Origin of the sequence: Sphingomonas sp. ERG5, assembly GCF_000803065.1 — a bacterium.
In the GTDB taxonomy this organism is placed as follows: Bacteria; Pseudomonadota; Alphaproteobacteria; order Sphingomonadales; family Sphingomonadaceae; genus Sphingomonas.
This window is the reverse complement of record NZ_JSXI01000066.1, coordinates 1-57,671: the sequence shown is the minus strand read 5'-3', so window position 1 is coordinate 57,671 and position 57,671 is coordinate 1. Positions and strand designations below refer to the sequence as shown.

Below are 57,671 nucleotides of genomic sequence, written 5' to 3'. Positions count from 1 at the left end.
GGACCACCGGCTATTCCCCTGGATGACGCTGGAACAGAATATCGAACTGGCCCTGCTCAACACCGACACGCCCAGGGCGCGGCGCGCGCAGATCGTCGCTGATCATATCGCGCTGGTGAATTTGAAGGGCTTCGAAACTGCCTATCCACACCAGCTTTCGGGCGGCATGGCGCAACGAGCGGCGATCGCCCGCGCGCTGGTGACCGAACCAAAATTGCTGCTGCTCGACGAACCGCTCGGCGCGCTCGATGCGTTGACCCGGGTGCATGTGCAGAATGAATTGCAGCGCATCTGGATGACTCAGCGCTCGACTATGCTGATGGTCACGCATGATGTGGAGGAGGCGCTGTATCTCGGCGACCGCGTGGTGGTGATGGCGCCCAATCCCGGACGCATTCGCCGCATCGTCGATGTCGATCTGCCGCACCCACGCGACCGCGCCGCGCCGCTGCTTCACCGGCTGAAGGACGAGATCCTCGCCGAACTGACCGCATCGCCAAGCGCGCCGGCCAATCTGGTGCGCTTGCCCGGCCGGGAGGAACGCTGATGCCGCGCCAGCCCGATCATCCCGTCGCGCCCCTGTTCGTCGATCGCTGGTCACCGCGCAGCTTCACCGCGGAGCCGGTGCCTGACGACGTACTGCTCAGCGCGTTCGAGGCGGCGCGCTGGGCGCCCTCCGCATCCAATGTCCAGCCCTGGCGCTTCCTGGTCGCGCGGCATGGCGATGCGCATTGGCAGGAATTTGTCGAGTTGCTCGCGCCGCGCAATCGGCTCTGGGCAGGGCAGGCATCGGCGCTGGTCGTCATTCTCTCCGCTTTCTGGGTCGAGCGGCAAGGCGCCGTGGTGGAGAATGGCTCGCGCAGTTTCGATGCCGGGGCGGCCTGGACCAATTTCGCGCATCAGGCGCTGCTGCTCGGCTGGCATACCCATGGGATCGGCGGGTTCGACCGCATCGCCGCGCGCGAGCGGCTCGAGGTTCCGGAGGATTATAGCATCGAGGCGATCGTCGCGATCGGCCGGCAGGCCGGGATCGACACGCTTCATGCCGATTTTCACGCCGCCGAAAGCCCGAACGGGCGGCGGCCGATCGATCAGACGGTGTTCGCCGGACGGCTCGGGCTGTCCGCCTTTACCGGCGAAAGGAACGCCGCATGACCATTTACAGCTATTGGCAGATCGACGTCACAGACGCCGCGACGCGCTCCGAAATCGGCGCGCGGCCGCGAACGCCGACCCTCTTCCGTGATGTGCGGACGCGCGCGATCAACCGCTATGATTATTATGCCCAGATCGCCCAGGCGGCGGCCCAGACCGCGTTCGATGGCGTCTTCTTCCCCTATCGCCCGGACTCCGACGACAGCCGGACCGTGGCGGCGGCGATCGCGCGCGAAGTGCCCCGGCTCGCACTGATCCCGGAATTCCCCACCTCGGTCGGCTCGGCAGTCTATGCCGCGAAACAGGCCGTGAGCTTCCAGCGACTGGCCCATGGCCGGCTCGGCTGGGCGATCGCGCCGCCGGCCGATGCGGCCATACGCGCCAGCGACGGCGATCACGTGCCGGACGACCAACTCGTGGACCAGATCGAAGAATTCCTGACCGTCGCGCGCGGCGTGCACGGTACCCGGCCATTCTCCTTCACCGGTACGCATTTCGAAGTGCAGGGCGGGGGCTTCGAGGCGCCGCTCAATCGCGTGGCCTTTCCGCGCGTGTTCCTTCAGGGCGAGGATGAAGTCGCGTTGGCGCTGTCGGCGCGAGCCGCCGATGTGCATCTGTTCGGCGCTGCGTCGGTCGCGACACTGCGCGGCCGGATCGCGCAGCTGGAAGCGCTGGCGTCGGCGCAAGGCCGCTCGGTCGACACTGGCGTGATCCAGCAGCTCGTTGCGCGCGAGACCGACGATGAGGCTCGGCAGGATGCGGCACGCGCCGGCGTCGCCGCGCCAGCGATCATCGGCGATTATGACTCGGTCGCCGCACGGCTGGCCGAGCTCGCCGGCCTTGGCCTCACCCATATCGTGCTGGGTGCGCCGTCCTCGCTCGAGGAAGCCTATCGCATTGGCCAGCATGTGCTTCCCCGCTTCCGCGCGCTGACCGAAACCGCGCGCGCCGCTGCCTGAGAGGTTCCCATGACGATCGATTTCTACTGGCGACTGCCGACCCATGGCTGCCATGGCAGCATCCGCCACAGTGCCTATGACCGCGGCGACTGGTCGCCGCTCGGCGCGCACAATGTCGCGCCGGGCCTCGACCGCTACGGCGAGGATGATGGCTTTCGCTATATCGACCATCTCGCGGAGATCGCGAAAGCAGCGGAGAGCGCGGGCTTTATCGGCGGGCTCATCCCGTCCTTTCCCAATACCGATGATCCCTGGGTGATCTCGCCGCTGCTGGCGCGCGAGACGAGCAGCTTCCGCTTCATGATCGCGTTCCAGCCCGGTTTCCTCAATCCGGTGCATGCCGCGCGCATGGCGGCGAGCCTGCAGCGCGCGACCGGCGGGCGCACCGTGTTCAACATCATCACCGGCGGCGGCGGGCCGGCGCAGCTCTGGTGGGGCGACAGCTTCAGCCATGACGATCGCTATGGCCGCACCACGGAATTCCTCGATGTGTTCAAGGGCGTGTGGAGGGGCGGGGGCTTCTCCTATGACGGCCGCTTCTACCAGGTCGCGGATGGCGGCCTCTCGCCGCTGCTGGCGGCGGAGGAAATTCCGGAGATCTGGTTCTCCGGCTCATCCGATGCGGCGCTCCAGTCGGCCTCGAAACATGCCGATTATTATCTCTCCTGGCTCGAGCCGTTCGACCAGCTGACCGATAAGTTCGCGCGCGTGAAGGAACGCACCGCCGCGCTGGGCCGCGAACAGAAATGCGCCGTGCGCGTCGATCTCGTCGCACGCGCGACCGAGAAGGAGGCCTGGCGCGACATTCGCGCCGGCTTCGAGAATCTGACCGAAGAACGCCGCGCGCAGGGGCGGGGCGGCCCGACGGATTCGGTCGGCGCGGCGCGCCAGCAGGCGCTGAAACCCAGCGAGGCGCGGCGCTATGACGAACTGATCATCGCGCCCAATCTATGGGGTGGCTTCAACCTGCTGCGCGGCGGTCCGGCGCTGGGTATCGTCGGCAGCTATGAACAATGCGCGGCAAAGCTCGACGAACTGATCGCGCGCGGCACCGATGCCTTCATCCTCGCCGGCACGCCGCATCTGGAAGAAGCCTATCGCATCGGCGAGGAAGTGCTGCCGTTGCTGGGCCGCCAGGCGGAGGCATTGCTGCACGCCGCCGAGTAACGGCGGCTCATGGCTACGGGAGGCCCATCGACAGCCATCGACCCATTTTTTCGAGCACTAAAAGCAGCCGGGTCGGGAGTTCAAAGTCCCTTAATTCTCGTCTGCCAGCGCTGAATGATGGCCTCACCAGCCGTTTCGCCGCCTTGGCCGTTCGAACTCAGATAGACATCGACGGGAAAGCCACGGTTCGCCAGAACCTCGACCGCTTCGGCGATGACGGCATTGATGATGAAGGCGCCGGAGATCGTCGAAGTCGGCGCCATCGCCAGACCATTCGGCCCGACCTGAAGCGAAGCATCTCCATACGCAGCGCCATTATCCAGGACGATATCGGTGAGTTCGAAGAGCCGTTTGCCCGAGGGGTGACGGGAAGACACCTGCTGAGTGTGCTGCATCGAGGTCAAGGCAATCGTCGTCGCGCCGCGGGCTTTGGCGGCCATCGCCATCTCGATCGAGTAAGCGTTGCGCCCTGAATTTGAGGCGATGAAGACGACATCCCCTGGGCCGATGTCGTACTCGGCGATGATTGTGTCCGCTCGCCCGACCTCGCGTTCAGCCAAAGAGGATTGCGATGCGCTGATGTGCAGCATCAGCGCGGGATCGAAAATGGGCTGAATCGCCGCGATCCCGCCGGCCCGGAAAAAAGCTTCGGCCGGGATCAGATGCGAATGCCCGCTTCCCGTGGTGTATATCAAGCGATCCGCCGCGAGAGCCGCCACGATCGCATCGCGCGCAGCATCGAATGCCGCAGTCTGTTCCGAGACAATCCGGTCCAGGATCTGCACGACCCGGTCGCGATACTTGCGCGCCAACTCACCCATCACGATCACCTGCCATGCGTATGTTTCAAGGCCAGTAGGCGACCCCTCATCCCCAAACAATGGCCGAAAGCCGCCCGAGTCGTTTCCGCCGCGGGCGCCTCGCCGACCTCCATGGGACGAAGCCGGCGCTATTTCGCGATCAATTGCTTTGCCAGCCGAACCTTCGCCATCACGTTCGCCGCATGCGCTTCGGCATCGGCGAACGTCTCTAGCAATGGCGGCCGCGCGGTTGCGGCCTGTGCCATTGCGGCCGGGAAACGCGCGGCGAGTTCGGCCTCGATCTTGCGCACGACCGACAGCGATCCGACCACATTGCCCGAACGCGGCAGCGGCCGGTCGGCGCGGTCGACCGCCGGACGGCTCGCCGGCGGCATCGGATGGGGCAAGTCGATGTGCAGGTCGCGCGGCGTGTCGCGCAGCGCCGGCAATGGCGACCTGGCGTGGCGGTCGCGGTCGGTCAGCGGGTCGAGGCCCCATAATTCCTCGACGAACTTGCACACCGATGCATGGTCATAGGTCGTGTGATCGACTCCAGCATCGGCCAGTGGCGACACGATCATCGCCGGCACGCGCACGCCGAGCTTCGAGAAATCGAACTGATGCTGGTTGAGCCCGTAATCGGGATGATCGCCCGGCGGGACCGCATTGGGCGCGAGCACTGAATCATAAAAGCCGCCATGCTCGTCATAGCAGACGATCAGCACGCTCGATTGCCACCAGGGCGATTGCTGGATCGCCTCGACCACTGCGGCGAGCAGCCGTTCGCCGCCATAGACATCGTCCATCGGATGCTGCGACGACCCGCCGGCATAGGTGTTGAAGTCGCCATAATTGGGTTCAATGAACGTATAGGGATAAGGATAGGGCTGCTGCAGATCGGCGGCGAAGCGGTCGAGCCCGTGGAAATCGAGGATCGACACGCCATGCAGCGATCCGGCCTGTGGGATGCAGCCGAGCGGCGAGCCCAGCTGTGGTTCGTCGCTGTATAGGCTGTACCCGAGCAGATCGCTGTCATGATAGAAACGATACGGAATCGCATGCTCGGCAAGCCGGTCGTAGATCGATCCGTTCCTGTACCGGAATCCCTTCCAGAATTCCCACACCGCATTGCCGTGGTGGATCGGGCTGTCGTCGAGCCCCGACGATGACGCGCCATGGACGAAGAAGCGATTGGGCCAGGTCGGGCCGGGCAGCGACGCGTGCCAATGGTCGCACACCGATGATTGGGTGGCGATGGCATAGGTGACCGGCAATTGCCGTGGAGTGTCGAAACACGCCATGATGTCGCCGACCCGTGCCGGGTCGGGCCGCTGATAAGGATATTCGCTGAACCCGGTGGCATAGCATTGCGCAAAGCCGCTGTTGGTCATCGGCGGATAAGTCGGGACCTGGCAGGTCTCGAGTGGGGGCGCCTTGGGATGTTTCGCCGGCGCGGGCGGCTCGCCCGGCTGGTCGGAGGGCTGGCCGGTGACCTGTTCGAGCACGTCGCAGAATTCATGCCCCGGATCGGTGCTCATGCGCAGCGGTGCGCCCCTGGTGACCGAAAATTTCGTGTCGCCGGCCATGTTGAAATTGGCGGTCGTCGCGACGTGGAGCCCGGGAATGCCCGAAAAGGCGAAGATATGGTCGAACGAGCGATTCTCGAGCATCAGCACGAAGACATGACTGACCGGCTTGGGCGCCGCCGGGGTCAGCCGGGTCATCGCGTCACTCGCGCCGCGCTGCAGGTCGAACCGATCGGGGCCGACGCGGAATATGACGTCGGCGTCCTCTGCCTCGAGCCGGGACTTGATCCCCATGCCGCCCGCCGCGCCGCCGGCATTGATGTACAGCCCGGCGTGGCTGCCATGGGTCACCAGCACCATCACCGTCCAGCGATCGTCGGCGAACAGGCCGGGCCGGAACATCGCGGCCAGCGCTCCCGCGGTTTCGCCGGCTGCGACCCGCCATTGTGCGCGCTGGGCGCCGAAATGATCGCTGGTATGGAACAAGGTGACGATCGCATCGCTGTCAAAGTCGTTGGCGATGCTGATGTCGGCCGTGTTCGCGCTCATGATTCTGTCCCCCCGGATAGCCCGGCAAGCGTGACAGCGGGTGTGGGCGAGTCAAGGCGGCGGCGCGGGATCGGATGCCGGCGAGTGTGTCCAGGATCGCGCTGTGGGGTGGTCGCCTCTGCGGATTAACCGCGGGCAATGCGGGCTGTACGGGACGGCTATGCGCCCTGATTTCAGCCGTTTAGGAGATCGGCAGGCGATCCCGAAATCTGCCTTTCGTTCAACTGGTTCGTAAGCGGCTGCTCGGCGGCAAGGTGTCGTGGCTTTCGAGCGCGCCGATGGCGATCGGCCTGGCATCGCTGTTCTTATGCGGCCCTGATCGGTTGTACCCGACCGGTGGAGCCCGTGGCGTTCGCGTTGGGCACTATCTGGATTCCCTTGGCAGCGTAGAGCGCATGGTCGGCTGCTTCGAACAGGCCCGAAATTACGCTTGCGTCCTTGGGCCAATGCGCCACGCCCAAACCGGCGCTGACCGGGATGCGATGCCCGCCTATATCGCAGGGACGCGCCAATGCGCCGAGCAACCGATCGGCAATCACGTCACGCTTGATCGTCGATCGTGCCGGAACCAGCACGGCGAACTCGTCACCACCCATCCGCGCCACTTGGCCTTCCTGCCCGCATGCATCGAGCAGGCGTCGGGCCACTTCGCAGAGCAACTGGTCGCCGGTCGCATGACCATAGCTGTCGTTGATCGGCTTGAAGCCATTCAGGTCGATCAGCGCGATTGAAAAGACCTGTCCACTCTTTTCGGCCGTTGCGTGCTCTGCCTCGACCTGCAGGTCGAATGCGCGCCGATTGAGCAGACCGGTCAAGGGGTCGGTGCTGGCCTGTACGCGCATCTGCCGCTTGAGTTCGAGCAGGCTGACGAGATCCCGGTGACGCAGCACAATCATGCGCAACAGGAAGAAGGTCGCGACGGCCATGCTGACGCCGGCGGCAAGATCGAGCCGGTTGCCCGATGTGAGCAACAGTGCGGAGATCGGCAGCATGTCGATCGCGAGATTGAGCAGCGCGGCGCTGCGGACACTGGAAAGGCAATAGGCGGTCGACAATGCGCCCATCGACAGAATCAGCGGATAATAGATCTTGGTATCGGCAGGCGCACCGAGCCAGCTCACCACGCACCACGCGCTGCACACCAATGCCAGCGCGCTCGACGACCAGGTCGATTGCCGGATCAGCTTGCGCGCGCGGCGCACGCTCGTCGAAATTTTGAGGTCGCGGCTCAACGAGAGGAACCCGGCGAAGCAGGCGCCGCCCATGATCGCCGGCAACCCGAAGCGAACGAACCACGGGGCGCCAGCCGAATAGGCATAAGCGGCAGTAGGCACCGTCAGGAACAATGCCAGGAACAACATCCTGGATTGCACCTGGAGCTGCGCGGCCGTCATCAGCACGAATTCGTCGCGGATCGCTTCCGGCAGTGGCGGAAACAGTCGAATACGGAGCTGCTGGACCAATTTCATCATGGGCCAAGGGCGTATCGGCGTGATCTCACTCTTTGGTTAACGTGAGGAAGAATTGTTGCCAGATCGGTACGAAGCTCCTGTGCTAAAAACCTTGTTAACCATCCCGGACTAGCAAGCCCTGCGACGGCAATGCCCGACAGGAGCCAATCGATGCAGCGTGCCCCCCTTGATCCCAGTCTTCCGCAGAACGACACCCCGGCGCAACAGGCTGCACGCGCCGCACAGCTCCAGGCGACGTGTGGGACCTATCAATGGACTACGGACGTGCCGACGCTGCCCGGTGTCCCGCTGGTCGCGGCGTTGCCGTCGAACGAGACGCCCACGCTCGAATGGTGGATGCTGCTGATCGGCATCGGCCTGGACATCGCGCGCAACGAGATCGCAGTGAAACTGGCGGCAATTGGCCGCGGCGAGATCGTGATCCCTGAGATCGAGATTGCGGCGATGCTGGCGGAATGCGCGAAGATCGAGAGTTCGGTCGCGGCGATCAAGGCCAAGCTGGCCAAAGGCGGCGGCTCGATTGCCGGAGAGATCCATCTGCTGATCGAGGCAGTTGAAGAAGAGGCCCTGTTCGCCACGCTCAGGGATCATGTCGCCAGCCTGCGCGCGATGATCGAATTGAGCGATGCCGAGCGGTTGGCGATCGGGTCGCGCGCGCTGCGATCGCTCGAAAGCTATCGGGATCTGTTTGCCACGATCGCGCTACCCGGCATCGCCTGGCAATTTATCGACGACACCGCTTTCGCGCGGTTGCGCACGGCAGGACCCAATGCCGGGATGATCGCAGGCATTTCCGCCTTGCCGGCGAACTTTCCGTTGGGTGCGGCGCAATATGCATCGGTCGTCAACGGCGACACGCTGGACGCCGCGCTCGCCCAAGGGCGGATCTACATCTGCGACTATCACGAGCTTGAGGCGCTCCAGCCCGGAGTCTGGGAAGGCAAAGCGAAATTCGTCTATCGGCCGCTGGCGCTGTTTGCGGTGCCGCCCGGCGGGAGCTCGCTGGTGCCGGTGGCGATTCAATGCGGTCAGGATCCGCTGGAAAATCCGATATTCCTGCCCACGCCGCGTGCGGACATGCGATGGGGCTGGGAAATGGCCAAGCAGATCGTGCAGGTCGCCGACGGCAATTACCACGAATTGTTCGCGCACCTCGCGCGCACGCACCTCGTGATCGAGGCAGTTGCCGTTGCGACGCAACGCCATCTTGCCGAGATGCATCCGATCTGGGCACTGTTGCTGCCGCATTTCGAAGGCACGTTGTTCATCAACAACGCTGCCGCCACCTCGCTCATTGCCGCCAACGGGCCGATCGACCACATCTTCGGCGGCACGATCGCCTCCAGCCAGCTCGCCGCGGCGGACGATCGCCTGGCTTTCGACTTTTCGCGGTCGATGCTGCCGGTCGATCTGGTCGCGCGCAAGGTCGCGGACAAGACGCTGCTGCCCGACTACGCCTATCGCGACGACGCGCTGCTCGTCTGGCAGGCGATCCGCGAATGGGCGGATGGCTATGTCGCGCTCTATTATGCCGATGACGCGGCGGTGACCGGCGATACCGAGCTCGCCGCGTGGGCGGTATCGATCGCAGGCGAGGGGCAGGTATCCGGCTTCCCGGCAATCACCACGCGCCATGCGCTCGTCGATGTCTGTACGATGGTGATCTTCACCGCGAGCGCGCAACATGCGGCGGTCAACTTCCCGCAGCGCGCGATCATGGACTTCGCGCCCGCGGTGACGGGCGCTGGCTGGGCTGCTTCTCCCAACGCACAGGCGGGGAACGACAAGGCCGGCTGGCTGGCGATGATGCCGCCGGTTTCGCTGGCGCTGGAACAGCTCAATACGCTCTATCTGCTCGGCTCGCTCTACTACCGGCCGCTGGGCGACTATCGTTGCCGGTCGTTTCCCTATCCGCAATGGTTCCAGGATCCGGCAGTGATCGGATCGGAAGGCCCCCTGCAGCGCTTTCAGGCAGCGCTGGCGCAGGTCGAGGAGCAGATCGTGGCGCGCAACGCAGGCCGCATGTTCCCCTATCCCTTCCTCCAGCCTAGCCTGATCCCGACCAGCACCAATATTTGAGGCTGCCTCCGCGCGTTTGTCTATATGCCCCATCAGCTCCGCGGCTGGCGTCGACCATCCGCACCGCCCAGCCTGGTTGCGTTGTTGGTTCGTATCTTTGGTCGCGGGAAGTTTGGGGGAGGCAATGTCATCGTCCTTTTCGAGCCTCGGAAAGGCCCGCTTCTGCCGATTCAACACCGGCGTGACGCGTGACAATGCGGGCCGGACGGGGCGCCCCCGCGCGTCTCGCCGCGCTCTTTCTCAAGTTGAAGATTGTCGAATTTTCGACCGGTGAATCCGGCGGAGAACAGCCAGCGGCCATCGCTGTTCGTTGGCTGATACCTGGCTGTTCGGTGGCTGTTATGCTGGCTGTTATTCCGGAACAGTCATCTTCAAGTAAATTATTGAAAGATAATAGGGAATTACCAAGAAGAATCCAACATAACAGCCAACAAAAAGCAGTTTCGCGAAGAACAGCCAGCACATCGCCCGCGAAATCCGGCTGCTCCCGGCTAGAATCGCACGATCAGCGATGCGCCATAGGTGCGCGGGTCGGCCCAGCTCACCGTGTCGCCATTGATCCCCTGCGGCAGCGAGTGGTTGCGATAGTCGGTGTCGAGGAAATTATTCACATAAGCCGACAGCGTGAAGCGATCGTTGGTCGGGGTATAGCTGATCCGCGCATTGGCGATGGTATAGCCCGGCTGGGTCAGGATCGGGCGGTGGACCGTGTCCTGCGGCGTGATGTAGTAATATTGCAGCGAGGTGTAGCGCGCGTCCGCCGCCAGATCGACCTTGCCGCTCCCGCCCAGTGGAATGGTGTAGGTTGCGCTGCCGTTCAGCGTCAGCTTCGGCGCGCGCACGAACCGCGCACCGGACAGATTGAGGCCGCCGTTCACGACCTGCAGCTCGTCATATTTGGTGTCGAGAATGCCAACCGCGCCGCTCAGCGTCAGCCGCTCGATCGGGCGCGCCTCCAGCTCGATCTCCGCGCCGTTGACATGCGCCTTCTTGGCGTTCTGCAGATAGGAGACCGTGGCGCCGCCGACCGCGCCGGGATTGGGGCCGACCACGTTGATCTGCACATCGTCATAGCCATAGTGGAACAACGTCGCGTTGAAGGTGAGGCGGCGATCGAACCATTGCGATTTATAGCCCAGCTCGAACGCGTCGAGCTTCTCGGGCGCGACCGCGGCCAATGCGGCGGACAATGTCGCCGCGGTATTGAACCCGCCCGATTTCACGCCGTGCGAGAATTTGAAATAGAGCAGCTGATCGCGCGCAATGGTCCATGACGGAGTCACGTCATAGGTGAAGGCGTCCCAGGTCTTGCTGAAATTGCCGGAAAAGGTGCCCGCGCCGCCGAAGCTGCCGGTGTAGGAATCCCACCAGCGCGCATAATTGCTCCATGAAGCAGAGGCGGGATTGGGCGAGGCGCTGCGGTCGAAATCGAGCGTCTTGGTCTCGCGCGTCCAGCGCGCACCCAGCGTCAGCTTCAGCGCATCGGTGAAGTTGAACGTTGCGCTGCCGAATGCGGCCCCGCTCTCCGCTTTGTGATTATAGGCGGTGAGGCTGTAAGCTTGGAGGGCCGTGCCGCCCGACAAGGCCGGCACCGACCCGGCGGGCAGCGTCGCCGAATAAGCGTTCGAGACGATCTTCTCGTTGAAATAATACAGGCCCAGGATCCAGTTCAGCCGGTCGGCCTGGGGCGAGGTGAGGCGCAGTTCCTGGGTCCATTGCCGGCTGCGCGCCTGGGTATAGGAACGCGAGATTTCGAGGGGGGTATAGTCGCTGTCGCCCGCACCACGCGTCTTGAAGCGTTCATAGCCGGTGATTGAGGTCAGCGAGAGATCGCCGATCGACCAGTCGAGATGCAGCGAGCCGCCCAGCTGGGTGTTACGGCTATATTCCGGGGCATTGATGCTGATCTCATCCTTGTCGGTCGACGGGGCATAGCCATTGCGGAGCACGCCATCGGCGGCATAGCTGGCGGTCGTCCAATAGGCGCCGTCGGTCTTGTAGTTGCGGTAATGCAGGCTGAGCAGCGCCTCGAAATTGGCCGAAGGCGCGAACAGGAGCTGCCCGCGCAGGACATTGTCGGTGACGCCGTTCGCCTTCTCGCCCGTGAACAAATTGGTGTAGCGTCCGTCGCGATCGTCGACATGGAAGGAGATGCGGGTCGCCAGCACGTCCGGCACCAGCACCGCGCCGACTCCGCCTTCGGCGATCTTGCTGTCATAGCTGCCATAGTCGAGCTTGACGTAATTATCGTCCTTGCCGCCGGTGAGCGAGGGGCGCTTGGAGATCACGTTGATCGCGCCGCCGGTGGTGTTCTTGCCCCACAACGTGCCCTGCGGTCCGCGCAGCACTTCGACCCGCTCGATATCGAACAGCGGCAGGCCGGTGGCGCTGGCATTGCTGATATAGACATCGTCGAGATAGAAGCCGACCGGATTGGCCAGGTCGAGCTGCTGCTGGCCCGCACCGACGCCGCGGATCCACCAGCGCGGCCGGCCATGCTGCTGCGTCCCGGCCGACGCGTTGGGCACGAGATTGAGCACTTCGTTCGCTGAGCGGCCGATGCCACCGACGGTGAACGTATCGCTGCTGAGCGCGGTGATTGCGGTCGGTACGTTCTGCAGCCGCTCCTCGCGTCGCTGGGCCGTGACGACGATGTCCGCGCTTTCGGTGGGGAGGGCGCCTTCATTGCCTTCGGGCTCGCCTTCCGGCTTGGTCGTGGCTGGTGCTGCAAAAGCCGGCGACGCGAACAAGGGTGCGGCGAGCACCAATGCCAGCGCACTGGCATGCGAGGCCAATCGGACGGGCTTTCGGTTCGAGAAGTACAACAAAGAGGAATCCCCCGCTCAATGGCGGCGCAGCTGCGCCGGTGTTCGTCGCGGTGAGATAAGCAAGCGATGTGCCATCGGGCCTAAGTGCAGGAACTGTCGCCATTTTGGTTCAATTCGGAGATTGTGCATGCGGTCGGCGCAGCGCTCGGCTGGTGGGAACGCAGCACTCCGGGGAACAGGACTGCTGCATCGGCAGCAGTCCTGTTCTGGCGAAAGCGGTAAAGCTGGCGGCTGGACCCTGGCTAACGCGCTATTCTTCGATGGCAGGGATTAGCCGCAAGCCGACCGGCCGCTTTTTCGGGCCACAACTGCCGTTCGCTTGCTCCGACCGCGTCAGCTGCCGCTGGTGTGCGCCAGCCGCCGGGCATACAGGGCAGCACCATATCCCGGTGCGTGAAGTGGCTCGGCCAGCGCGAAGAGCCCGGTGTCGCTGATGATCCTCGCGAACGCGTTGCGGACTAACGGCTCCTGCAACAGCACGCCACCCGACCAGGACAGCGGAACCCGCTCGTCAGGCGAAAAACATAAAATTTTGCGCAAGCCGATGGCCAGCGCCGCGAGTTCATTGGCAGCTGCCAACAGAATTGCGTTAGCCCCGGCGTCACCATCGACTGCGGCGCGTGACACCAGGCCGGCGAGGGCGGCGATCTCGCTGCGGTTCATCGCCGCTGGCCCCATGATGCGCTGACACAGGTCAAGATCGTCGCCGAGCGACAGAGCTTCGACGATCCGACCATGCAACAAGTCTTTGTCCGCACGGCCGTCGCTCATGCGTGCGAACAGCGCGAGCCCCTGGATTGCGATCCAATAGGCTGAGCCTTCGTCACCGAATATCTCGCCCCAACCGCCCGCGCGCGCCACTTTGCCCTCTCGCTCCCCATAGGCGATCGAGCCGGTGCCGGCGACGATGTTGATCCCGTCCCGGCAGCCGAGCGACCCGGCCCAGCCGCACACCATGTCGTTGCCGCAGGCGTAGCGGTCATGGCCGAGCAGACGCCCACAGGCGGCGTGAAGCTGCGGATCGATCACGCTGTCCTCGCCATAGGCAGGCAGGCCGAAAAAGACGAAGCTGAGCGCATCGGGCGAGATGCCGAACTCACTGCAGATTGCGGCGATGCCCTGTTCGAGCCGCGACACCGCCTCGTCCATTCCGACCTCGAGATGATAGGTCGTGCCCGTCACGGCACGCGCGACTGTCGAGCCGCCAGCGTCGATGCAGACGAATTCGGTTTTGGTGCCGCCGCCGTCGACGCCCAGGAAATATGTGCGATCGTTCATATGTGTGCGGCGTAGATCCGCACGCCCTGAACGATGCGGTTGACGGTGCCGCTGGCATTGGGGCGGTCGGGGGTGAGGCCCAGCGCGAGCGAGACATGCAGGCCGAACAGTTGCGCTGGGACGATGAATGGGAACAGCAGATCGGCATCGACCGCGTCGGCCATGCCGGCGATCGCGATGTTCGCACCGTCGCCAGGCTGGGCGGAGATCACCGCCAGCGCGCCGCAACGGCCGTCGCTGCGCAGTTCCTCGATGATGTCGAGATCGTAGCGGCGCGTGAGCGGATCGTTCGACACGAACACCACCACCAGCGTGTCGGCGTTGACGATCGTCTTGGGCCCGTGGCGAAAGCCCAGCGCTGTGTCGAACGCGGTGACGACCGCGCCGTCGCTCAGCTCCATCAGCTTGAGCGCCGCTTCGCGCGCGAGCCCCTTGAACACACTGCTGCCGAGATAGACGACGCGCTTGAACCCGCGCATTGCCAGGCTGGCGACCAACGGTTCGCATCGCGTAAGCACGTCGCCCACCGTCGCGGCAATGGCCGGTCCGCGCGTATCGAGCGCAGCGATGCCGCCAAGGATCGATAGTGCCGCCAGCATCATCGCGCTGAAGCTGGAGGTCATGGCGAAACCGCGATCGTGCGTCGCTTCCGGCAGCACGACGACACGAGTGTTGCCGCTGGTGCGCTGCGCCAGTTCGCCCTCGGCGTTGCACGTCACGATCAGGTGATAGGCCTCGCAAATGATCGCATCGACCAGGTCGACCGCGGCGAGGCTTTCCGGGCTACTCCCCGAACGACCGAACGAGACCAGCAGCGTCGGTGCGTCAGCGCGCAGGTACAGCGACGGCGTGCTGACGATGTCGGTGGTGGCGATCGCTTCGACCGGCCGACCCAGCATGCCCGACAGCCAGGGCGCGAGGCACTCGCCGATGAATGCCGACGTGCCGGCACCGGTCAGGATGATGCGCAGTTCGGGCCGGGCGATCAACGGGGCAATGAATGCCTCGATCTCGGCCTGGCGGTCGCGCAGCAATGCCTGAGTAGCGCGCAGCGTTTCGGGCTGCTGGTGGATTTCGCGGCGAGTCCAGGACGTGTCGACGCCAAGGGTCTCAGGGGCGAGCAGGGGTTCAGGCATGGGGAAAGCAAGCTCCATGATAGGCGTCGAGCGTGGCGGCGATATGCGCCATGACGAACTCGGCAGGGTCGAGTGTCGCCTGGCCGGCGCGGGCCGCAGCATAAGCGAGCGGCAGATACTGGCTGACCAGGGCGAGCGGCGGCGGCGTTCGGCGCAGATTGGCGAACAGTCTTTCCTGCGCGGCGGCAATCTCCGCATCGGGCCAGTAATAGCGGATGCGATCCGACAGGCTGTATTGCAGCTGGAAATCGAGCGCGGCGCCGGTGGCGTGGTAATATTTGCGCCAATGCTTCGGCTCGGCGTGCATGCGCGACAAGGTGACGGCACGCAACGCAGCGCGGTCGGCGGCGGGAATTGTCTCCGCCTCGATCGCATCAAGCGCCCAGAGCGCTTCACGCAGTGCGAAAGTGACGCCGGGGCCGACCTTCAGGATCGCATAATGATCGCGGACCAAGGCAGCGAGCGCCCCGGGCGTCTGGTAATCGGTGGAGTGCGCCTCGAACACGAGATGCTCGACCGGTTCGATCGCATGGCTGAGCGCGGTGGCGCGCTCGGGGCGATAATCGACCACCTTGTCATGATCGAATTCAACCCCGGGTTGCACGACGGTGGCAATCACCCGGTCCCAGGCGCGCTCCAGGCCCGAGGCGCGAAACAGGTCGCGGTGCATGTCGACCGTGGCAATCGCCGCTGCGGGCGTGGTGACCGCCAGCTCCTCCAGATCCTCGGCTGCGCCGCCCGGAACGGGCACTTCGGTGCCGATCACATAGACCGGCGCGTCGGCGGCATCGCCATGAAACGCATCCTCGGCCGCACGGCACAGGCGTGCCGCGCGCTCGGCGATGGTCCGCTCGGGCAGGGGGACGGGATCGTCGGCGCAACTCATAGAACAATCGAGATGGATCTTGCGGAAGCCGGCGCGGACATAATCCGCAATCATCACCTCGGCCTTGTCCAGCGCTTCGGCGGCCGGCGCGGATGTCCACGCATTGGGGCCGAGATGGTCGCCGCCAAGCACCAGGCGGTCCAGTGGGAAGCTGACCCTGGCGGCGATCGCGTGGACGAAATCGCGATAATCGGCGGGCACCATGCCGGTATAACCGCCGTCCTGATTCACCTGGTTGGACGTGGCCTCTATCAAGGCGATCGGCTGGCCGGTAACGAGCGCGTGGCGCAGCGTCGCCTCGATCACCAGCGGGTGCGCCGAGCAGACCGACGTCACGCCGATCCGCTCGCCCGCCTTGTGCCGCAGCACCATTTCTAGAATCGCTTGCACATCGGCTCCTTCGGGGAACGCCTATATCGTGTCATCGACGAAAAAACAACGAAACGAAATATAACGAAACTATTTTGTTTCGGCGATTGTTTTCGGGTCTTTGGCATCGGGCTCGATCGCCAGCAGCAGCGATGCGACAAGCGCGAGCAGGATACCGACGGTCTTGAGCGGCCCCGGCACCACGCCGAGAATGACCAGCGAGAGCAGCGCGGTGGCGAGTGGTGCGCCGGCATTGGCAAGCGGGGCGACGATGATCGCCTTGCCGTAGCGAAACGCGAACACCAGGGTCAGCGCGCCAATCGCGTTGAGCAGCTGGATCAGCGCGGCGAACCACGGGCCGTCCAGTCCCCAGTTGATCGGCCGCGCGAAGTCGGTCATCGCCCAGGCGACCGGGATCAGCACCAACCCGGACAGCATCATGTAGACGAAGATGCTTTCGCCCGACATGACGTGGTTGGCCGCCTTCATGAAATAGGCCTGCACGCCCCAGCACAGCATCACGATCATCGCCGGTATGAGCCATGCCGATGAAGCGCCGCCGCCGCTGCCCGGCGCAAAGTCGAAGGTCGGCAGCGCGAGCAGCGCGAGCAGGATACCGAGCGCGCCGAGCCGCCCGGTGCGTTCGCGCATCAGTACGAACGACAGGGTGATCGTCACGATCGGCGACAGCGAGATGATCGGGAAGATGAGATAGGCCGGCCCGCGCGCGACGGCGTAGAACAGCACCATCTGCCCGCCCGCACCAAGCAACCCGATCGCCAGGCCATAGCCGATCGCGCGCGGCGACGTGTCGAGCTTCCAGCCCGCCAGCCCGAGCACCACCAGCGCGGGCGGAATCATGGTCAGCGCCCAGACGCAATAGACCAGGGTTTCGGGAAAGCCATGCTGCGGGGACAGGCCGGAAAAGGCGCCCCATACGCCCCAGAGAATGACGGTGACCAGCGCATTGATCAGCCAGGCGCGGCTCGTCGGCGCGGCCGCTCCGGTCATGCCTTGCCTCCCGCTGCGGGCGTTGCGCGGACGAGCAGGAAGCGCTGGAATTTGGCCCGAATGCTATTGTTCGCCGCGGTGGCGGTGCCGAGCGGGCTGCCGGTAAAACTGTCGGTCAGCGTGTAGCGTCCAGCGCTGAGGCCGCGCAGGGTCAGCGGTCCATCCCATGTATTGGCATAAAAGGCGTAGTGCAGCGCGCCGTCGCAGTCGATTGCATGCGCCTCCGGCCTGTCGAAGCCGATATCATAGAGACCGCCGAGATAGCGCCCCTTCGGCAGCATGTTGGCGTGGTACAGATCGATCCATTTACGCCACAACGCTTCCTTCTCCGCGGTCAGCACGAAGCCGCCGGGCGGCAGCGGTTCGGCGGGATTGGGCACATCCTTCGGCCAGGTGAATTTGGTCGAGGGGATCGCGCCGATCCCATAGGTGGAGGCGAAATCGTCGCGGCCGTCGCTCAGTTCGACATGGTCGCCGGAAAACGGCGCGGACGGGCCCATCAGTGCCTTGAACGTCTTGCCTTTTGAGCGGACCTGCCATGACGAAGTGGGGTCGGACGCCGGCGTATTGTTCATCGCCGGAATATTATGGAAGGCGAAGCTGTCGCCGCACGGGCAGAGCTCGATCACCGCCTGCGGGTTGATCGCCATCGCCTCGTCATAGATCGCCTTCCAGAAATCCTGCAGCTTCTCGAACGATTCCTCCGGCCGGGCATGGTTGTGTGCGGGATTGTAGCAGGGCGCGACGCCGTTCAGGTGCTGCCCATCGAGTTTCAGTCCCTCGAAACCCCAATCGCCGATGATGCGGCGCACCTGCGCGCGGAAGAAGTCGATCGTCGGCGGATAGGCCGGGCACATGGTGAAGGCGTTCCACCAGCTGACATTCTGTGCCGCGCCGTCGCGATCGAGGATCAGCATGTCGGCATGGTCGCGCAGGATGTCGGTGCCGGGATCGATCGCCAGCGGCGCGAACCACAGGCGCGGGCGCATGCCATCGGCCTTGATGCGGTCGGCGAACGCTTTCATATCGGCATCGCCGCGCGGAAATTTCTTGCGATCGAGCTTCCAGTCGCCCTCGGACGTCTGCCAGCCATCGTCGAGCACGGCCCACTCGAAGCCCAGTTCCTTCGCCTTGGGCAGTGTGCCGTACACCTGTTCGGGGGTGAAATTGCGCTCATAGCCCCAGGCGCACCAGATCGGGCCATAGCTGGAGTCGGGGATGACCGGCGCAGCGAGACCGCGCTCAGCCATGATGCGGCGATAGGCGTCGAGCGGGCGGAAATGATCGCCGCCATGCGCCATCAGAAAGGCAGTCGGCAGGGTCAGTGTGGCGCCGGGAGCAAGCAGGGTCGGCTCGTCGCCCGACAGGCCGATGCGCGTTCCGTCCGGTTGCGCCGCGACCGGCAGCGAAATCAGCCGCGGCACCGTCTCGATATGGCCGACCGCCAGGCCGGCATCGCGGCGCCACACCACGGCGACCGGTGTGCCGCCGCCATAATCGGAGCCGTTCATGCCCATGAAATTGCGCTGCTCGAACCCGGGCGCGATCTTCTGCACCCAGTCGCGGCGATCGGGATAGGATGCGCCGGCGAAGCTCCACGCACCTGCCGGATGGCTCAGCAGGTCATGCGTCGCGGTGCGCCAGCCGGCGATCGCCAGCGGTGCCGCGCCGGTGTTGCGATAGCGTAGTTCGTACAATGCGAGGCCGGGATAATGATCGAGGAACGTGACATCGAGCAACTGCTCCACTGCGCCGCCGGCAGTGGCGCGCAACCGGTGCCGGCGGCCTGGGCCATGCGGCCCGGATGCCGACGTCTCCTTATGGTCGAGCAGCAGGAAGCGATCGAGCGCGCGATGATCCGCGAGGAACAAGGCCTCGCCGGCCGCCATCGGCGTTACCGGCTTGCCGCCAAACGACACGCGGGACTGCATCGCGGCGTCGAATTCGATCGTCAGCGTGCCATCGGAGAGTGTCACGCCCGCCGGCGCTGCGGCCCAGGCGCACGTGGTCAGCGCGGGGCCAGAGGCCAGGGCCGCACCTGCCATCAAACGGCCGAGCATCGCGCGGCGATCAACGAGGTTGGACAGCATGGCGATGGGCTCCCCTGATATCGGTCGATTGCTGAAATGGGCGACCGTCTAAGAAAGATGTTGCACGAACCGCAGGGTCGGCGCAAACCATATTCGCAATTTAATTGATCGTTTTCTTTCGTTTAGTTTGATTCAGGGGTTGGGGAATGCGTTCATTGAGGATCGCCATGGTGTTGACGACATCGGTGTTGCTGATCGGCGCGGCGGCGCCGGCGCCGGGTTATAGCGAGGCGGATTTCGCACAGGTCGCCAAGTTCGACGCGCACGTCCATGCCAATGTCAACGATCCACGCTTCCTGGAGGTGGCACGGCGCGACGGCATCGAGCTGCTGTCGATCAATGTCGACTATCCCGATTTCCCGCTGGTGTCGGAGCAGGCGGCGGTCGCGCATCAGATGCGGGCGAGCGATGCCAGGCGCTTCCACTTTGCCACCACGCTGTCGATGCAGGGCTTCGGGACGCCGGGCTGGACCGAGCGCACCAACCGTGCGCTGGATGATGCGTTTGCGCGCGGCGCGGTGGCCGTGAAGGTGTGGAAGAATATCGGCATGGTCGCCACCGATGCGCAGGGGAGGCGCGTGTTCCTCGACGATCCGCGCTTCGGCGGCGTGATGGCGCATATCGAGAAACGCGGCGTGCCGCTGATCGCGCACCAGGCCGAGCCGAAGAATTGCTGGCTACCGCTTGACCAGATGACGACCGAGAATGACCGCTCCTATTTCAAGGAACATCCCGAATATTACATGTATCTCCACCCCAAGGAGCCGAGCTACGAGGCGCTGATGGCGGCGCGCGATCGGTTCGTTGCCCGCCATCCCAGGCTTGCCTTTGACGGCGCGCATATGGCGAGCCTCGAATGGAGCGTGGACGAACTGGCGCGGTTCTTTGATCGCTATCCCAACACGGTGGTGGATCTCGCGGCACGGATGTCCAACCTGCAAGTCCAATCTAACGCAGATATCGCCAAGGTGCGCGCCTTCTTCGTCAAATATCAGGATCGCATCCTGTACGGCACCGACCTGACCGACAGCCCGCCCGATCCTGCCGCTCGCGCGCAGAACCCGCCCGCCAAAGGCGATTTCGTCAAGGAGGCCGACCAGGTGTGGCGCGCGGACTGGCGCTATCTTGCGACGCCGCTCAGCCAGCGGGTCGATGCGATCAATGCCGATGCCAAAGGGCTGGATTTGCCCCGCGCGGTGATCGACAAGATCTATTGGAAGAATGCCCAGCGCTTTTTCAAACTGAAGGGGTGAGGGTCAGGCGATGTGAAGGCGGAAGCCCAGCCGGTCGGCGGCGGCCTGCATGCCGGCGTCGGCGGCATTGGTGACGAGATCGTCGATCTCGGCGACGTTCATGATGCGGTGCAGGCAGACGCGGCCGAACTTGGAGTGATCACTCACCGCGATCACTTGCCCGGCCGCCTTGACCATCTTTCGGTTGAGCACCGCTTCGGGTTCGAAATGGGTGGTGATGCCGCGCTCGATATCGAACCCGTCCACACCAAGGAACAGCTTGTCGACATGCAGATCGTCAAGCGCGCTCTCGGTCTGCGCGCCATAAAAGGCGCGGTTGCGCCGCCGCAGCGCGCCGCCCAGCATCACGACGTTGATCCGATCCTTGCCCGCCAGCGCGCATAGAATGTCCAGGTCATTGGTCAGCACGGTGACATCGTCGATATCGGTCAGGTGTAACGCGATCTGCAGTGCGGTGGTGCCCGAATCGAGCACGATCGAATCACCCGGCATCACCATTGCGGCTGCCAGCGCGCCGATCCGCGCCTTTTCATTGACATTGATCACGCGCTTGGCCTCGACCGGGGGTTCGGCAGCGACATTGACCGCGTCGGCGGCAATCGCTCCGCCATAGGATCGTTCGGCGATGCCGCGCTTTGCCAGATAATGCAGATCCTTCCGGATCGTCTGCATCGATACACCGAAGCGCTCGGCCAGCGGCACCACCTGCACGCTACCGCGTTCACGTACCAAGGCACTGATTTGCTGTCTCCGGCCGCTGGTGTCCCGAGTGACGGACATATGGGCTCCTCCTGTTCCGCATTTGCTTATCAGCCTAAAATCGCTCGCACAACAAACTAACAAGTTTCGTTTCTTTTCTATTTGACAGTTTCGCTACGATCGCGATACCAAATCGCAATAAATCGCACGAATCCACTCGGGAATGGAGATTGTGCAGCGACCAAGGGGAATGGCTATGACGCGACGACGCATTTGGCGGGATGTGGTGCTTACCGGGGTCAGTGCGGCGGCGTTGCTGACGGCATCCACCGCGGTGGCGCAAGCCGACGACGCCAAATCCTCCACCGCCGAAACCGATCCCGCGACGGTGCTGCCCGATTCCGCACAGGAGACTGGCGGCTCCGGCGCGTCGGACAATAGTGTCGGCCCCGACATCATCGTGCGCGGTGTGCGCGGCAGCCTGTTGCGGTCGATCCAGGCGAAGCGCAATGCCGATACGATCGTCGATGCCATTTCCGCCGAAGAGCTCGGCAAGTTCCCCAACCGCAACGTCGCCGAGGCGCTGGCCAATATTCCGGGTGTGACCGTTGGCCGCGACGGTCGCGGTGAAGGCCGCTCGATCACGGTGCGCGGGCTCGGCGAGAATTTCGCCATTACCACGCTGAACGGGCGCATCCTGCCGACCGACGGCACCGATCGTTCGTTTGCCTTCGACGTGCTGCCGTCGGAAATCATTTCCGGCGCGGAAGTGCAGAAAGCCGTGCGCTCGTCGGAACTGGAGGGCAGCATCGGCGGCAACATCAACCTGCGCACCGCGCGCCCGCTCGACCGCACCGGGCTGCACGCCTCCGCTTCGGTGGAGGGCCAGTATAATGATTTCGTCGACAAGGGCGGCTACAAGATCACCGGCGTGGTCAGCAAAACCTTCGCCGACGACACGATGGGCGTGATGGTTGGCGCGAGCTACAACAAGTACAAGTTCCGCACTGACAATCTCGGCGAATATTCGATCACCGACGGGACGGAAGCAGCCTATGGCGTCGATTTCAACCGGGATGGTCGGATCAATCCCGACGCCAATGGTCCGGCCTATATCTGGCCCGATTATTACAGCGTCGGTACCGTGCAGGGTGAGCGCGAGCGGATCGGCGCGGCGGGCGCGTTCCAGTGGAAGCCGTCCAGCAATTTCGAGCTGACGATCGACGGCATCTACAGCCGGTATAAGGTCAGGCAGCACAATTATCGTTCGTCCAACTATCTCAACCCGTTGGGCGATGACGGTTCGCTGCGCTGGGATCCGGCATCGATCAAGGTCGATTCCAACAACGTCGTCACCGGCTTCAAGATCAACAACCTTGTCAGTGAAGTGCTGACCACTGACGAGCCGCGCAACAGCCAGACCTATCAGCTCGGCGGCCATATCGATTGGCAGCCGACCGCCCGTTTGAAGGTTGCGATCGACGGTTATTACGGCAAGGCGCGCGACAATACGGGTGGGCAAAACCGCTTCGTCGTGGCCGGCATTCCCGGCGCATCTGCAGTCTTCGCCGCGCGTGATGGCGGCATCCCGGACCTCGCCATCACGATCCCCGGCGGGCGTACGCTCGGCCAAGCGACCAATGACGATTTCCGCGCGCACTATATCGGTATCCAGGGCCAGAATATCGAAGATCGCACGCAAGGCGCGAAGCTCGACCTGACCTATGAAGTCGACAATGATACCTTCAAGTCGATCACCTTCGGTGGTGCCTGGACCGATCGCCGCAAGGCGGTGGAGACGATCGACAACCAATACACCACGTCGTGCAATTATTGCGGTTATCCCTTCACTTTCGGCCAGCTGGGCGCGTCGGTGGTACGGCCGAGCAATGGCAATATCCTGTCCAAGCTGCCGGGCAATTTCCCGCGCAATTTCCCCTATTTCGACATCGATACCTATCTGGCCGCGCTGCCCCGTGCGGACAACAATCCGGCGATCCTCGATCCCAATTCCTGCCTCGATGCGACCGGCACGCCGATTCCGGGCTGCGCATTGTCGCCCTATCCCGCCGGCTTTTCGACTCAGGTCATTCAGCCCGACCTTCCCGCCTCCTATCTGATCAAGGAGCGGACCTGGGCGGGCTATGTGCAGTTCAACCTGGCCGGTCCGCGCTGGCGCGGCGACATCGGCTTGCGTCTGGTGTCGACCAAGGTCTCCTCGACCGGCTATGGTGCCAGCATCGCCAGCATCATCCCGCGTGTCGGCACGCAGGACAATGACGTGAACTTCAACCCGGTCGATGCGATCAATGGCGGCGGCGATTATCTGCGCCTCCTGCCGGCGGTCAATTTCGCCTATGATATCACAGATGGCTTCCGCGTCCGGCTAGCCGCGTCGAAGGCGATCTCGCGGCCGAGCTTCGGTGAACTGTCGCCGGCCAAGGACGCGACCTCGGCACAGTCCGGCACATTCATCATCTACGATGCCGGCAATCCCAATTTGAAGCCGACCAGTGCCGACCAGTTCGACGTGTCGTTCGAATATTATCCCTCGAATCGCCTCGCGCTGACGGCCGCCGCCTTTTACAAGCACATCACCAATTTCGTCTCGACCGTGCCCGTCGATGTCGTGATCAAGCCCACGGCACAGCCCGCCAACCAGCAACAGACGTTCAACTTCGTCGAATATCAGGTGATCAATGGCGACAGCGCCAAGGTGTACGGCCTGGAGGTCGGCGGTCAGTATTTCCTCGACAATGGCTTCGGCGTCCAGGCGAACCTGACTTACAATCATTCGCGCGCGACCTCGGGCAATGTCACGACCGGCCTGCCCGGCGCGATCCCTTTCTCGGCCAACACCAAGTTGTTCTACGAGAAGCATGGTATCGGCGCGCAGGTCTCGTACAGTTACCAGTCGCGCTACACTTATGCGCAGTCGGGCAATCTAGGGTATCTGCCGGTCAAGGAAAACGCCTATCACGAAATGTCGGCCAGCCTGTCCTATGATTTGACTGACAATCTGTCGATCTACGCGCAGGGTTCAAATCTGCTCGGTTCGGCGATCAAGCGCTTCAACACCTATGAGAATGTGCCGAATTTCTACGAATATTCGGGCCGTTCCTTCTTTTTCGGTATTCGCAGTCGCTTGTGATCAAGGTCTGTTGAGCGGGCGTACCCATTTATCGGCGGACGTTCCTGGCGACAGGCATCGCCGCCAGGGCGAGCCTTGCTGCCGTGCCTGCGCCCGCCACGCGTGCCGGAACATTTCTGGCTCGCCGGCGCCGGACCGACTCTACCAAGGGCCGTTCCCGCAATCCTCGTCGCGAACGGCGCGCGGGAAAGTGAGTTTGCCAGCATGGTTGCGGTACAGGTGGTTGCCGCGATTCTGGCGCGATGTGAGGGAGTCGCTAGGGCGATTGTAGGAGACGCGCAGCGAAAGTCCCGCACTCTCGTAGCTACCGGCCGGATTGTACGCCCATTTTGATACAGTCACAACTTGATGAGTTTGGATCCTAGAGACGCTTGCATGCAAGATTACGTACCCGCCCGATGTCAAGCGTTGCCCCGATGATATGCTGGGCTGCATCGCGGGTGAAATGAAGCGTCAGATTGCCATATCCGAAAGCGTCTTGGTCCAGGGCATCGAAGGTCCAAGCATTGCCGCGAGGATCGGTGCGGCTCAAAACGCCGTTCTTGGCTCTGATGCGGTAGGTTACGCCAAGCTCGGGGCAATCATAGTCACCTGCATAGCCCGCGATCTGCGAAGTCGTTGGGTGCGCGAGATCGATGGCCTGGAACGTCACGGTTCGTTCCATCGCCGACTGTGTCAGCATGGCGGGTGCCTGCAGGGGCTTCGCGAAGCTGAAATCCGCTTCGAATGGTCCGTCGACAAGCTCGAAAACGCCGCTCGGGCGGGGCGTCAACGCATAGCGTCCGCCAAAGGCCAGGATTTCCAGGTGCCCGCCCTTGAGTTCCACGGTGCGCAGGCTGCCGCTATCAGCATTGCGATAGACGCCCACCCAGCCGGCCAGCGTGGTTCGATCCGCCGGCGCCACCACAGACCGGGGCCTTTCGTGCGCAGCCGGTTTGGTGATTTTCTTCGTGTCGAGCCAGAGGTCGGCGACTCTGATCGCCAATGCGCTGGCATCGGCTGAGGCACTGTTGCATAGCACCGCCACGGACAGGTCGCGTTTGGGGAATCGAATAAGCTCGGCGCGATATCCGCCCCAGGATCCGCCATGATGCACCATCGGTTGGCCGTCATGATCGTCAACCATCAGACCTAGGGAATAGTTGGAGCTGGCGCCGCTGTTGAGAATGCCGACCTGCTCCATCTGCGCCGAGAAGCGCGGGCCGCCGACAATATGGGTCCGGAAGTTGCGGTTCCAGATCAGTAAGTCGCCGACGGTCGTAACGATCCCACCATCTCCGATGACTTCCCAGTTGGGCTCACTCAGCCGCCAGACAGCTCCGTCGGTTTCGTCAGGCGTATAGCCGGAAGCGCGCTGGGGCAGCCACGCATTGTGCCGGTCGTTATAAACTGTCCGGGTCATGCCCAAGGGGCCGAACAATCGCTGCTGCGCAAAATCGCGCAGCGATTGGCCCGACACCCGCTCGACGATCTGGCCAGCAAGGAAGTAGCCGGAATTGCTGTACTGGCGCCGCTCGCCTGGCATGAAGTCGAGGGCTTTCTGCTGGGCTAGCATCTGCATCGCTTGAGCCGGTGTCACGACGTCATCGAAGTCGACATCGGCGAACATCAGCAGCGTGACGAAGTCCCTCAGGCCACTGGTGTGATTGAGCATCTGCCGGATCGTGATCGACCGGCCATAATCGGCAAGCTCCGGCAGATATTTATGGACGTCGTCGTCCAGCGACAGTTTGCCATCCTCCGCAAGGAGGAGGATGGCGGCGGCGGTGAATTGCTTGGTGGTCGAGGCAATGTCGAACGCGGTGTCGGGGCTGATGGGTATGTCAAAGGCTAGATTGGCAGCACCATAGCCCTTCTGGAATACCGTAGCCCCGCCCTGGTCGACCGCCACGGCGCAGCCTGGAGCGCGCGGATTGCTGAACCGCTCAAAGACACTGTCCACCTGAGCGACGGGCGCGGCCACGACCGGCGAGGCGGCAGCAGCCAGCGCGGCGATTACCGATAACTTTAGAGTGGGGAGCGCGAGGAGCCCCTTGCAAGGCGTGAGGCGGAGATGCGCTTCAACCATCGTCATCGCCTGGGGTCAGCAGATCACTCTCATCGCGTTGATAGGAGAGAAGCTCGCCCGCGTCGCAATCGAGCACGAGACACAGCTTGGAAAGTGTCGTGAAGCGTAGCCCGCGCACCTTGCCGGAGCGAAACAGCGATAATTGCGTCTCGCTGATGCCAATGCGCTCGGCAATGGCCTTGGCGGTGACGCCTCGCGCATTCAGCACCGCATCGAGCGTTACCCGGATTGGCATTCAGACAAAATCTCCGAGAACGGCTTCGATCCGCGCGGCCCGGCGGAGCATGCGCGCCAACACAATGAGCGCCAGTCCGACCACGCCCAATGTCAGTACGGGGACATTGAAGGTCGCGAACCAGCCGGTCACATGATGTTCGAGCACCGACAATTGGATCGGGCCCATAACAAGCGATGCGAGCGCGCCGAGGAGCAGCGCCCAGCCGACCTTGGCAAGTGCGCTGGTTATGATTGGTTGGAAGCTGATCCCACCCCGCGCAAGCGCGCCGAATATGCCCCTGAGCGTCCACAGTGCCCACAGATAGAAAAGGGCTGGTGACCAGATCAGGGCCAGGCGTTTAATCGTGTAGGCCTGCAGAATGTGACCCTTGAGGATCATCGCGACAAGCGTCACCCCCATGATCGCGGTGATCCCGAGAATGACCACGGTCGTCCCGATGAAGAACTGGCGATTCCGGCGCTGGAAACGGACAAGCTCGAGTTCAGCGCCAGATGAACCGGGCATAGCTCAGATCTCCCGTCGGCTGAGATGAATCAGCATCATTGCAAAGGTCAACATACCGCCCAGCAATCCCATCTGTATCGCCAGCGCCGCGCGCGCCACATCCTTGGTGAGCAGGCTCACCGGCATCGCCCATGGCACAAACATCGCTTCGTGTCCGCCAAAGGTTGCAACCGCTACGAACGTGCCTCCAAGACCGAGCGTCAATGGGACGACGAAGCTCCGGAAACACAATGCAACCCAGAGCTGGAGCATCCCCATGAACCATGAGGTCATCCAGATGTTGCCCAGCAGCCTTGCGGCGAGTTCCCACGAGAAGCCGCCCGTGGCAGCCCTTGCTGGATCCCAGAAGGCGAGCAATGCGCCTGCAATGCGGACGTCCACCGCCAGCAATATCGACATGACCGCAATCAGGATGATCATCATCGCTGATTTCGCGGCGAACAGATGCCAGCGCGGAATGGGCAAGGCGAGGATATGGTCCCAGGCGCGCGGCGCGTGTTCGATCTGGGCGAGAAGGATACTGAGCGCGGTAACCGTCATGGGCAATACGAAGAAGGACCAGAGACCGGTCGTTTCGGTCAGCACCAGGGTCCAACTCATCGCCGGCTGACGCAAGCAGATCAGGGCCATGAGAATGGCGACGAGAGCGGGTGCGATAAGGCACAGGACCAAGGCCAGCGAACCCTTGAGTTTGCGGAATTCGACGAACAGGGCAGTGAGCATCACGCTGCCTCCTTTCGATCATGCCGTGTCTGCATGTACAGCGTCTCGAGCGTGCGACCGCGGATAGCCAACTCCGCCACCTCCAGTCCGGATTCTATGAGGCCGCGATTAATCACCGCGGCTTCCGCATCGCTACCACAGACGTCCACTCGCACGCCGTCCCCGTCAGGTGTGGCCGAATACCCAGCGTCATGCAGAATCCGTAAGGCTCTCGGTACGTCGCCGGTTCGCAGAAAGAGCTCAGGTGAAGCCTGACCCAGCAGTTCGCCGATCGGGCCCTGCCGAACAAGCCTGCCATCATGCATCAGGCCGATATGGGTGGCGACCTGCTCGACCTCCGACAACAGATGGCTTGAGAGAAACACTGTGACACCGCTTCGTTCCGGCAGATGGGATATGGCGGCGCGCATATCGCGGATGCCATCGGGATCAAGGCCGTTCATTGGTTCATCGAGCACCAGCAATCGGGGTTCTCCCAGCAATGCGCGGGCAAGACCCAGCCGCTGGCGCATGCCCAGCGAATAGTGCGCCATTCGGCGATTGGCGTCGGCGGACATGTCGACGATCTCGAGCACCCGGTCGATTTCCTTCGCCGAAAGCCCAAGCAAGCGCCGCGTACAGTCGAGATTTTCCCGCCCGCTCAGATGATCATAGGTCGCGCGCGCATCGAGCAGCGAGCCTGTATGTCGCGCCGCACCGCGCCGATCGCGCACCACGTCATGGTTGAAGACCCGTACGATACCGCAGGTCGGGCGCAACAGCCCCAGGATAAGGCGGATCGCAGTGGTTTTCCCTGCGCCGTTGCAGCCCAAAAACCCGTAAATCTCACCCGGCTCGACCCGCAGGTCGATCGCATCGACCGCCCATTGTCCTCCAAATCGCTTGCCCAGCCCGTAAGTCTCAATCGCGGGGGCATCGTTCTTGCTCAGATGGCTCATACTGTCCTCCATGAGCATGGATAGGTAATTTAACTAATAGTTAAATTCAACCCCGTGGAATGGTCGCAGGGAGAGGCTCGTAGGCCATTAGAAAAAAGTCATTTTCTAGCATTGGCGCGCTGACTGCTGAGCTGAAAGTGAAACGAATGGCATCGGGTGTGATTGCGACTCACGCCCTCGGCGCTTGGCGGACTTCGCGTTGTTCAAGAAGGGATCATTGCCGAAGCCGTCGCTGCGGTGGATTCAGCTCGTGCCCTGCCGCGCTGGCTGTCCATTCCGCTTCGACGCTAGGTATCGGTGCTGCTTTCATAAAGATTCTCGCAGATGTGACGATATTGATGAATGGTGTCTCCGGCTCAGGGCGGAGGAATGGCACCGCATGCGCCTGTGCGTGTCCGGATCCGTCATGCGATTGACCAGATTTTCGGCCTCCCTCCAAAGGGCATCCTCGATTGCGGCACAATGAGGAGCGATTCTGGCGCGCTTGAGCGCGGACGCGGCTTCTCGGGGCAGGTCGGCAATGCGGGTCGCGAGCCGGAAGGTTTCGTCTCTCAAATCCTCTCCGGAAACAACCGCATGGGCCAGGCCAATGGTGTGCAGTGCTTGCGCTGTCTGCCATTCTCCGAGCAAAAACAGGGCATTGGCTCGGTGCCAGCCAACCAGATGGGGGAGGAGCCAGGTCGATGCGCCGGAGGCACCCAAACCCAGCGCGAGTTCAGGGAGAAATGCTCCTGCGGTGGACGACCATATCGAAAGGTCGCAATTCATCGCCAGCTCAAACCCGCTGCCGACCGCACAGCCGTTGACGGCACCGATCACGATCTTGTCCCCGTACAGGATAAGGCGGGTGATGTCCTGAAGCTCGTCCACGATTGCGCGCGCCGCTATCTCCTGCATCTCGAGCGTATCGACCAGGTCTTGGCCAGCGCAGAACGCACGACTACCCGTTCCGGTGAGGATAATGGCGCGGACGTCATTGTCGTTCATCGCTTGGTTCAGCGCTGCGCGAAGATGCTCGATCATGGCTTGGTTAAGCGCGTTGTGCCTTTCCGGCCGGTTCAATGTGATTGTGGCGACATGGGCTTCGGTATGTTCAAGCACATTGCTCATATTGTCCTCCGTGAGCGCGGGAGTAATTTAACTATTATATAAATTCAAGCTCGCGGAGCGCGGCGAGTTAGAGGATCGGAACTATATGTTATCTTGAGGCTTTTCCGCAATATGGCGAGAATCGCTGAGAAAGCCGTAATGTTCAGGGCAGCGATCGCTATTCTGCTGATCGACGGTGCGTGCCGACAAAGCAGGGGAGTGTCTCGCCGTGTCAGTTGTAGGGCTGCTGATCGCCTCAAAGCGATCGATCTTGACCTGAATCGGCCAAGCCTGGTCGAAATGATGGGTGGCACCAACCGCATGTCTAGAGGGCAACCCAGCGGTTCTGCAGTCTCTGGCCGCGTTGTTTCCAGCTTTCTGCGTGGAAATGGGGCTTTGGAGAACCGTTCAGATCCTACCCCCTGGTGATCAGGCTAGCCTGTCAGTTGGATTGGGCCTCGCCGCTGCTGGATGAGAAGAGCAATGCAAGGGTGCTCCTCACTCAAGGAGCACCCCGGTTTATCGCTGTCGATTAGCCGTTGAGCTTATCCTTGAGCGCCTTGGCGGCGGAAAAGCCGAGCTTCTTCGATGCCGCGATCTGGATGGTTGCGCCGGTCGCCGGATTGCGGCCCTCCCGCGCCGGACTCTCCTTGACCTTGAACTTGCCGAAGCCGTTCAGCGATACTTCCTCGCCGCCGGCGGCCGCATCGGCAATCGCGCCAAATACGCCGTCGATCAGCTTCTTGGCGTCGGCCTTGGTCAGGTCATGGGCGGCGGCAATCTTGTCGGTGAGGTCGGTATTGTTCATCGGGGATACTCCTGTGGAAAGAGGGCACGCCCGCTAGCGGCGAAGATGATTCGGGTCCATCGGAAAAGAGAGCCGAGCGCATGATTACCTCCTGCTGCGCGATAACGGTCGACCCGGGCCGAGGAGCGCTCCGAGCGTTCAGAAGGCGAGCCGCGCTCCCATGGAAAAGTATCGGCCAACGACATCGTAGAAGGGCGAATAGAGCGATCCGTCAGGTGCCTGTTTGTCGAAGAGATTTGTGATGTTGGCATAAATCTCCATCCTCGTTCGCGGTCCAGCGGCGACACGTGTCCGTGCGGAAAGATCGATATAGGTATAGGCCGGGATATGATTGTTGAGCAGCCGCACCGTGGAATTGTAATTGCCCGAAGAGATGTGGCGGGCGCGCAACAGAGCGCCGAAGTCTTCGCTATCATAACCGACGCTGCCATTGATCCGCCATTTGGGAACGCCCAGGCTGAAGGAGTTTCCTTGTGAGCGAACATATTCGATCTTGCTGACACCGTCATCGGTTGTGAGGCTATCGACCCAACTGGCCAGCACGCGAAAGATGAGCGTGCCAGATAGGTCGGAGAACGTGCTCAGCGGAAGCGTCTGAGAGAGATCGGCGTCGATCCCGTTGGTCCGGTATTGGGCAAGGTTCAGATAGGGCGAGATCGTGCGCGTGAGATTGCCGTTGGTGTCGCGCTCGACATAGGCGCACAGCGCCTGATTATGGTTGAAGCAGCGCACGACCAGATCCTGTGCCGGGATCGTCGTGATGACATTGTCGATGCGGACCTTGTAATAGTCGAGCGACAGATGAAAGCCGGGGATCGCGGGCGGTGCATAGTGGAAGCCGGCGGTAAGAGTGGCAGCGGTCTCGGGCCTCAGATTCGGGTTGCCGCCGGTGTTGGCGAGCACATAGACGCTGATATTCTTAACCGGGTCGACGATCGTATTATAGCCCGTGGTGAGTTGCGTGTAGAGTTCCTGAAGATTGGCCGACCGGATGTCGCGCGAGCGCGTGAAGCGGGCGCGAAAACCTGGGAAGAGTTCATTTACCACGCCCAGCTTCCATGACCAGATTGGGCCGGTCGTATTATAGTCTGACAGGCGTGCTGCCGCGTTGAGCTCCAGCTTTCTCAGCAACGGACGGTCCCGAACCAACGGGACGAGGATTTCACCAAAGGCTTCCTTGACCGTGAAACTGCCTGAGATCGGGGCGAAGTTGAACAACCGGAACGCCCTGACCAGATCGAGCGCGCCGACCGCTTGTCGGATCGATTCCCGCCGCGCCTCTATCCCCGCTGCAATCGAGATCGGTCCGGCCCAGAGCGTGACGGGTTCGCCACGAAGGCTCAGCCCGCCGACATCCAATTTGGTCGTGGCGCGCTGACGTGGCGTGCCCGTGATATAGGCCAGGGCTTCCGGTGACGGTGCGCCTTCGCCGAACAGATTAATGGGTATGCAGGCGCTGGACGGATCTGTGAGTTTGACGCGGCAGATCGGTTGACCGGTCGCCGGATCACGCACCGCATCGACCGCCTGGTTGAAATTGGTTCCGATCACGAAGCCGGGTGTATCGATGTCATTCCGATACTCGCCATGGCTGTAATAACCACTCCAGCGCCAGCCGGTGCCGATCGTCCCCCGCAACGCGATCGTTCCTTGTGTCGTCACACGTTCGAAATCGATCCGGGGAAAGGGGAAGTCGGAATTGAACCTTCCCATTCTGAAGCTGGATTGACCGGCCGCAAGCAGTTGTTCGCTGATCGCGGGCGACAGAAAGGCGTTGTCCTGCGAGATATTGATATTGCCCCGGTTGTGATCGCCAAACCAGATATAGTTGTTCCACATGCGCGAGCGGCGCAGTTCTGCCGTGATCTTGATGCTGTCGCTGGGTGCGAAGCTGATACGGCCGAGCGCGCTGTATCGGCGCTGGGGCGTGACGAGCGCGCTGATGCCATCGTTCGATGGGCCTTCCCCGCCGATCATGTCGGTGCCGATGACCGTCCCATATCGAAAATCGCGCAGCGATCCGTCGGGATTGAAGGCTTTGCCCGCGAACACGCCGCTCAGGATCAATCCGCCATGGGCGGCATTTGCAAGCCCCACGTCCGGCGCGATCATGAAATTGCCGTTTCCCGCCGAAACGATGGCCCATCGCCCCACCGTTGAGCGCGAAGTCTTGGGCATGACTCCGCGATTGTCGAGATATTCGGCACCGATCGTGACGCGCCCGCGACCATCGGCAAATGCCGCACCAGCGGCGCCTTCAAAGCGTTGTTCCGCTGCATCGCCCCGTGACGAAATACCCGTCCGCGCGCCGAGTTTGAGTCCGCTGATATCCTCATCGAGCACGATATTGACCACGCCCGCCACCGCCCCGGAGCCCCAGGCTGCCGACGCACCGCCCGTGACGATGTCGACCGATTTGATCAACACGGTGGGTACCGTGTTGAGGTCATTCTCGCTGGAGAAGCGCCGTCCATCCAGCAGCACCAGCGTGCGATTGATCCCCAGGCCGCGAAGGTCAACCGGTGCCATGCCGGCGCTGGTATTGGTGCCCGACGTTTGCGGCGAAATGGTCCCGCGAAATTGCGGCAGATCGTTCAACGCGGCGGCGACGTTCGACCGCGCGCCGATGCTCAGATTCTCTCTGGTCACATGTGATGTCGGGGTCGGGGCCTGGAAGCCCGGCGCATCGATGCGCGACGCGGTGACGATGATCGGTTCGGTCTCTTCCAACCCCGCCGCCGGCGGTTTTGTGTAGACGGGAGGGGTGGGGGGAGGCCGGTCACTCGTACGACGGGAGATGATATAGGAACCGCCCGTGGTAACGCTGAAGCCAAGACCGGAGCCTTTCAGGAGGCGGCGGAGTGCTTCGGGGACGCTATAGCTGCCTGTCAGCGCCGGGGCCGTGCGGTCCTTGATGGCCGCCGGGGCGAAGATGATGTTCGAACGCGTGATGGTCCCCACTGCCTCGAGCGACCGGGATAGATCCTGACGCGGCAGCGAAAAGCGAAAGCTCGGCGCGGTCTCCGCTCTGGCGACGGAGGCCGTCGCACAGGCAAGCACAGACAGCCATATCAATTTGCCCCCATGAATCATGCGCCGCCCTCGTCTCGTCCCATAGCTCCGATCGGTCAGCGCCACGAAACTTGCGACAAACCATTGATGGTGCCGAGACTGGCTTACAGCGTCAAAAGCAATGCTTCGCCTTCTCGTCGCACCCGTAATCCGTGGAGTTGCGCCACGGCGGCGGCAAATTCCGCCGCATTATCCGTTGCGAATACGCCCGAAATGGGAATGGCTCCCAGACGAGCATCATTCACCATCACCCGCGCCTGTCCATAGCGGTTCACCTCGGCAACGGCGTCGGACAAGGGGGTATCACGAAACACGATCTCCCCGCGACGCCAGGCGGTGACGGCGTCAAGCGCCGGGCGATCAAGGACCGGCGGCGCCTGCGGGACTGCGGACACGCGCTCGCCCGGCGCGAGCACGGCCAGCAATTGGCGGCGCTCGCCCTTGCGGGTAACCTCGACCTTGCCGCGGAGCAGGGTAACGCGCACGCGATCACCGTCACGCCGGACGACGAAGCTTGTGCCTAGCGCCTTGATCTGTTCGTCGCCAGCGGTGACGATGAACGGCCTCGCTGCATCATGGGCCACGTCGAACATCGCTTCGCCCCGGTCGAGCGAGACTTGCCGTTTATCACTGGCGAAATTCACCGTGACATGACTGTCGGTATTGAGCGCAATCCTGCTGCCGTCCTTCAAGGTCGCTGTGCGCTGTTCGCCGGTGCCGGTGTCGAAGACCGGGGCCTGGTTGAGATAGACCGTCATTGCGCCCGTGGCAGCGACCGCCAGTATCGACGCGGCGATCGCCAGCGGCATAAACCGCCTTGGCGTCGGGGATTCTATAGTGGAATCGGAGATGGCGGCTGCTCCGGGCAAGAGTTCCCATAAGTCGACGGCGCGTTCGAACGCCTCCTGATGCGCGGGATCTTCCCTGAGCCAGTCCTGCAACGGTACATCAGCTTCCGCGCCATGAGGACCATGTACTCGGGCGAGCCAGGCGGACGCTTCCGCGTTCAATCGCGCTCGCTCCTCCTTTCCTCGCATCACCATTGCTCCATCCAAGTCATCATCTCCATGGTCGCTCGGGCGACCTGTTTTTCTACGGCGGGGACCGACATCCCTTCTTCTCTAGCGATCGTCGCATAATTTGCGCCGTCGAGTCTCCGACGAAGCAGGATGCGGCGTGTCCGTTCGGGCAATTGATCCAGGCCGGCGGCGGCGTGTTTCAGCCGCGCCTGGGACTGCAACACCTGTTCCGGGCCGGGAGCGGCATCCGCGATCGAGAAAACATTCCCGGTTGAAAACGGCGCGCGGCGCTCCCGACGCCCCTCATCAATCGAGAGGTTGACGGCAACCTTGACGAGCATAGCTTCCTGCGACCGCACCGCATGCTTTTGTTCGTAGTGCCCCACCTTCAAAAAGGCTTGCTGCACCAGATCGTCGGCGTCCTGATCGGCGACGCCGCGGCGTCGCAAGGTGGCCCGAACATGCCGTAACATCTCGCTCAATTGGCTCATCGCGTTCCCCACACATATCGTAGACGATCCCGCTGCCCAAATCCGACATTATTTGTGTTGGAAGGGGGATGCCTGGTGCCGGGCCCTGTCTTCAGGGGGCGATGTTGCTGGCGATCTGCCGCCATTCGGCGCTCGTCAGCGGAAGCGTCTCGAACGCGGCATAATAGGCACCCAGGTCGCGCGCGAACGGCCAGTCGGAAGCGGGCACGAAATGGCTCAGGCCAATTTTGCGCATCAGGGCGACGAGCGCCGCCCTGTCTTCGTTCGATACCGTGCCGGGTTTGATCGCGACGAGGTCGAAACGGAGATTGGCGCACATCGCTCGATCCCGTTCGCAGGCGTCGGCGAAGACGCCCAGTGCCGCGAGAGTGGGGCGGTCGATACCGCCCCAGCCAGCGGCATGCGCGATCTGTACGTTCGTGCCGCGCGCGGCCGGCAACACGTCCCTTAGAAAAATCCGGGCTTCCTCTGCGCCATAGCCGGCGGCCTGATTGCGCATATGGACCATGATCCGGAGATGCGCGGATGCCGTAGCCCGAAATACTGCCGCCAGCATCATCACCTGATCGGGCCGGTGATAGTCGAAGCGCGCATTGGCGAGATGCAGTTTGAGACCGGCGACATGGTGGTTGTCGCGCCAGCGTTCGATTTCCGGCAGCGCGGTCGATGTGATCGGATTGACGCCGATATAGGCGTCAAGCCGGTCGGGATGGGCACGGGCCAGCGCGACGGTGAAATCGTTCGCCGCGCGCATGATCGCCACATGATCCGGGGCAGGGGGCGTCATGAACGGGCTTTCCGCCAAATAGGCGGTCGACATCACCCGCGCGCGCTTGATGCCCGCGGCATCCATCGCCCGCAGCAGATCATCTGCCGTCAATGGGCTGGAGAAATCGGGGTCGCATTTGCTGGTCCTGCCCGGGCTCGCGCAATATGCGGACAGGATGGGCAGGATCGCCGGAGAGTGAACATGTACATGGTGATCGACGATCACGGCGGGCGATCGTCCGCCCGCCGCGTACAGCGGCGCCATCAGTATCAGGCTCACTGCGAAGCACGCGCGCCGAAGCGCGCGGTCGACGATCATCGCGCCCCGTCGCCGAGCAGCGTCTGCTTCCAGAACTGGATCTGGCTCCAGAAATAATAGTCCTCATTCTCTTTCTTGTGAAAGCCATGCCCCTCATTCTGCGCGAGCACATGCCAGGCGGTGCCGCCCTTGGCGCGGATCGCCTTGATGATCTGCTCGGCCTCGGACGCGGGGACGCGCGGATCATTGCCGCCGGTGGCGATCAGGATCGGCACGCTGATCTTGTCGACGCTGGTGAGCGGCGAGATCGCGATCAGCTTGGCGCGCTGTTTCGGGTCGCGCTCGTCGCCATATTCGACACGGCGAAGATCGCGCCGATAGGATTGGGTGCTTTCGAGGAAAGTCACGAAGTTGGAGATGCCGACATAGCAACTCGCGCTCTTGATCCGCGGGCTGTAATGGACCGCCGAAGCGTAGCACATATAGCCGCCATAGGACATGCCGGAGACCGCGAAGCGGCTAGGGTCGAGCGTGTTGTCCTTGCCCAGCGCGTCCAGCATCGCGCCGATATCCTTGACCGAATTCTCGCGCAGGTCGGGGCCATTATCGAGATTGACGAAGCGCTTGCCGAACCCGGTCGAGCCGCGGACATTGGGGTAGAACAGGGCGATGCCCAGATCGTTGAGCAGATAATTGTCCGCTCCCCGATAGTCGGGCCGCGACTGACCTTCAGGGCCGCCATGAATATCGACGACCAACGGACGGCGACCGGGGAAGCGTGTCGGATCGGGCCGATAGAGAAAGCCCGAAACCGTTTCGCCATCGAAGCTCTTCACCTCGACCAGTTCGGGGTCGACATTGGCCGCAGCATCGAGCCCGCCCGTCTCGCTTTCGGTCCATCGGGTCACGGCCAGCGTCGCAGGATCAACCGAGAAGACATCCCCGGCGACGCGCGCCGATGATATGCTGAGCCCGATCGCGCCCCAGGGGGCGATCGCGATCGCGGAACCGATGCTATAGGGGATCACGCCGGCAGGCAGGCCGGCTACCGGGCGCGTGACCCCGGTTGAGACGTCCATCACGCGCAAGCGGCTGATGCCGGCTTCATTGATCGCATAGGCGATGAAGCTGCCGTCGGGCGCGATCGCGTAATCGCTGACATCCCATTTCGGCTCTGTGGACTTGGGCGCAAACTGGCCGGCGCGATCAAGCGTGCCGAGCTGCAGGAAGTCGGATGCGACATCCGAGGTCACCCATATCTTGCCGTCAGCCGCATAGCGCGGCGCCACATAGGATGCCGGCTTCTTTGCGCCCGCAATTGCCTGGAGCTTGCCGCTTGCGAGGTCGAGTTCATAGACGATCGCGTTGTTGATCGACTTGCGATTGAGAATGAGCGCGGTCTTCCTGTCCGCTGAAAAGTCAGCAACGCTCCAGCCGCCGCCATCGACCTGGGCGACCAGCCGGTCGCTCCCCGGCTTGCGCGGGTCCATGACATAGATATCGGAATCGGTGCCGTTGCGTCGTGTCGATGTATAGCCGATCAAGCGGCCATCCGGGCTCCATGCGCCAAACCAGTTCCGGCTCTTGCCGTCGGTGAGCAGCACGAGGCGGCCGTGCTCAAGGCGGTACAGTTGAAAGAATTCGGCGCCACCGACATCCTTCTGGACTACCAGCGTGCCATCGCTGCCGGGCGCGCGAAAACCGGCCAGTATCGGCTCCTGTTCGAAACTGACCTGCCGTCGCATCGCCTGTGGCGTCGCGACGACGTGCAACTGATCGGTGCTGCCGAAGCGTGTTTTGACCAGAATCGATCGATCCGCGGCGTTCCAGCCCTGGAACACAGCCTTACGCGCCTCGAGATAGGGGCGCGTTTCAGCCGTCAACGCTTCGCTTACCGGCGGAGGTCCGTCGATGACGATTGCGGCGGGCTTGGGAACGATGGATTTCGGGGTGTCGGCCAGCACAGGCGTGGCGACCATCACCAGGGAAGTAGCGAAAATGTGACGTGCAATCATGTACCGTCTCCCGAAAGCTGGAAACCGCCGGCGCGGTACAGGCCGGCCGGCGGCGAATCTTCAACAGGCTGATGGTCAGAGGCGCACTCGCGCGCCCACGGTGATGTAGCGCCCGACCACGTCGTAATAGGGCGAGTAGAGCGCGCTGACCGGGGGATCCTTGTCGAACAGGTTCGACGCGTTGAGGTAGAACTCCATTTGCGGCCCGTGAGACACGGGAACACGGGTGCTCAGTTGAAGATCGAAATAGGTGTAGGCTGGAATCCGGTTATTCACGAGGTTCACGGTGCTGTTGTAATTGCCGGCCGAAAGATACCGTGCACGCAGCATCGCGCCGAAGGTTTCGTCCTGATAACCGATGCTGGTATTTACGCGCCATTCGGGAACGCCCAGACCGAAAGAGTAACCCTGCGATTTCACATAATCGATCTTGCTCACGCCATCGTCGGTCTTGAGATTGTTGACCCAGGTGCCGAGCACGCGGAAGGTTACATTGCCCGGTGCCGATGAAATGCCGCGGACTGGCAGGACATAGCTCAGCTCGGCATCGATCCCGTCGGTCTGGTATTCAGCCAGGTTCAGGAAGGTCGAGACGGTTCGGACGATGGTGCCCGCTGCGTTGCGCTCGACCCGGGCGCACATTGCCTGGTTGCCATTGTAGCAGCGCGTCACCAGGTCTTGCGCGGCGATGGTCGTGATCACATCCTTGATACGGATGTCATAATAATCGAGCGTCAGATTGAGGCGCGAGATGGGCGACAGAACCAGCCCGGCGGTGAAGGTATCGGCGGTTTCCGGCCTTAGATCGGGATTGCCGCCGCCGTTTGACAGCACATAGACGCTGGTGTTGGTCACCGGGTCGGTCAGGGTGTTATACCCGGTGGTCGACTGAGTGTATAATTCACTCAGGTTCGCTGACCGGATGTCGCGCGAGCGCGTGACACGGCCCTTCACCCCGGGGAAGAATTCGTTGGTCATCCCCAGTTTCCAGGACCAGATCGAACCAGTCGTGTTATAGTCCGAGATGCGGGCTGCGCCGTTGAACTCAAGCTTTTTGAGCAGCGTCACGTCGCGTACCAGCGGAACCAGCACCTCGGCGAAAGCCTCCTTGACGGTGAAACTTCCTTTGAGCGGCGAGAAGCTGAACGTGGTGAACGCTTTGGCGAGATCGAGCGCGCCGACACGGGCATCGATTGCCTCCTTGCGCCATTCCGCGCCGACCGCGATCGAAACCGGCCCGGCCCACAGATCGAATGGCTCGCCCCTCAGGCTCGCGCCCGCCGTGTCCAACGTGGTGCGTGAGCGCGACTGGGGCGTGCCGGTCACATAGTCGATCGCCGCCTGTGACGGCGCGCCAAGGCCGAACAGGCTGACCGGCACGCAATTGGTGGTGGGGTTGGTCAGCGCGATGCGGCAGATCGGCTGGCCCGTGGTAGGGCTGATGATTGAATCGACCGCCTGTGCATAGTTGCTGGTCAGCAGAAAGCCTGGTGTGTCGATGTTGTTATCGAACTGGCCGCGGCTGTAATAAGCGCCATAACGCCAGCGGCCGTCGCCCGACTTTCCGTCGATTGCGAGCGTGGCTTGCGTGTTCTTCCGCTCGAAGTCGATCGTCGAGTAGGACAGGTCCGAATTGAAGCGGCCAAAGGTGAAGCTGGTCTGTCCGGCGGCGGCCAGCGCCGCGCGGACTTCCGGCCGCAGAAACGCATTGTCCGACTTGATCGTCAAATTGCCGCGGTTGTGGTCGCCAAACCAGATATAGTTGTTCCACATCCGCGAGCGCCGCAGTTCCCCGGTCACGGTCAGATTGTCCATCAGATCGAAGGTCGCTTGGGCGACCATGCTGTAGCGGCGCTGCGGGGTGACGAGTGGGCTGAGATCATCGTTCGACGGGCCTTCGCCGCCGATCATGTTGGTGCCGCTGACCACGCCATAATTGATCGGACGCAGCGTTCCATCGGGATTGAAGCCCTTGCCTGACAGCGCGCCCGACAGGATGATTCCGCCGTAAGCCGCGTTGGAGAAGCCGACGTCGGGCGTCAGTACGAAGGCGCCCTTACCGTTCGAGATCGCTGCCCAGCGGCCGGCATTGGGGCGGCTGACCTTTGGAATGACGCCATTGTTGTTCAGATATTCGCCGCCGATGATGAAATGGCCGCGCCCATCGGCGAAGGGTGTCCCGGCTGCCGCTTCGAAGCGATGCTCGGCCGCGTCGCCATAGCTCGAAATGCCGGCCTGTGCGCCGAGCTTCACGCCGGTGAACTTGCTGTCGAGCGTGATGTTGACGACACCGGCAACAGCGCCCGATCCCCAGGCGGCCGACGCGCCGCCCGTCACGATATCGACATTCTTGATCAGCACGGTCGGGATGGCGTTGAGATCATTGTCACTCGAGAGGCGACGACCGTTGAGCAGCACCAGCGTGCGGTTAATGCCGAGGCCGCGCAGATCGATCGGTGCCTGGCCTGCGCTGGTGTTCGTGCCGGTGGTCTGCGGCGAGGTGGTGGCGCGAAACTGCGGCAAATCGTTGAGCGCTGCAGCCACGTTGGTTCGGGCGCCAATGCTGAGGTCGGCAGCGGTGACCTGCAAGGTCGGTGTCGGGGAATCGAATGCGCGATCAATGCGCGATCCCGTCACGACGATGTCGCTGTCCTCGTTTTCGGCAGCCGGCGCGCCGGCTGAAGCGGATTGCGTTGGCACTGTCGTCTGCGCCGAGACGCCTGCTGACGCGAAAATCGCCGTGCAAGCTCCGATTACGCTCCCAAATCGCATCATATGAACCCCCTGTGTAACCCGGCGATCCGTCGTCGCAGGCCTTCACTGGGAAGACGAAAGCGTTTCACAAAACCGACATAATGCATGAAAGATTGTTAGCTCGACCTGAAGTTCGGCAATTTCGGCTCTGCTGATCGGCCAAGGCAGCCGACACCGCGTACCCACTGGCCGCAGTACCGGCCGAGCTCCACATCTCGATCCTGCGCAAGCTTGGTCTTTGATAGGGTGGCGGACATGTGAGTCTCGCCAAGAGAATCCCGCTTGCGTTGGCATGACGCTCATCGAGCGGCGATTGAGGACTCAGCCAATTCTGTTCAGGTCCCGCCTGAGCCCGCAAAGTGGCTCGCCATCATGATAGCGCGGAGGGGGCCAAATCACGAGGATTTAGGGTGGTGCGCCCGGCGAGATTCGAACACGCGGCCTACGGTTTAGGAAACCGTACTCTCTCATCCGTTTGAACCGGTGCATCCCTGAAAGCCCCAGAAATCTGCGGATTTCGTGATTCTGGTTTGTTCAATTTGCCGGGTCAAGAGAAATTTGGCACAAATCATGACACAACGCTGACCCGTTGGATTGTGGTTGGAGTCCAAGAGCTTTGACAGACCTAACTTTAGGTTCGCCGCGCAGTGCGGGCGCGAGCAATCAGTATTGTAGCGGCCGCGTGGCGACCCTTCTTCAGGTCGATTGCCATATCACGCGCTGCCGATCGACACTCGCGATGACCCTGTTGGAATGGCCTAATGTCTGTGCTGTCGTCCTGCGGCGCGTCCTCTCAGGCTGGCGAACCGGGCGGGCGAGGATCTCGATACCTTACACAGCAGCGAGCTCGATCCACAAAGCGGTTCGGAAGTTATGTCGCGTATCCGGATCGTTATGAACCATGGCGAGGGCCGGCTTTCACGCCGACCGGACTGGTAACATCGCCAAACGCCGTCAGTGCACTTTCCGCACGCGATGAAATGGCAGGTCGCGGCGCAGATACACCAGCGTCCGATAGTCGCCTCGTGGCGCGGTGAAAACGAGACGATATTCTCGCGTGAGCGCGCCGGCCACCAACGCCCGATCGATCGTGTTCCAAGCGGCGAGCGGCTGAGTTGCCGTAACGATGACCGGAGGTCGAACGGCGAGTACGCGCCGGACCTCCACCGCGGGGTCGATGCCGAGCGCGCCTTGCTCGGGAGCATAACCGAGCATGGACGGAAACGCATAGGGCGTCGGTAGACAGGAGTCGGCGAGCTGATAGGTGATGGCGTCGCCAATAAAGACGTAGGGACAGCCCCTTCCGCTATTGGCATGGACAGTCGCTGCGACAGCGTAAGCGCCGGCCGCATCTCCTGCTGGTTCCAAAGCGGTTTCAATCGCTAGAAGCGCCAGACCGGCACCGAGCGCGGCGATCAGATAGCGCTGTTGCGATACGGGCGTGCAGGCCGCGAGAATAGCCAGCGGCGCGATCAGCGGCAGCGCGTAATGGTCGAAATAGGTACCAAGCACACCATAGCCGGCCACGGCTGCAATGGCCCAACCCAGGCAGATCTTCATCGCATCGGAAAGCGGGCGATGGCGCAGAGCAAGCATGCCGCAGATCGCCAGTGGCAGGAGTTTGGCGATGGTGCCGGCAAGCCGGCCTGTGATGATTTCCGCCGGATAGCTATATCCTGCCCGAAGCAGGATGGAGCCGAAGTTCGCAAACCAGAAAGCTTGCAACGGCCCGGCGCCCTTCTCTGCATAAATCGCGATTGCCGCTAGGGTGGGCACCAGGCCGAGAAGCAGCCAGACCAGTGCGGAGGCGACGACCTTGACCGGTCTCGCGCCAGCCCGGCACAGATAGTGAATATGAACGATGCCGAAAAATGCCCCCTCGACGGCAGGGGTATATTTGACCTGTATCGCGACCCCCGCGAGAAGACAGGCGAGCATGCCGTTGACCACGATGGCGGACACCGCGCGGTCCCGCGCGAATTGCGGCAGACGCAGCGTTAACAGCGCCGCCCCGGTCATGAACAGATTATAGAATACCGGGGACTGGCCGGCGCCTCCGCTGAATAGGGGTAACCACACAAGGTAAATGACGGCTGCTGCTAGAGCCCCCGCTCGCCCCGCGCCGATCCGCAGCGCCGCGCGCTGCACCAGCCAGCTCGTTGCGGCGGCGAACAGCGTCGCCGCGAGCTGGTACGCGACGATGCCGTTGCCGGGCAGCAGGCGGATTCCCGCAAAAATAGTAAATAGGCCGATCGGCTTCCTGTCCCAAATATCGATGTAAGGGAGAGCACCGCGAAGCATGCGATCGCCGACGAGCAGGTAATATTGCTCATCGACATGGATGACGGGATTGCCGAAGTCACCGGCGCGGAGCAGGAGACAGACGATGAGCAGCGCGCCAGCCGATGCGGCTTGGAACTTGGAGTCCGACGCGCGCCCGGGGTGGCCGCCAAGACCTTCTCTTGCAGCGGCCACCGACGAGACGATGTCTAATTCGCTTTGTCCGGCTGGGATCGACGTCACAAAGGAAAGGCTAGGCCATGTGCCGCCGCCAGGTCGGCGACCTGCATCGCGCGCAACGCTTCCGCCTCAACGACGCGCGCTGCCGCGATCCTGTCGCCCGCGATAAAGCCCTCGCCCGGATGGCACATCACCAGATGGGCAGTGCCGGCCTTCGCGAGAAAAGTCGGAAAAACCGCAGCATAGTCACCTTCAAACGCGTAATATCCGGCAAAGCTGTCGTTGCAGCGCAACCCCCTGCGCCGGGCGGCACGCGCGAGTCCTAGCGAAAAGAGCCAGCCTTCGACCGCCTTTGCGCGAAACGGGCGTGCCGCGATCGCTGACCAATGGTCGTAACAGTTCCGCACCCACGCCTGAGGTGCCCAGAGCGCTGTCGCGTCCAGCACGATCGATCGAATGCCCGGCAACAGATGCGCGTGTTGATGGCCATCGACGAAATCAGGCGCACGACCGGCATATCTCACGAACCGGGCGAATTGCGCGGCAACCTCAGCCTTGATTTCCTCGAGTGCGAGACGGCCGGAGATCGCGTTGAAGATAAGTGGATCGATTCCGAGTAACTTCCCGTCCGGCGATGTCCCGGTCATAGGCGTCAAAGGCCGCTCATCCGTGAAGGTGAGATGAAGCCCGATCTGCATTCTGTCGGACAAGGGCTCAAGAAGCGCCGCGTCGACAGCCCAGCCGGGGTGAATAGACATACACGACGTCGCATTAAGCTTATTATCGGCGGCGAGTGCAGCGATCGTCTCGCTGATCTCCCGCGACATGCCGAAATCATCCGCGCATAGTATGAGGCGTCGCATCGATCGCTCCCTGGGTCGGTTGAAGGGAGCGCTCGCGCAGATGCTCGCTGGTGAGCCTGCGTGCGGCGAGACGTGGCGCCAGGAATTCATAGAAAAACCAGTCACCACGATGCGCGATGTGGCGGTAATAATGGAGTTGTTCGAGCGCGGTCCATTTGACCGAAGCGCGATCGCGCTTTCGCGGCGACGGCGAACACCAAAAGTTCGCGCTGTAACGGGTCTCTCCCAACCGCCTGGTGCGATGAATTATTTCGTGGTCTTCGAGCACGAAATTCCACCGGCCTGGGTCGAAACCGCCGACCGCGCGCAACTTGGCGACGTCGAACGCTTGTCCGGCCCCGCCGGCGTGGCAAAGCGCCGGGAATACCTGCGCCGCCGTCAGAATATGGATCGCGCCGACCAGTCGCCGTGCCGCGCTGGCGCCTGGTGGAACATAATATGCTCCAGCGACCGCACAATCAGGACGCGCCAGCAAGGCACCGGCTTGGGCAAGATAGTCCGGCGGGTACCATGTATCGGCGTCGCAGGTTGCGACGAAGCGGGTCACAACCTGTCGTAGTCCTGTTGCCAGAGCGGCAACCTTGCCGGGCTGAGGTTCGCTGATCAGCCTGAATGGCAAACCGTGTCGGTGGCATTCACGCCACGCCAGGAGAGCGCTGCCATCTGTACTGCCATTGTCGACCAGAATGATCATGACCGGGACGGTCTGCCGCGCGAGACTGCGCAGCGTCGTTGCGAGAAAGCCCTGTTCATTGAAAAACGGCAGGATCACGCTCCACACGGGCGGGCGTTCTCCCTGCTCCAAGAAGGAAGCGTAGCGGTCTAGACGCAACAAGGTATCGTCGTGATTTTCCGACATGGTCTCATCCCAGCCTCTTGTGATGGAGAGACGCCGCCGCGGATCGAAACCTCACGTTGCCAACCACAAACTACCGCCGAAAAATCGCAGCTAGGTTGCCGCACACAACTCGGCGCAAATCGGATCAGAAAGCGACTTACGAGCAGTCGATAAGATTCAGTCGATCATCTCACGCCTGTCGCCCAATGAATGCGCCAGCACCTGTTATCGCCCCGACGGCGAGATGCAGTCCGAGGGTCAGACTAGCAATCAAGGCGGTCATCACCGCGACATCGGTATTGCGCCCAAGCAGCACCATGGTCAGGCCCGCGAACATCACCTCCTTATTGGGAAGCAGCGGCAAGCGGGATACCATCATGCGCATGGCAGCCAACGCCACCCACTCACCAATCTTCACTCCGGGCAACATCAGGCTCCATAGGATCGCGATCAACACCAGGGAAATGACGACACGGAGCAGTTGCACCGCAAAAATCATGCGCAAATCCCGGTCCGGCAGCGAAAACAGCTTATGTCGCAAAGCGAACATCATCAGTGAGGTGAAGACGACGATGGCGACCGAAACGACAAAAGTTCGCGCCAATGTCCCAGTGATAATTGCGGCAAGAGCGGGCGCCATAACGAGCATCATCGCCAGGGTCGTGAGATTGCCGGCGACGGCGGACATGACTGAAACGTCCTTGATCGCACCGAACGGTGAACCGGTAATGCCCGCATGACGGCGTGCCCAAAAGTAGAAATGCGCTTCCCCGGAATAACCAAGCACGATTTCGTTCGCGACCTGCTTGCGCATCAACGGAATGATGCCCGCAAACGGCAATCGCCAGATCTTCCGGTAGATTAGCCATTCGGACGCAGGCGAGAGCAAATAGGATGCCACAAGCACCGTCCAGAAGAACGGCGTGCGCGGTACCGTGGTCAAGCTGGCGAACTCGACGTCCTTGAACTGGTAGAGGACCACGGCGAGAACGGTTACGGAAAGCGCGATGCCCAGCCATGCAGTGAGACGGTCCCGGAACGGCGACGTCGATCGTTCGAGCAGCGGATCGAGACCCGTCGAAGCGGAGATCGATGAGTTGGCCAAGGCGGGAACTGCTGATTGGAACAAGATGGCCTCTGTCGGCTTGTTATGGATGGTGGCGGCGTGGGGCCGACATTTTCGGATGTCGTCCAACGACGGGCACATGATCCGCCGCTTTGGAGACCAGTAACTTCAGCCCATGCGCGCCGCGTCCTCGATCAAATCGGTATAGCGGCTGACCATGCGGTTACGGCTCAGCGCCGCGATCGTCGACGAGATACTGCGCAGGATCGCCGCTTCCGAGGTATCGTCGGGATGGACAGCAAGCCGCATGACGCGAGGTGTGGGCACGGTGCGCGCAACCGCGGCGACCGCCAAGGATGAGGCCATGCGTCCGGGCGTGCGGCTCGCCCAGGTAATCACCGGCGAACGCGCCAGCACCCGACCATCCATCGCGTCCCATACTTTCCAATGATCCTCGGCTAGCCCGATCCGGGCGGATGCAAGTGCCTCGTGCGCACCTCGCCCATACAGCCAAGCCGGCGCGACGAACCCGGCGACCGGCCGGCCGGTCACATCCTCGATCAGCGCGCGGCCATCGGCGATACGACGCCCGGCTTCAGCTGCATCCAGACCAAGAAATTCGCCTTCGCCGGCGGTCATGTGATTGGCCTTGAATCGCGCGAACCGCGATCGGTGACGCACATCGTCGCGGTGGATCGATCCGTGCAGAAACATCTCGACCCCGGCCTCGGACCAACGCCGGAGCCGCGTGGCGAAGGGGGACCCTCGCTCGATCGGCGCGCGCCCCCAGAAATTGGGAACGACAAGCATGGCGATCTTGTCGCCGCCATTATCGGCCAGTTGATCGTACAACTGGTCGATCTCGCTTTCGTGCCGCGGAGACACGTCATGAATTGACAGCAGCAGTCGTCTGGGCGGAGGGTATGTCATCACTCGTCTGACGCCGCCCGACTGCCAATCCGCAGCGATGCCGACAAATTAAAGTTCAAAAGCGATGCGAGGCAGACAGCGTCATGCCCCGTGGCCGAGCGGGCGTATGGCGTATATTGTGGCACACTGCGGATCGAGAACGGATTGCCGAAGGCGAAAGTGCCGGGCTGGCCGTCGAACAGATCGTCGATGTAGAGATGCAATGAGCCCTGTCGCACGTTGGCCGTCAATCCCACGCGACCGATGACATACCCCCCATTCGCCGGTCCAATCCATCGTCGAAGCTTAGCCGCGATATTTCGCGGGCGTGCGCTGGCGGTGACCCGAGCGCTGCGCTAGCGGGCAGCGCCGATGCCCAGACGTATCGCGTTGCCGTTCTTCCGTGCATGCAGCCCAGTCAATTGCTCGAGCGTCGCGATCATCGCATCCCGCTTGCCGGACGCGATGACCCCGGAAAAGCGGCGTCCGGCGAGCGCTGGATCAATCTCGATCCGCTGGCCCGCATAGCGGGATATGTCGGCAACCACCAATCCGAGCGGGACCTCGTCGTACACCATCGGGCCGCCCGGTAGTGCCGTGCCTGATGCTGGGCTCAACCGCCGCAGATCGCCGGTCGCATTTACCCCCGATACCGTCAGCACATGGCCCGCCATCACCTCGGCTGCGCCTACCGCACCCCGCAATCTGACGCTGACCTGTCCTTCCGATACGGCAACACGTAGCATCCCGGCATCGGACATCACCTCGAACCTGGTGCCCACATCACGAATCTCGTACGCACCCGCCCGTATCACGAGCGGATGAGCCGGGTCGTGCACCACATCGAACGTCGCGCGTCCTTCCAGCGCTAGCGGCACATCGCGCGAAGCAGCCACGTTGAGCACGCTCCCCGGCGCTAACCTGGCGGTCGAACCGTCGGCGAGCTTCACGGCACGCTCCTCGCCCGCGGTTGCCCGATATGCAACTAGGCGGGTCGAACCTGCGGGACCTTCCGAAATCCCGGATAATGAGGTGACGCCGATCGCAACCACCGCGACAAGCGATGCCGCCAGCGCGCTCCAGCCGGCGACGCGCCGACGGTGGGGCGGCAATTGCACGTCATCCAAAGACAGCAACGGCTGCAAAGCCGGCCGCGCATGGTCGATCCGTTCGTCGAGCAGGGCGATTGCATCATAAGCTTGACGATGACGCGGATCTGCCTCCAGCCATTCGGTAAAGCCGGTCCAGTCCATATTATCGTCGTTGAGCGACAGATGCCAACCTGCCGCTACTTCATCGATCGGATCAAAATCGTCCCTCATTTCGCATCCATCGGCGCGCAGCTTCCAAACTGCCCCGCCTGTTCGTTGATGAGACGTCGCCGCTCGGCCATACCTCAGTCCTTCAATGCGCGGCGCAGATGCGCCATCGCCAGCGCGATGTGCTTTTCAACGCCGCTTCGGCTGATGCCGAGCCGCGCCGCGATTTCGACGTGAGGCAAGCCCTCGATCTTATGCATGCGAAACGCGCGACCGGCGCTCTCCGGCAGAGCGCGGATCGCGGTAGCTAGCGCGGCCGCCTCCTCGTGCGCGAGCATCGCCGTCTCGGCATTAGGGCGAGCATCAGCTGGCTCGCCGCCGCCCAGGTCTATCCGTTGCCCTGCCGCCCATTCGGTATCGCGTTGCGCGCGCCGGCGCTCTGCCCGAGCGCGGTCGAGCACCAGATTTTGCGCCGCACGATAAAGATAGGCACGTCCGTTGCTTAACGGTCCGGCGTTGGCCGCATGCACACGCACCCATAGTTCCTGCAGCAAATCCTCTGCTTCAATGCGGTCGCCAACCCGGGCCACGAGGAATCGGAACAATTCGGGGCGCAGGTCCCCATAGATTTGCGCCAGTCCGGACGCTTTGGGTTGAACGACAGGTTTCTTCATAAGCCTGGCGAGGCTGTGCCTCGCTTCGGCGAAGCAGGCAAGCGGCCGAAAATCACAGGTAAAGTTCGCGCGCCGCATCGACCGATGGGACGTGCGGCTGCGGTATTCCCGTCGCCTGTCGTCTTCCCGGTGAAGGAGCACGATCAATGACGATCAATCGCGGCGCCAAATGAGGATTGTCGACGTCTGCGCGTTCTACACGGCCCATGGCGGCGGCGTTAAGACCTATATCGACCGCAAGTTTGCGGCAGCGAGCATCGCCGGACATGAGATGGTCGTTATCGCCCCAGGGGCCCGCGACGAAGTGATCGAGCTCGGCCCGGGCCAAATCCTCGCGACGATCGCATCGCCGCAATTGGCGCTCGACCGCCGCTACCGATATTTTGCGAACGAGCCGGCGCTGCACCGCGCGCTCGACCACTGGCGACCCGACTTTGTCGAGGCGTCCTCGCCATGGTCGAGTGCCTCGATGGTGGCACGGTGGGAAGGCTCCGCGCCACGCTCACTCGTCATGCATGCCGATCCTCTCGCCGCTTATGCCTATCGCTGGTTTGGTCGCCTCGCCGACATCGCGACGATCGACCATCACTTCGACCGCTTCTGGCAACACCTTCGACGCCTTGATGCCCGGTTCAACCATGTGATCAGCGCCAGCGCCAATCTGACCAACCGTCTGGTTGCCGGCGGCTTGCAGCGCGCAACGACGATCGCGATGGGCGTGGAACCAGGCATCTTCTCACCAGCTCATCGCGATCTTGAGCTTCGTCGCCGGATGCTGGCGTTATGCGGACTGGACTCCGACGCAACGCTGATGCTCGGTGTCGGCCGCTATTCGGCCGAGAAGCGCTGGGGCATGGTTATCGACGCGGTTCAATCCGCCGGTGCCGAAATTCCGATCGGGCTGGTGTTGATCGGCGACGGGCGCGCGCGCCGAGCACTCGTCGCCCATGCTGCCGGGTCACCACATATCATGGTTGGCGCGCCGATCCGCGAACGGCACCTGCTCGCCGCCACCATGGCGAGCGCCGATGCGCTGATCCATGGTTGCGAGGCGGAGACGTTCTGCATGGTCGCGGCGGAAGCGCGGGCCAGCGGGCTACCAATCATCGTTCCCGATCGAGGCGGTGCCGCCGATCACGTGACGCAAGGAGCGAGCCGCCATTTTGCCGCCGCCGATGGCAGCGCGCTGCGCAACTCGATCGTCGATTTCGCGCGCCACGCAATAGCGCCCGGTGAATATGGAGCAGCCTATCCGGTCCGCACGATGGACCAGCATTTCGATCAGTTGTTCGACCTATATGGCGCACACGCGGCATCAAAATGCCGGGCAGCCTGAATGAAGCGCCCCGTTATAACGATAATGGATCGCTATATCCTGCGTCATTTGATGGGCGGCTATGTTGCGGTGTTGCTGACCTTGGTCGCCATGCTGTCACTCGAAAACATCTCGCGGTTGAGCGCGGCAATCGTTGAAACGGATACGCCGTTTACGCTGCTCGCCTATATGCTGACCGCGCTTGTCCCTGAATATCTCGGTATCGCGATTCCGGTCGCCACCTACCTGTCGATGGCGCTCGCAGTGCGGCGCCTCAGCGTCAATGGTGAATGGCAAATCTTCACCAGTATCGGTCTTCGGCCGACCCGTGTCATGGCTTTGCCGATGGCCTTGGCCCTGGGGTCAGCGGGTGCTCAACTCGCCATCCGGATGGACCTGCAGCCGATCGGTGAACATGCGTTCGATCAGCTGCTGGGCGAGATCAGCGCTGGTGTCCATGGCATGCCGCTGCGCGATCTCGTCGCGGTCGACGCTCACACGACTTTCGTCACCGACCCGTCGGCCGGTCGCGCGCGCGGTACGCTGAACAACGTAATGATTCGACGTGGCGGCGACGTCGCTTCAGCCCCCACCGCCACAGCGAGCCGCGATCCATCGGGTGCAATCATCCTCACATTGCGCAATGGCGTATTGATTCACCCACGCCCCGGCGGTGGCTACGACACGCTGGCCTTCGCCCGCTATCACATGAGACTGGCACCGGAACGGGGACGCGGAGCGACAGCGACCGAAGCGGAGCGGCTTGACCGCGTGTCGGCGGCCAACCTCCTGCCGCGCATCAATCAGGAAGCGGCTCGTCCGGGTGTGCCGGCACCGGCAACGGCAGCGTTTTTGTCCAAGATTCAAAGTGCGGCCCTTTGCCTGATGCTGCCCTGGCTCGGTATGGCCTTGGGCGTACCGCCCAAAAGACAGGCCGGCGGGGCAAGCATCTTCATTGGCCTTGCGCTGATCGTCGTCAATCTGCGCTCGACCGCGTTCGTCGAAGAGCATTTCACCATCCATCCAGTGCCCGCCGCTCTGCTCCACGCTCTTTTATGGGTGACGATCGTGGCAGCCATATCGGAGCTTGCCCAGCGCCATGGTCCAGGTTCGATTGATCAACTCCTCAACAAGGCTCTGCGGTATGCAAGAGCGCTTTCCGCAAAGCCCCTTACCGTCGCACCAGCCCTGCATTCGGCAGCCGCATCCGCACGCGAATCGCGATGGTCGTTATTCTCAGGCGAGGAAGGCGGGATACAGACCAACTCGGCCGTCAGGCCATCAGGGGCTGGGAACAGCGCCGCCTTAAGTGGTGCGACCCTGGTCGGGTCCTGAAACCGGACGCGCAGATAATCGCGTGACGTCTTTCCCAGCGATCGCGCCCTCCAGGTCTGGCCGGCGCGCAGCGGCTATATTCAGCGAGAAGACCCGGACACGCTCGCGATCGGACGGACCTGGATCAGCTCATTGGATGCCGCCAAGCGGGTCGGAAATCCCAGTGATCCGGCGCGCCGTTTCCGTTCCCGGACGGCTGGCTTAAAAGGATTGCGCATTCGGCCTCCCGACCGCTATTCGGGCAAAGTGATCGACCCGGCCGCTGCACACCGCCGCTTTTCTGGCGTGATCGCCCGGGGTGATCGCGAGGCCGTGATGGCTGTGCTTGATGGACTGACCGGCCTGAAAACATGAACGGATAGCGATGCGATACGTCTTGGCGACAGCGCTGGTCGCTAGCGCTGCGCTGGGCGTCAATCCGGCCCAGGCGCGCGACATCAGATACCGGCTCGATATCGGCGCAGTCGATGTCGCGGATGCGCTTGCTACGCTGTCGGCGCAGACCGGAATCTCGGTAACTTTTGACGGTCCGATGCCACGACGCGCGATCAGCGCGTTGCGTGGCGACATGACGGTGCGCGATGCGCTCGACCGGATGCTGCGCTCGGTCGAGTTGCGGGCCGTTCGCATCGGTCCGCGCGAATATCGTATCGTAAGGCGCAACCATGCCGGCAAGAGCATCGCGGCCCCGAAACCTGTCGTTCTCCCCGCCGAGGACATCGTCGTTACCGGGCGGAAACAGTCCGAGATGCTGTCGAGCGTGGCGGCACCGATCGCGGTCTATGTGCCCGGCAGCGCAAGCCTGCTCGGAATCGGCACAATAGCGCGCGATGTGGCGCGCGCGACCATGGGGCTCACGCTTACCAATATCGGCCCGGGACGCAACCGGCTGTTCATTCGCGGCATCGCCGATAGTCCCTTCAACGGATTCAGCCAGTCGACGGTCAGCGTCCAGCTCGATGATGCGCGGGTGACCTATGACGCGCCCGAACCGGGCTTGCGGCTGGTCGATGTCGCGCGAGTGGAAGTGCTGAAAGGACCGCAGGGGCCGCTCTATGGCACTGGGGCTCTTGGCGGCGTCTATCGCATCGTCACCAACCGCCCGGTACTCGACCGTGTCGAGGGAGCGAGCAGCCTTGGTTTCTCGGCAATCTCCGGTGGCGGTGTTGGCGGGCAAGCCGAAGGCGTGATCAACCTGCCGCTGGTCAGTGACCATGTCGCGGTGCGGGTTGTCGGCTATGCGGCTGCGGATCCTGGATGGATCAACGATGTGAAGGGTGGTCGCGATCTGAATCGGTCGCTAACGCTGGGCGGCCGGGTTGCAGTGCGCATCGTGCCCTTTGACGGTTGGATGATCGATCTGAGTGCGATGGAGCAATCGATCGATACGCGAGACAGCCAATATGTCGATCGCCCCGGCAAGGACCGCTCGCGCGACCTGCCGATCCGCGAGCCGCGCTTCGACAGGATACAGGTCTTCCAGGGCACGATCACCGGATCGATCGGGTCGCTCGGGCTAACGATTACAACGAGCGGGACTTGGCAGGTACAGCGCGCCACCTATGACGCCTCTGCCTCTCCGGCGACGCCGGGCGTCGTGGTGCCCAAGACTTATTTCGGTGGGGGAAAACACGGCGTCTTCGATCAGGAAATCCGTATCAGTTCGGCGCCGGACAGTCGCTTCGTCTGGGTCGCTGGCGCCTCGTTTCTGTTGGCGCGGATCGAGGCGTACGGCAATTTGTTGTCGGGCGATGGGACGTTGAAGGGGCTCTTTTCGGAAGACCGGCGCGTTACGGAAGCCGCAATCTTCGCCGACGGTTCGTATCCGCTGGCTCCCCGGTTGCGGGTCGGCGTCGGCCTGCGCGGTTTTCGGGCGGGCATCAGGAATGATCACTTCGACTATATGAATCTGGTGACCCGGGCGAAGACATTGTTCGGCATCACGCCCAACGCTTCCCTATCGTACGAGATCTCTCCGGATCAGTTGCTCTTCGCACGCTTCGCCACCGCGTTCCGGCCTGGCGGTCTCGATTTCAGCAATGCCACAACGCGTCGCTATACCGGTGACGAGGTGCGTAGCATCGATCTGGGCGGACGCGTTAAGCTCGACAATGGGCGCCTGAGCCTCGACTTCAGTCTGTTCAAGACGAACTGGACCAAGATCCAGTCCGATTATTTACAAGCCAATGGCCTGACCGCCACGCATAATGTCGGTCGCGCGACGGTCGTCGGCACGGAACTGTCGGCTGACTGGCGACTGTCCGACGGGTGGCGGTTGCAGGCGGGCGCCCTCTGGCAGCGCCCGCGGCTCAACCGCGCTCCGAACGGCAGCGCACTACCACGGCGTCTGCGTCTGCCCGTGGTACCGGATGTATCGGCGCGCCTTGCCCTGACGCGCGACATGACTTTTGGGGATTGGCGCATCACGCCGGGCTTGTCGGTCAACCTCGTCGGCACCTCTCGCCTGAGTTTTGAGGCAGGCCTTGATCGGCGGATGCCTGCCCGTGTCGTTGGCCGGGTCGGCATCTCGGCTGAGCGCGACAAGCTGACGTTCCGCTTCGACATCGACAACATACTCAACTCGAGTGCGGATACCTTCGCCTTCGGCAATCCATTTTCTGTGCGGAAGAACCGCCAGTACACGCCCTTGTACCCGCGCTCCTTCTCAATCTCGGCTTCGCGCCGCTTCTAGAAAATCATCGGGCCGATCGCTGGGGTGCTGGACGGATGCCGGTGTCGCCCCTGTTGGCGATCCTGAAACGGCCTACGGCGACTCCCGCTCGTCGAGGATCTTCGACAAGTGGTTTGCAGCGCGCGCTGGGCCTTGGTGCAGATACCGGCGATAGGCGGGTGCCGGATCGACGATGTGACTGAACGCAGCAGGGCAGGGGAGTGGCTTGCTGCGCAGCTGGCACATGAGAAAATTGCCGTCATACCCGAGGTCAAAGGCGTCGTCTGGCCCGCGCCGAGCGGTCTCGCCTCGGCGCCTATGCGCTCGACGGTCTTTATGGCCGGCTGACGGCGAGCTCATGCAGTCGATCCGACGCTCAACGCAAGGCAATGTGTCGCGCGCCGGCGATTAGATCACGCAACGAAATCTCAATATCCAGCCGACCATCTCGGTCCGGCCTGGCGCCGCTGTGCGCCTTGTCGTTCACAAAGACCTGATCCTCGTACCCTCACATGAGGGGAATTGGTGATGGCAGAGGTGCGATTGGCAAAACTGCCAGAACGCATACCGGTCAAACTGGCGATCAGCATCATGCCGGACCTGCATCAGCGGCTCCAGCACTATGCTGCGGCGTATGCAGAGGCTTATCAGAGCGAGGAACCGCTGACCGAACGCGTCCCGGCGATGCTTGCGGCGTTCCTCGACGGGGATTTTGCCCGGCGTCGCCGATGACGCAGGTCAAAAGCTAAGCCCCTTAGGGGCAAATGTGCAACGAGCCGCGCCGCAGCGAGTATGACGATTACGTCGACAAATCAGGCGAACCATGCTTCGATCGCATTTCCAAAGTCATAAAATTCTTGATCGTGAAAATCTCTGGCGCCATCCTTCCGCATCTTCCTCCACATAGCGCCCGGCCATTTCGCCGAAGCCCTTGGCGTCAAGATCAACGACTTCGCCCTCCGCGTTCTTATATAATAACCTTAAATCGCCATTGTCTATCGCATTCAACAGATAGAATATAGTAGTATCAACTACGTCAGGAATAACATTGAATATAGAAGATTCAAGTTTTTCTCCAAATTCTTGAACATATCTTCTCGTTGTTTCGCTTCTCATATTCTTTTCTAGTATCCCATCAAATGAATTGATGGCGCGATCCCTTACTGTTTTGATCAGGTTTTCCGCGAATTCATCAACTTCTGCCTCACTCATTTTCAATTACCTCCATAAGGAATGCGCGTAGGGCCTGAAACACCAGAGGCCTTGAGCTGTTGGATTGCCGCTCTGACGGTTGCTCGCGCAGTGCTTGGTTTCATACCCGCTGAGATAAGCGACTGAGCTTCTATGCGTCTAACATCACCCCAGGTTATCGTGTTATTGTCCTTTGCAAAAGCGCGGTAGAGCTGGCTCTGATACTTAGTAATATCTTTATGTTGGACACCTAGGCGCCGCAATTCGGCTTCGGATACAGATAACGCTGCCTTGCCATCGTAGCCCTCCGCCCCTCTAAATGCTGCTTGCGATGCCGGATGATGCCCTCCCTGTTCGCTATATGGCGCCAGCTTCGCTGGTGTCCCCCGATAGATTTTCAACGCCAGCCCAGAAATTCCTACTGCACTGATTCCAATCAACTTTTCAATACCGAACAGGACGCCACCACTGTCGGTTTGATTGACCTGTTGCCGGTCCGTTCCGAGAAGAATGCCGCCACCGCCCTGACCGATAAATTTACCAGCCTCACTCGCGACTTCAGCAATTGGCCGGAGATACTTGGTTGGGAGTTGCGGTAACGCAGATTCAACGCCTTTATTTGCCCCATATTGAACAACGGGAGCAATGCCACCACTCAACAGTGCCTTTACGCCCGCCACTCCCACATCAACAATCGGCCCGTAAGTGGCGCGATAGCCATCGTATTTTGCCTTCGTGTAATCCAATGAATTGACAACAACACGACCGATCGTGGAGTCCGCTGTTACCTCTCCTAATTTCCGAGCCGTGACGACAATATCACCATCGACCGAATCCGATTTGGGGGCATCCGAAGCAGGAACCGGCAGACGAAGATCGGAAAGCGGCAGAGCTTTGCTCGATGCACCGATTGTTTCGCCCAAAGTCATCTGTGAAGCGCGCTCAACACCGAACCTGATGATACCCGCGCGCGACGCTACCCTTATGCCCACTACCGCCGAGTTCGTTGTCAGATCGTTGCGCTGCTCCCCTATGAAGTCTGCGGTGTCCAGGTCACCACTGGAAAAAGCAGCCTCTTGCTGTTTTGCCAGTCGTTTGTCTTCGGCAGCGACGAATTTTGCGTCGTCCTGCTGCAACATACGAATTCCCTTGTCGCGAACCTCTTGATCGGGACTATCCAACAATCGCTTGATCCGAGCTTCATGCCCTCCGCTAATCCCCCCCGCCACGAGGTTACCGATTGTACTGCCAATCACATCGGGCAGGGCAGCCATAAGATTGTCGCCGAAATCGGTGCCGCTGATGAGGCTGCGGGTTGCAGCATTAGCAAAACCACCCGCAGCGCTCGCGCCGAGGTTTGCAGCGATGTTGGAGAAAGACCTGTCCGTCAGCGAAGTGGCACCCAACTTGCCCCCAGCCCAAGCCCCGACGCCGCCACCGATTCCGGCTGCCGCTACGCCAGTCCAGTCGAACTTCGATTGGAGTCCGGTGGCAACGCCTATGCCTTGCGTGACTGCGCTACTCAGCGCGCCGTTTAGCGCGCCGGTGGCAAATTTGCTGCCAATGTCGGCAAACAAGCCCAGCTTGGCCACGCCTCCACCGACCGCACCGGATAGCGCGCCGAGAGCCACGCCCTTCCAATTGAACTTCTCTTGGATGCCGGTTGCAACGCCCACTCCCTGACTGACAATCGAACCAAGCGCTCCGCCGATTGCGCCAGCGGCGATTGTTACACCAAGCCCGGCAGATCCGGCCGCCAATGCGGAGATACCCGCACCAATGCTTGTAATCGTTGGGCTGAGAGCGGCTGCAGCAGCACCTGCGGTCACCACCGTCACAGCAACCGCAATGACCACCAGCAAGATCGCGCCGAACACGCCGCATTTATTGCCCTTTGCCGCTGGCGGTGCGGGCTGGACGGGGAGGGTGGGAAGCG

45 protein-coding genes (1 of these 45 running past the window's edge) are annotated in these 57,671 nt (G+C 62.2%); 12 read left to right on the top strand and 33 right to left on the bottom strand.

The features are described from left to right. The 4 genes in view from OO12_RS21445 to OO12_RS21430 are tightly spaced (at most 9 nt apart) and all read left to right on the top strand, a layout consistent with a single transcriptional unit that may run on beyond the window. On the top strand, nucleotides 1-547 hold the 3' portion of the coding sequence (locus OO12_RS21445; RefSeq protein ID WP_034160791.1) for an ABC transporter ATP-binding protein. Its footprint begins 299 nt before the window's first position; the window shows 547 of its 846 coding nt (coding positions 300-846); its start codon lies beyond the left edge, outside the window; the stop codon is at nucleotides 545-547. Next, nucleotides 547-1,155 (top strand): nitroreductase family protein, encoded by a 609-nt coding sequence (locus OO12_RS21440; RefSeq protein ID WP_034160790.1) that lies wholly within the window; start codon nucleotides 547-549, stop codon nucleotides 1,153-1,155. The genes OO12_RS21445 and OO12_RS21440 overlap by 1 nt, the downstream gene beginning before the upstream one ends. Continuing rightward, nucleotides 1,152-2,114, top strand: a complete 963-nt coding sequence (locus OO12_RS21435) for an LLM class flavin-dependent oxidoreductase (RefSeq protein WP_034160789.1) — start codon at nucleotides 1,152-1,154, stop codon at nucleotides 2,112-2,114. Before OO12_RS21440 ends, OO12_RS21435 begins: the two co-directional genes overlap by 4 nt. Nucleotides 2,115-2,123: 9 nt before the next feature. Continuing rightward, nucleotides 2,124-3,281: an LLM class flavin-dependent oxidoreductase gene (locus tag OO12_RS21430; protein ID WP_034160788.1), complete on the top strand. Its 1,158-nt coding sequence runs from the start codon at nucleotides 2,124-2,126 to the stop codon at nucleotides 3,279-3,281. A gap of 80 nt (nucleotides 3,282-3,361) precedes the next feature. Here OO12_RS21430 and OO12_RS28725 read toward each other — a convergent pair whose 3' ends face one another. From OO12_RS28725 to OO12_RS21415, 3 genes are all read right to left on the bottom strand, one after another. Continuing rightward, the gene (locus tag OO12_RS28725; RefSeq protein WP_034160787.1) at nucleotides 3,362-4,102 is read right to left on the bottom strand and encodes a sugar isomerase domain-containing protein; all 741 of its coding nucleotides are present in this window, start codon (nucleotides 4,100-4,102) and stop codon (nucleotides 3,362-3,364) included. A gap of 128 nt (nucleotides 4,103-4,230) precedes the next feature. Next, nucleotides 4,231-6,156: an alkaline phosphatase family protein gene (locus OO12_RS21420; protein WP_052216152.1), complete on the bottom strand. Its 1,926-nt coding sequence runs from the start codon at nucleotides 6,154-6,156 to the stop codon at nucleotides 4,231-4,233. Nucleotides 6,157-6,461: 305 nt separating this feature from the next. Then, on the bottom strand, nucleotides 6,462-7,628 hold the full coding sequence (locus OO12_RS21415; RefSeq protein ID WP_235364952.1) for a GGDEF domain-containing protein: 1,167 nt from the start codon (nucleotides 7,626-7,628) through the stop codon (nucleotides 6,462-6,464). A gap of 150 nt (nucleotides 7,629-7,778) precedes the next feature. Between OO12_RS21415 and OO12_RS21410 the strand changes: the two genes are divergently transcribed. Next, nucleotides 7,779-9,707 carry a lipoxygenase family protein gene (locus tag OO12_RS21410; RefSeq protein WP_034160808.1) on the top strand — a complete coding sequence of 643 codons (1,929 nt, stop codon included), beginning with the start codon at nucleotides 7,779-7,781 and terminating at the stop codon, nucleotides 9,705-9,707. Nucleotides 9,708-10,198: 491 nt separating this feature from the next. Here the strand turns inward: OO12_RS21410 and OO12_RS21405 are convergent, their stop codons facing one another. From OO12_RS21405 to OO12_RS21380, 6 genes are all read right to left on the bottom strand, one after another. Further along, nucleotides 10,199-12,502, bottom strand: a complete 2,304-nt coding sequence (locus tag OO12_RS21405; protein ID WP_034160786.1) for a TonB-dependent receptor — start codon at nucleotides 12,500-12,502, stop codon at nucleotides 10,199-10,201. 366 nt (nucleotides 12,503-12,868) lie between these two features. After that, a complete protein-coding gene (locus OO12_RS21400; protein WP_034160785.1) occupies nucleotides 12,869-13,813 on the bottom strand; it encodes an N-acetylglucosamine kinase in 945 nt (314 codons plus the stop codon). Beyond that, nucleotides 13,810-14,949, bottom strand: a complete 1,140-nt coding sequence (locus OO12_RS21395; protein ID WP_034160784.1) for an SIS domain-containing protein — start codon at nucleotides 14,947-14,949, stop codon at nucleotides 13,810-13,812. Before OO12_RS21395 ends, OO12_RS21400 begins: the two co-directional genes overlap by 4 nt. Further along, on the bottom strand, nucleotides 14,942-16,225 hold the full coding sequence (locus tag OO12_RS21390) for a D-tagatose-bisphosphate aldolase, class II, non-catalytic subunit (RefSeq protein ID WP_152616583.1): 1,284 nt from the start codon (nucleotides 16,223-16,225) through the stop codon (nucleotides 14,942-14,944). The genes OO12_RS21395 and OO12_RS21390 overlap by 8 nt, the downstream gene beginning before the upstream one ends. 69 nt (nucleotides 16,226-16,294) lie before the next feature. After that, complete coding sequence (locus OO12_RS21385; protein ID WP_034160782.1) at nucleotides 16,295-17,215, bottom strand: DMT family transporter; 921 nt, start codon at nucleotides 17,213-17,215, stop codon at nucleotides 16,295-16,297. Next, on the bottom strand, nucleotides 17,212-19,305 hold the full coding sequence (locus OO12_RS21380; RefSeq protein WP_034160781.1) for a glycoside hydrolase family 36 protein: 2,094 nt from the start codon (nucleotides 19,303-19,305) through the stop codon (nucleotides 17,212-17,214). Before OO12_RS21380 ends, OO12_RS21385 begins: the two co-directional genes overlap by 4 nt. A gap of 146 nt (nucleotides 19,306-19,451) precedes the next feature. Here OO12_RS21380 and OO12_RS21375 point away from each other — a divergent pair, with 146 nt between their 5' ends. Next, complete coding sequence (locus OO12_RS21375; RefSeq protein WP_034160780.1) at nucleotides 19,452-20,558, top strand: amidohydrolase family protein; 1,107 nt, start codon at nucleotides 19,452-19,454, stop codon at nucleotides 20,556-20,558. A 3-nt stretch (nucleotides 20,559-20,561) separates the two neighbouring features. On the opposite strand, the gene agaR is transcribed toward OO12_RS21375, so the two are convergent. Next, entirely contained in the window at nucleotides 20,562-21,338 is a 777-nt protein-coding gene (gene agaR, locus OO12_RS21370) for a transcriptional repressor AgaR (RefSeq protein ID WP_034160779.1), read from the bottom strand. Between the two features lie 175 nt (nucleotides 21,339-21,513). On the opposite strand from agaR, the gene OO12_RS21365 reads away from it, so the two are divergent. After that, nucleotides 21,514-24,408: a TonB-dependent receptor gene (locus OO12_RS21365; protein ID WP_034160778.1), complete on the top strand. Its 2,895-nt coding sequence runs from the start codon at nucleotides 21,514-21,516 to the stop codon at nucleotides 24,406-24,408. A 361-nt stretch (nucleotides 24,409-24,769) separates the two neighbouring features. Here the strand turns inward: OO12_RS21365 and OO12_RS21360 are convergent, their stop codons facing one another. The 21 genes from OO12_RS21360 to OO12_RS21255 form a co-directional block, all read right to left on the bottom strand. Beyond that, nucleotides 24,770-26,482, bottom strand: a complete 1,713-nt coding sequence (locus tag OO12_RS21360; protein WP_052216150.1) for a serine hydrolase domain-containing protein — start codon at nucleotides 26,480-26,482, stop codon at nucleotides 24,770-24,772. Continuing rightward, nucleotides 26,469-26,711 carry a helix-turn-helix domain-containing protein gene (locus tag OO12_RS21355; protein WP_034160777.1) on the bottom strand — a complete coding sequence of 81 codons (243 nt, stop codon included), beginning with the start codon at nucleotides 26,709-26,711 and terminating at the stop codon, nucleotides 26,469-26,471. The genes OO12_RS21360 and OO12_RS21355 overlap by 14 nt, the downstream gene beginning before the upstream one ends. After that, the gene (locus OO12_RS27160) at nucleotides 26,712-27,218 is read right to left on the bottom strand and encodes a hypothetical protein (protein ID WP_052216149.1); all 507 of its coding nucleotides are present in this window, start codon (nucleotides 27,216-27,218) and stop codon (nucleotides 26,712-26,714) included. It lies immediately after the preceding gene. 3 nt (nucleotides 27,219-27,221) lie between these two features. Beyond that, nucleotides 27,222-27,941 carry an ABC transporter permease gene (locus OO12_RS21345; protein ID WP_034160776.1) on the bottom strand — a complete coding sequence of 240 codons (720 nt, stop codon included), beginning with the start codon at nucleotides 27,939-27,941 and terminating at the stop codon, nucleotides 27,222-27,224. Next, nucleotides 27,941-28,879, bottom strand: coding sequence for an ABC transporter ATP-binding protein (locus OO12_RS21340; RefSeq protein WP_034160805.1), 939 nt, complete (start codon nucleotides 28,877-28,879; stop codon nucleotides 27,941-27,943). The genes OO12_RS21345 and OO12_RS21340 overlap by 1 nt, the downstream gene beginning before the upstream one ends. Before the next feature lie 306 nt (nucleotides 28,880-29,185). Further along, nucleotides 29,186-29,989: an enoyl-CoA hydratase/isomerase family protein gene (locus tag OO12_RS21335; protein WP_052216148.1), complete on the bottom strand. Its 804-nt coding sequence runs from the start codon at nucleotides 29,987-29,989 to the stop codon at nucleotides 29,186-29,188. A 511-nt stretch (nucleotides 29,990-30,500) separates the two neighbouring features. Next, nucleotides 30,501-30,776 (bottom strand): HU family DNA-binding protein, encoded by a 276-nt coding sequence (locus OO12_RS21330; RefSeq protein ID WP_034160775.1) that lies wholly within the window; start codon nucleotides 30,774-30,776, stop codon nucleotides 30,501-30,503. Nucleotides 30,777-30,914: 138 nt separating this feature from the next. Next, nucleotides 30,915-33,851, bottom strand: a complete 2,937-nt coding sequence (locus OO12_RS21325) for a TonB-dependent receptor (RefSeq protein ID WP_160296876.1) — start codon at nucleotides 33,849-33,851, stop codon at nucleotides 30,915-30,917. Nucleotides 33,852-33,952: 101 nt separating this feature from the next. Further along, nucleotides 33,953-34,858: a FecR family protein gene (locus OO12_RS21320; RefSeq protein WP_160296875.1), complete on the bottom strand. Its 906-nt coding sequence runs from the start codon at nucleotides 34,856-34,858 to the stop codon at nucleotides 33,953-33,955. 26 nt (nucleotides 34,859-34,884) lie between these two features. Next, on the bottom strand, nucleotides 34,885-35,358 hold the full coding sequence (locus OO12_RS21315; protein ID WP_034160774.1) for an RNA polymerase sigma factor: 474 nt from the start codon (nucleotides 35,356-35,358) through the stop codon (nucleotides 34,885-34,887). Between the two features lie 91 nt (nucleotides 35,359-35,449). Further along, nucleotides 35,450-36,391: an amidohydrolase family protein gene (locus OO12_RS21310; protein ID WP_160296874.1), complete on the bottom strand. Its 942-nt coding sequence runs from the start codon at nucleotides 36,389-36,391 to the stop codon at nucleotides 35,450-35,452. A gap of 50 nt (nucleotides 36,392-36,441) precedes the next feature. Then, nucleotides 36,442-38,364 (bottom strand): S9 family peptidase, encoded by a 1,923-nt coding sequence (locus OO12_RS21305; RefSeq protein ID WP_200887531.1) that lies wholly within the window; start codon nucleotides 38,362-38,364, stop codon nucleotides 36,442-36,444. Nucleotides 38,365-38,475: 111 nt separating this feature from the next. Beyond that, a complete protein-coding gene (locus OO12_RS21300) occupies nucleotides 38,476-41,100 on the bottom strand; it encodes a TonB-dependent receptor domain-containing protein (RefSeq protein ID WP_235364943.1) in 2,625 nt (874 codons plus the stop codon). Between the two features lie 1,008 nt (nucleotides 41,101-42,108). Beyond that, nucleotides 42,109-43,677, bottom strand: a complete 1,569-nt coding sequence (locus tag OO12_RS21290) for a hypothetical protein (RefSeq protein WP_235364938.1) — start codon at nucleotides 43,675-43,677, stop codon at nucleotides 42,109-42,111. Beyond that, on the bottom strand, nucleotides 43,674-44,441 hold the full coding sequence (locus tag OO12_RS21285) for a ChbG/HpnK family deacetylase (RefSeq protein WP_235364956.1): 768 nt from the start codon (nucleotides 44,439-44,441) through the stop codon (nucleotides 43,674-43,676). Before OO12_RS21285 ends, OO12_RS21290 begins: the two co-directional genes overlap by 4 nt. A 7-nt stretch (nucleotides 44,442-44,448) precedes the next feature. Next, entirely contained in the window at nucleotides 44,449-45,336 is an 888-nt protein-coding gene (locus tag OO12_RS21280) for a glycosyltransferase family 2 protein (RefSeq protein ID WP_235364937.1), read from the bottom strand. Nucleotides 45,337-45,505: 169 nt separating this feature from the next. Then, nucleotides 45,506-46,510, bottom strand: a complete 1,005-nt coding sequence (locus OO12_RS21275; RefSeq protein ID WP_152616580.1) for a hypothetical protein — start codon at nucleotides 46,508-46,510, stop codon at nucleotides 45,506-45,508. A 39-nt stretch (nucleotides 46,511-46,549) separates the two neighbouring features. After that, nucleotides 46,550-47,311 (bottom strand): DUF2334 domain-containing protein, encoded by a 762-nt coding sequence (locus OO12_RS21270; RefSeq protein WP_034160768.1) that lies wholly within the window; start codon nucleotides 47,309-47,311, stop codon nucleotides 46,550-46,552. Further along, nucleotides 47,311-47,541, bottom strand: a complete 231-nt coding sequence (locus OO12_RS21265) for a hypothetical protein (protein ID WP_160296873.1) — start codon at nucleotides 47,539-47,541, stop codon at nucleotides 47,311-47,313. The genes OO12_RS21270 and OO12_RS21265 overlap by 1 nt, the downstream gene beginning before the upstream one ends. A gap of 105 nt (nucleotides 47,542-47,646) precedes the next feature. Next, a complete protein-coding gene (locus OO12_RS21260; protein WP_034160766.1) occupies nucleotides 47,647-48,612 on the bottom strand; it encodes a FecR family protein in 966 nt (321 codons plus the stop codon). A gap of 74 nt (nucleotides 48,613-48,686) precedes the next feature. Continuing rightward, on the bottom strand, nucleotides 48,687-49,364 hold the full coding sequence (locus OO12_RS21255) for an RNA polymerase sigma factor (RefSeq protein WP_235364955.1): 678 nt from the start codon (nucleotides 49,362-49,364) through the stop codon (nucleotides 48,687-48,689). 28 nt (nucleotides 49,365-49,392) lie between these two features. Between OO12_RS21255 and OO12_RS21250 the strand changes: the two genes are divergently transcribed. The 5 genes from OO12_RS21250 to OO12_RS21225 all read left to right on the top strand — a co-directional run bounded on the left by OO12_RS21250 (nucleotide 49,393) and on the right by OO12_RS21225 (nucleotide 55,276). Further along, nucleotides 49,393-50,559 carry a glycosyltransferase gene (locus OO12_RS21250; RefSeq protein WP_034160764.1) on the top strand — a complete coding sequence of 389 codons (1,167 nt, stop codon included), beginning with the start codon at nucleotides 49,393-49,395 and terminating at the stop codon, nucleotides 50,557-50,559. Between the two features lie 24 nt (nucleotides 50,560-50,583). Further along, nucleotides 50,584-51,873, top strand: coding sequence for an LptF/LptG family permease (locus OO12_RS21245; RefSeq protein WP_034160763.1), 1,290 nt, complete (start codon nucleotides 50,584-50,586; stop codon nucleotides 51,871-51,873). Nucleotides 51,874-52,005: 132 nt separating this feature from the next. Next, nucleotides 52,006-52,227 (top strand): hypothetical protein, encoded by a 222-nt coding sequence (locus tag OO12_RS21240; RefSeq protein WP_034160762.1) that lies wholly within the window; start codon nucleotides 52,006-52,008, stop codon nucleotides 52,225-52,227. Nucleotides 52,228-52,237: 10 nt separating this feature from the next. Beyond that, on the top strand, nucleotides 52,238-54,565 hold the full coding sequence (locus OO12_RS21235; RefSeq protein WP_034160761.1) for a TonB-dependent receptor domain-containing protein: 2,328 nt from the start codon (nucleotides 52,238-52,240) through the stop codon (nucleotides 54,563-54,565). Between the two features lie 507 nt (nucleotides 54,566-55,072). Continuing rightward, nucleotides 55,073-55,276: a DUF2274 domain-containing protein gene (locus OO12_RS21225; RefSeq protein ID WP_034160759.1), complete on the top strand. Its 204-nt coding sequence runs from the start codon at nucleotides 55,073-55,075 to the stop codon at nucleotides 55,274-55,276. 114 nt (nucleotides 55,277-55,390) lie between these two features. Here OO12_RS21225 and OO12_RS28250 read toward each other — a convergent pair whose 3' ends face one another. Together OO12_RS28250 and OO12_RS21220 are read right to left on the bottom strand one after the other, a co-directional pair. Further along, on the bottom strand, nucleotides 55,391-55,756 hold the full coding sequence (locus tag OO12_RS28250) for a hypothetical protein (protein WP_152616578.1): 366 nt from the start codon (nucleotides 55,754-55,756) through the stop codon (nucleotides 55,391-55,393). A gap of 2 nt (nucleotides 55,757-55,758) precedes the next feature. Beyond that, nucleotides 55,759-57,671, bottom strand: a 1,913-nt coding sequence (locus OO12_RS21220; RefSeq protein ID WP_034160758.1) for a hypothetical protein, incomplete at its 5' end; no start/stop codon positions are given.

What these genes read in the sequence shown, in the direction of transcription:
- OO12_RS27160 (WP_052216149.1), bottom strand. Translation starts at nt 27,218, where the DNA reads ATGCCCGGTTCATCTGGCGCTGAACTCGAGCTTGTCCGTTTCCAGCGC.
- OO12_RS21280 (WP_235364937.1), bottom strand. Translation starts at nt 45,336, where the DNA reads ATGTCGGAAAATCACGACGATACCTTGTTGCGTCTAGACCGCTACGCT.
- OO12_RS21380 (WP_034160781.1), bottom strand. Translation starts at nt 19,305, where the DNA reads ATGCTGTCCAACCTCGTTGATCGCCGCGCGATGCTCGGCCGTTTGATG.
- OO12_RS21340 (WP_034160805.1), bottom strand. Translation starts at nt 28,879, where the DNA reads ATGAGCCATCTGAGCAAGAACGATGCCCCCGCGATTGAGACTTACGGG.
- OO12_RS21225 (WP_034160759.1), top strand. Translation starts at nt 55,073, where the DNA reads ATGGCAGAGGTGCGATTGGCAAAACTGCCAGAACGCATACCGGTCAAA.
- OO12_RS21270 (WP_034160768.1), bottom strand. Translation starts at nt 47,311, where the DNA reads ATGACATACCCTCCGCCCAGACGACTGCTGCTGTCAATTCATGACGTG.
- agaR (WP_034160779.1), bottom strand. Translation starts at nt 21,338, where the DNA reads ATGTCCGTCACTCGGGACACCAGCGGCCGGAGACAGCAAATCAGTGCC.
- OO12_RS28250 (WP_152616578.1), bottom strand. Translation starts at nt 55,756, where the DNA reads ATGAGTGAGGCAGAAGTTGATGAATTCGCGGAAAACCTGATCAAAACA.
- OO12_RS21410 (WP_034160808.1), top strand. Translation starts at nt 7,779, where the DNA reads ATGCAGCGTGCCCCCCTTGATCCCAGTCTTCCGCAGAACGACACCCCG.
- OO12_RS21260 (WP_034160766.1), bottom strand. Translation starts at nt 48,612, where the DNA reads ATGAGGGACGATTTTGATCCGATCGATGAAGTAGCGGCAGGTTGGCAT.
- OO12_RS21355 (WP_034160777.1), bottom strand. Translation starts at nt 26,711, where the DNA reads ATGCCAATCCGGGTAACGCTCGATGCGGTGCTGAATGCGCGAGGCGTC.
- OO12_RS21345 (WP_034160776.1), bottom strand. Translation starts at nt 27,941, where the DNA reads ATGCTCACTGCCCTGTTCGTCGAATTCCGCAAACTCAAGGGTTCGCTG.
- OO12_RS21360 (WP_052216150.1), bottom strand. Translation starts at nt 26,482, where the DNA reads ATGACGATGGTTGAAGCGCATCTCCGCCTCACGCCTTGCAAGGGGCTC.
- OO12_RS21430 (WP_034160788.1), top strand. Translation starts at nt 2,124, where the DNA reads ATGACGATCGATTTCTACTGGCGACTGCCGACCCATGGCTGCCATGGC.
- OO12_RS21245 (WP_034160763.1), top strand. Translation starts at nt 50,584, where the DNA reads ATGGATCGCTATATCCTGCGTCATTTGATGGGCGGCTATGTTGCGGTG.
- OO12_RS21310 (WP_160296874.1), bottom strand. Translation starts at nt 36,391, where the DNA reads ATGGCGCCGCTGTACGCGGCGGGCGGACGATCGCCCGCCGTGATCGTC.
- OO12_RS21330 (WP_034160775.1), bottom strand. Translation starts at nt 30,776, where the DNA reads ATGAACAATACCGACCTCACCGACAAGATTGCCGCCGCCCATGACCTG.
- OO12_RS28725 (WP_034160787.1), bottom strand. Translation starts at nt 4,102, where the DNA reads ATGGGTGAGTTGGCGCGCAAGTATCGCGACCGGGTCGTGCAGATCCTG.
- OO12_RS21235 (WP_034160761.1), top strand. Translation starts at nt 52,238, where the DNA reads ATGCGATACGTCTTGGCGACAGCGCTGGTCGCTAGCGCTGCGCTGGGC.
- OO12_RS21375 (WP_034160780.1), top strand. Translation starts at nt 19,452, where the DNA reads ATGCGTTCATTGAGGATCGCCATGGTGTTGACGACATCGGTGTTGCTG.
- OO12_RS21440 (WP_034160790.1), top strand. Translation starts at nt 547, where the DNA reads ATGCCGCGCCAGCCCGATCATCCCGTCGCGCCCCTGTTCGTCGATCGC.
- OO12_RS21305 (WP_200887531.1), bottom strand. Translation starts at nt 38,364, where the DNA reads ATGGTCGCCACGCCTGTGCTGGCCGACACCCCGAAATCCATCGTTCCC.
- OO12_RS21415 (WP_235364952.1), bottom strand. Translation starts at nt 7,628, where the DNA reads ATGATGAAATTGGTCCAGCAGCTCCGTATTCGACTGTTTCCGCCACTG.
- OO12_RS21385 (WP_034160782.1), bottom strand. Translation starts at nt 17,215, where the DNA reads ATGACCGGAGCGGCCGCGCCGACGAGCCGCGCCTGGCTGATCAATGCG.
- OO12_RS21395 (WP_034160784.1), bottom strand. Translation starts at nt 14,949, where the DNA reads ATGCCTGAACCCCTGCTCGCCCCTGAGACCCTTGGCGTCGACACGTCC.
- OO12_RS21250 (WP_034160764.1), top strand. Translation starts at nt 49,393, where the DNA reads ATGAGGATTGTCGACGTCTGCGCGTTCTACACGGCCCATGGCGGCGGC.
- OO12_RS21315 (WP_034160774.1), bottom strand. Translation starts at nt 35,358, where the DNA reads ATGAGCCAATTGAGCGAGATGTTACGGCATGTTCGGGCCACCTTGCGA.
- OO12_RS21365 (WP_034160778.1), top strand. Translation starts at nt 21,514, where the DNA reads ATGACGCGACGACGCATTTGGCGGGATGTGGTGCTTACCGGGGTCAGT.
- OO12_RS21285 (WP_235364956.1), bottom strand. Translation starts at nt 44,441, where the DNA reads ATGTCGCGGGAGATCAGCGAGACGATCGCTGCACTCGCCGCCGATAAT.
- OO12_RS21335 (WP_052216148.1), bottom strand. Translation starts at nt 29,989, where the DNA reads ATGAGCAATGTGCTTGAACATACCGAAGCCCATGTCGCCACAATCACA.
- OO12_RS21435 (WP_034160789.1), top strand. Translation starts at nt 1,152, where the DNA reads ATGACCATTTACAGCTATTGGCAGATCGACGTCACAGACGCCGCGACG.
- OO12_RS21400 (WP_034160785.1), bottom strand. Translation starts at nt 13,813, where the DNA reads ATGAACGATCGCACATATTTCCTGGGCGTCGACGGCGGCGGCACCAAA.
- OO12_RS21420 (WP_052216152.1), bottom strand. Translation starts at nt 6,156, where the DNA reads ATGAGCGCGAACACGGCCGACATCAGCATCGCCAACGACTTTGACAGC.